The sequence below is a fragment of the Paenibacillus alkaliterrae genome (genome assembly GCF_021532375.1).
Lineage (GTDB): Bacteria > Bacillota > Bacilli > Paenibacillales > Paenibacillaceae > Pristimantibacillus > Pristimantibacillus alkaliterrae.
In genome coordinates, this window is record NZ_JAKGAP010000048.1 from 1 (window position 1) to 52,172 (window position 52,172).

39 protein-coding genes and 2 pseudogenes are annotated in these 52,172 nt (G+C 47.7%); 15 read left to right on the forward strand and 26 right to left on the reverse strand.

Annotation, left to right across the window (positions count from 1 at the left end):
* Window positions 1-296: 296 nt before the first annotated feature.
* Together L1N85_RS18850 and L1N85_RS18855 are read right to left on the reverse strand one after the other, a co-directional pair.
* On the reverse strand, window positions 297-1,025 hold the full coding sequence (locus L1N85_RS18850; protein WP_235240595.1) for an SWIM zinc finger family protein: 729 nt from the start codon (window positions 1,023-1,025) through the stop codon (window positions 297-299).
* An 18-nt stretch (window positions 1,026-1,043) separates the two neighbouring features.
* Window positions 1,044-3,740 carry a DEAD/DEAH box helicase gene (locus tag L1N85_RS18855; protein WP_235240596.1) on the reverse strand — a complete coding sequence of 899 codons (2,697 nt, stop codon included), beginning with the start codon at window positions 3,738-3,740 and terminating at the stop codon, window positions 1,044-1,046.
* A gap of 407 nt (window positions 3,741-4,147) precedes the next feature.
* On the opposite strand from L1N85_RS18855, the gene L1N85_RS18860 reads away from it, so the two are divergent.
* Genes L1N85_RS18860 through ptsP form a run of 6 tightly spaced genes read left to right on the forward strand, consistent with a single transcriptional unit; the run spans window position 4,148 to window position 9,851 of the window.
* Window positions 4,148-4,936 carry a DeoR/GlpR family DNA-binding transcription regulator gene (locus L1N85_RS18860; RefSeq protein WP_235240597.1) on the forward strand — a complete coding sequence of 263 codons (789 nt, stop codon included), beginning with the start codon at window positions 4,148-4,150 and terminating at the stop codon, window positions 4,934-4,936.
* Window positions 4,933-5,877, forward strand: a complete 945-nt coding sequence (pfkB, locus tag L1N85_RS18865) for a 1-phosphofructokinase (protein ID WP_235240598.1) — start codon at window positions 4,933-4,935, stop codon at window positions 5,875-5,877. Before L1N85_RS18860 ends, pfkB begins: the two co-directional genes overlap by 4 nt.
* A gap of 36 nt (window positions 5,878-5,913) precedes the next feature.
* Window positions 5,914-7,296 carry a fructose-specific PTS transporter subunit EIIC gene (locus tag L1N85_RS18870; protein ID WP_235240599.1) on the forward strand — a complete coding sequence of 461 codons (1,383 nt, stop codon included), beginning with the start codon at window positions 5,914-5,916 and terminating at the stop codon, window positions 7,294-7,296.
* A gap of 23 nt (window positions 7,297-7,319) precedes the next feature.
* On the forward strand, window positions 7,320-7,772 hold the full coding sequence (locus L1N85_RS18875) for a PTS sugar transporter subunit IIA (RefSeq protein WP_235240600.1): 453 nt from the start codon (window positions 7,320-7,322) through the stop codon (window positions 7,770-7,772).
* Window positions 7,773-7,790: 18 nt separating this feature from the next.
* Complete coding sequence (locus L1N85_RS18880; RefSeq protein WP_235240601.1) at window positions 7,791-8,063, forward strand: HPr family phosphocarrier protein; 273 nt, start codon at window positions 7,791-7,793, stop codon at window positions 8,061-8,063.
* 42 nt (window positions 8,064-8,105) lie between these two features.
* Complete coding sequence (gene ptsP, locus L1N85_RS18885; RefSeq protein WP_235240602.1) at window positions 8,106-9,851, forward strand: phosphoenolpyruvate--protein phosphotransferase; 1,746 nt, start codon at window positions 8,106-8,108, stop codon at window positions 9,849-9,851.
* A gap of 69 nt (window positions 9,852-9,920) precedes the next feature.
* On the opposite strand, the gene L1N85_RS18890 is transcribed toward ptsP, so the two are convergent.
* Together L1N85_RS18890 and gcvH are read right to left on the reverse strand one after the other, a co-directional pair.
* Entirely contained in the window at window positions 9,921-10,763 is an 843-nt protein-coding gene (locus L1N85_RS18890; RefSeq protein ID WP_235240603.1) for a lipoate--protein ligase family protein, read from the reverse strand.
* A 54-nt stretch (window positions 10,764-10,817) separates the two neighbouring features.
* On the reverse strand, window positions 10,818-11,204 hold the full coding sequence (gene gcvH, locus L1N85_RS18895; RefSeq protein WP_235240604.1) for a glycine cleavage system protein GcvH: 387 nt from the start codon (window positions 11,202-11,204) through the stop codon (window positions 10,818-10,820).
* A 196-nt stretch (window positions 11,205-11,400) separates the two neighbouring features.
* Between gcvH and gcvT the strand changes: the two genes are divergently transcribed.
* From gcvT to gcvPB, 3 genes are read left to right on the forward strand one after another with little or no spacing between them, the layout of a single operon-like run.
* On the forward strand, window positions 11,401-12,510 hold the full coding sequence (gcvT, locus tag L1N85_RS18900; RefSeq protein WP_235240605.1) for a glycine cleavage system aminomethyltransferase GcvT: 1,110 nt from the start codon (window positions 11,401-11,403) through the stop codon (window positions 12,508-12,510).
* Between the two features lie 23 nt (window positions 12,511-12,533).
* The gene (gene gcvPA, locus L1N85_RS18905; protein WP_235240632.1) at window positions 12,534-13,895 is read left to right on the forward strand and encodes an aminomethyl-transferring glycine dehydrogenase subunit GcvPA; all 1,362 of its coding nucleotides are present in this window, start codon (window positions 12,534-12,536) and stop codon (window positions 13,893-13,895) included.
* Window positions 13,892-15,349 (forward strand): aminomethyl-transferring glycine dehydrogenase subunit GcvPB, encoded by a 1,458-nt coding sequence (gene gcvPB / locus L1N85_RS18910; RefSeq protein WP_235240606.1) that lies wholly within the window; start codon window positions 13,892-13,894, stop codon window positions 15,347-15,349. The genes gcvPA and gcvPB overlap by 4 nt, the downstream gene beginning before the upstream one ends.
* A gap of 61 nt (window positions 15,350-15,410) precedes the next feature.
* Here the strand turns inward: gcvPB and L1N85_RS18915 are convergent.
* From L1N85_RS18915 to L1N85_RS27670, 4 genes and pseudogenes are all read right to left on the reverse strand, one after another.
* Window positions 15,411-15,704, reverse strand: a pseudogene (locus tag L1N85_RS18915) (YmaF family protein); the annotation flags it as partial.
* A gap of 174 nt (window positions 15,705-15,878) precedes the next feature.
* Window positions 15,879-18,173 (reverse strand): glycoside hydrolase family 3 N-terminal domain-containing protein, encoded by a 2,295-nt coding sequence (locus tag L1N85_RS18920; RefSeq protein ID WP_235240607.1) that lies wholly within the window; start codon window positions 18,171-18,173, stop codon window positions 15,879-15,881.
* A 102-nt stretch (window positions 18,174-18,275) separates the two neighbouring features.
* Window positions 18,276-19,787, reverse strand: coding sequence for an extracellular solute-binding protein (locus L1N85_RS18925; protein ID WP_235240608.1), 1,512 nt, complete (start codon window positions 19,785-19,787; stop codon window positions 18,276-18,278).
* Between the two features lie 131 nt (window positions 19,788-19,918).
* Window positions 19,919-22,066: a helix-turn-helix domain-containing protein gene (locus L1N85_RS27670; protein WP_235240609.1), complete on the reverse strand. Its 2,148-nt coding sequence runs from the start codon at window positions 22,064-22,066 to the stop codon at window positions 19,919-19,921.
* A gap of 379 nt (window positions 22,067-22,445) precedes the next feature.
* Between L1N85_RS27670 and L1N85_RS18935 the strand changes: the two genes are divergently transcribed.
* Window positions 22,446-23,378, forward strand: coding sequence for an ABC transporter permease (locus L1N85_RS18935; RefSeq protein ID WP_235240610.1), 933 nt, complete (start codon window positions 22,446-22,448; stop codon window positions 23,376-23,378).
* A gap of 17 nt (window positions 23,379-23,395) precedes the next feature.
* Window positions 23,396-24,271, forward strand: coding sequence for a carbohydrate ABC transporter permease (locus L1N85_RS18940; protein ID WP_235240611.1), 876 nt, complete (start codon window positions 23,396-23,398; stop codon window positions 24,269-24,271).
* A gap of 379 nt (window positions 24,272-24,650) precedes the next feature.
* Here L1N85_RS18940 and L1N85_RS18945 read toward each other — a convergent pair whose 3' ends face one another.
* The 10 genes from L1N85_RS18945 to L1N85_RS18990 form a co-directional block, all read right to left on the reverse strand.
* On the reverse strand, window positions 24,651-25,208 hold the full coding sequence (locus L1N85_RS18945; RefSeq protein WP_235240612.1) for a hypothetical protein: 558 nt from the start codon (window positions 25,206-25,208) through the stop codon (window positions 24,651-24,653).
* A 16-nt stretch (window positions 25,209-25,224) separates the two neighbouring features.
* The gene (locus L1N85_RS18950) at window positions 25,225-26,133 is read right to left on the reverse strand and encodes a Gfo/Idh/MocA family protein (RefSeq protein ID WP_235240613.1); all 909 of its coding nucleotides are present in this window, start codon (window positions 26,131-26,133) and stop codon (window positions 25,225-25,227) included.
* 88 nt (window positions 26,134-26,221) lie between these two features.
* A complete protein-coding gene (locus L1N85_RS18955) occupies window positions 26,222-27,058 on the reverse strand; it encodes a carbohydrate ABC transporter permease (protein WP_235240614.1) in 837 nt (278 codons plus the stop codon).
* Between the two features lie 12 nt (window positions 27,059-27,070).
* Window positions 27,071-27,982 (reverse strand): carbohydrate ABC transporter permease, encoded by a 912-nt coding sequence (locus tag L1N85_RS18960; protein WP_407946517.1) that lies wholly within the window; start codon window positions 27,980-27,982, stop codon window positions 27,071-27,073.
* 81 nt (window positions 27,983-28,063) lie between these two features.
* Window positions 28,064-29,440, reverse strand: a complete 1,377-nt coding sequence (locus L1N85_RS18965) for an ABC transporter substrate-binding protein (RefSeq protein ID WP_235240616.1) — start codon at window positions 29,438-29,440, stop codon at window positions 28,064-28,066.
* Between the two features lie 132 nt (window positions 29,441-29,572).
* Window positions 29,573-31,363: a cache domain-containing sensor histidine kinase gene (locus tag L1N85_RS18970; RefSeq protein ID WP_235240617.1), complete on the reverse strand. Its 1,791-nt coding sequence runs from the start codon at window positions 31,361-31,363 to the stop codon at window positions 29,573-29,575.
* 45 nt (window positions 31,364-31,408) lie between these two features.
* On the reverse strand, window positions 31,409-33,043 hold the full coding sequence (locus L1N85_RS18975; RefSeq protein WP_235240618.1) for a response regulator transcription factor: 1,635 nt from the start codon (window positions 33,041-33,043) through the stop codon (window positions 31,409-31,411).
* A gap of 188 nt (window positions 33,044-33,231) precedes the next feature.
* Window positions 33,232-34,704, reverse strand: coding sequence for a GntP family permease (locus L1N85_RS18980; RefSeq protein WP_235240619.1), 1,473 nt, complete (start codon window positions 34,702-34,704; stop codon window positions 33,232-33,234).
* Window positions 34,701-35,846 (reverse strand): glycerate kinase, encoded by a 1,146-nt coding sequence (locus L1N85_RS18985; RefSeq protein WP_235240620.1) that lies wholly within the window; start codon window positions 35,844-35,846, stop codon window positions 34,701-34,703. Before L1N85_RS18985 ends, L1N85_RS18980 begins: the two co-directional genes overlap by 4 nt.
* Window positions 35,847-35,988: 142 nt before the next feature.
* Entirely contained in the window at window positions 35,989-37,146 is a 1,158-nt protein-coding gene (locus tag L1N85_RS18990; RefSeq protein WP_235240621.1) for a CdaR family transcriptional regulator, read from the reverse strand.
* 763 nt (window positions 37,147-37,909) lie between these two features.
* Between L1N85_RS18990 and L1N85_RS18995 the strand changes: the two are divergent.
* Window positions 37,910-38,053, forward strand: a pseudogene (locus L1N85_RS18995) (YdeI/OmpD-associated family protein); the annotation flags it as partial.
* Window positions 38,054-38,433: 380 nt separating this feature from the next.
* Here the strand turns inward: L1N85_RS18995 and arfA are convergent.
* The 4 genes from arfA to L1N85_RS19015 all read right to left on the reverse strand — a co-directional run bounded on the left by arfA (window position 38,434) and on the right by L1N85_RS19015 (window position 43,166).
* Complete coding sequence (gene arfA / locus L1N85_RS19000; RefSeq protein ID WP_235240622.1) at window positions 38,434-39,945, reverse strand: arabinosylfuranosidase ArfA; 1,512 nt, start codon at window positions 39,943-39,945, stop codon at window positions 38,434-38,436.
* Window positions 39,946-40,003: 58 nt separating this feature from the next.
* Window positions 40,004-40,852 (reverse strand): carbohydrate ABC transporter permease, encoded by an 849-nt coding sequence (locus L1N85_RS19005; RefSeq protein WP_235240623.1) that lies wholly within the window; start codon window positions 40,850-40,852, stop codon window positions 40,004-40,006.
* Between the two features lie 3 nt (window positions 40,853-40,855).
* A complete protein-coding gene (locus L1N85_RS19010) occupies window positions 40,856-41,773 on the reverse strand; it encodes a carbohydrate ABC transporter permease (RefSeq protein WP_235240624.1) in 918 nt (305 codons plus the stop codon).
* 67 nt (window positions 41,774-41,840) lie between these two features.
* Entirely contained in the window at window positions 41,841-43,166 is a 1,326-nt protein-coding gene (locus L1N85_RS19015; RefSeq protein WP_235240625.1) for an ABC transporter substrate-binding protein, read from the reverse strand.
* Window positions 43,167-43,450: 284 nt separating this feature from the next.
* On the opposite strand from L1N85_RS19015, the gene L1N85_RS19020 reads away from it, so the two are divergent.
* Entirely contained in the window at window positions 43,451-44,374 is a 924-nt protein-coding gene (locus L1N85_RS19020; protein ID WP_235240626.1) for an ArsR/SmtB family transcription factor, read from the forward strand.
* Between the two features lie 109 nt (window positions 44,375-44,483).
* Here L1N85_RS19020 and L1N85_RS19025 read toward each other — a convergent pair whose 3' ends face one another.
* From L1N85_RS19025 to L1N85_RS19040, 4 genes are read right to left on the reverse strand one after another with little or no spacing between them, the layout of a single operon-like run.
* The gene (locus L1N85_RS19025; protein ID WP_235240627.1) at window positions 44,484-46,463 is read right to left on the reverse strand and encodes a glycoside hydrolase family 127 protein; all 1,980 of its coding nucleotides are present in this window, start codon (window positions 46,461-46,463) and stop codon (window positions 44,484-44,486) included.
* Between the two features lie 24 nt (window positions 46,464-46,487).
* Entirely contained in the window at window positions 46,488-47,315 is an 828-nt protein-coding gene (locus tag L1N85_RS19030) for a carbohydrate ABC transporter permease (RefSeq protein WP_235240628.1), read from the reverse strand.
* A gap of 14 nt (window positions 47,316-47,329) precedes the next feature.
* Window positions 47,330-48,280, reverse strand: a complete 951-nt coding sequence (locus L1N85_RS19035) for a carbohydrate ABC transporter permease (RefSeq protein ID WP_407946518.1) — start codon at window positions 48,278-48,280, stop codon at window positions 47,330-47,332.
* Between the two features lie 51 nt (window positions 48,281-48,331).
* Complete coding sequence (locus L1N85_RS19040) at window positions 48,332-49,690, reverse strand: ABC transporter substrate-binding protein (RefSeq protein WP_235240629.1); 1,359 nt, start codon at window positions 49,688-49,690, stop codon at window positions 48,332-48,334.
* A gap of 193 nt (window positions 49,691-49,883) precedes the next feature.
* Between L1N85_RS19040 and L1N85_RS27675 the strand changes: the two genes are divergently transcribed.
* Together L1N85_RS27675 and L1N85_RS19050 are read left to right on the forward strand one after the other, a co-directional pair.
* Window positions 49,884-50,774 (forward strand): AraC family transcriptional regulator, encoded by an 891-nt coding sequence (locus L1N85_RS27675; RefSeq protein ID WP_235240630.1) that lies wholly within the window; start codon window positions 49,884-49,886, stop codon window positions 50,772-50,774.
* Between the two features lie 127 nt (window positions 50,775-50,901).
* A complete protein-coding gene (locus tag L1N85_RS19050; RefSeq protein ID WP_235240631.1) occupies window positions 50,902-51,426 on the forward strand; it encodes a PAS domain S-box protein in 525 nt (174 codons plus the stop codon).
* Window positions 51,427-52,172 lie beyond the last annotated feature (746 nt).

A 52,172-nucleotide genomic window follows, 5' to 3' on the forward strand; every position in this document is an offset into this window, starting at 1 on the left:
CAGCGTTCGTCCTGAGCCAGGATCAAACTCTCCAAATGGAAGTTTTCGCATCGACGCGATGTCGATGAGAAAAGCTTCATGTGTTTGACTTGCTCATTACTTTTTATCGCTTTTCTCACAATCCGTTAGGATTGTAAGGGCAGTTTCACTCGTTGTTCAGTTTTCAAAGAGCAATCTTTTCTTTCGTTTGTTTCGCTCGCCGTCCGCTTGTTTCTCTCGGCCGGAATTAGAATATATCATGTATCCGCCCAACATTGCAAGTGTTTTTATAAAACTTTTTAAAATTAATTTGAAAGCTACTCTATATCAATGCCGAACACGTCTGTAATATCCGCATCCTTCATAACTCTGCGGCCTTTCTTCTTCGATTTCTCGAGCAGCGTTTTCGATTGCTTAGAAACGGTCTCGGAAATAAGCTCGTCAACATTGACATTCCGAAGCCTGAAAAATAACGCCGTATCATCATCCAGCCGTGCGCCAATACCGTAGAGCACCGCAGCTACGTGCTTGCACATGTTGGCAGAGTCCGGACAGCTGCAATGCAAGGAAATGTCCTTCGGGGCCGGAAACAAGCCCGTTCCCTTGGCAGTAAACAAGCTGGAGAGCGCTTTGGGAAACTTCCCTTCCATCAGCTCCTGCAGCGAATCCATTTTGCCTGCGCATTCTGCCACTAACGCTTGCCACACTTCCTGTGACAAAGGAACAATTCGAACCGTTACCTGATAAGGCTTAGAGCCGCTTCCCTGTACGAGCGCCTCTATAACGCCTTGCTTCAATTGAAGATCAAGCACCGCACCGTGGCGAACGTAGCTTCGTCCCCGATCAATGCGATTCGAGTAGTCGGAATACCTTTCCAAATTTTCGCACCAGGACATGCCCCACCAAGTCTTCGCGATTTTCTTACCCGTAATAACGACGGGAGAAATATTCGGGTTTTTCTTGCGCAGCTTTTCTATAGTGTTCTGGGCTAACCTGCGTTTCTCCGCTACAGGGACATATTCCGGAAAATAGTCAAAACGCGCCATGGCGGGCACCTCCTCCAATTATACGGACAGCTTGAACAAATTCATCAGCTGCTCGTTATCCAGCTCCGTTATCCAGTTTTCCTGGATGTCGGGAACAATTTCATTTGAAAGCTTTGTTTTCTCCTCGATCAATTGATCGATCTTCTCTTCAATAGTACCTCGCGTTATAAACTTGTGCACGATTACGTTTTTCAACTGCCCGATCCGAAAAGCCCGATCCGTCGCTTGATTCTCGACAGCCGGATTCCACCAGCGGTCGAAATGAATGACATGGTTCGCATTCGTTAGATTCAGGCCGACTCCGCCCGCTTTAATGGACAGCACCATGAACGGAATATAATCCTCTCCTTGAAACCTGGCGACAAGCTCCTTCCGCTTGCTCACCGCCGTTTCACCATGCAGTACGAGACCTTTATGCTGGAAGACCTGCTCCAGAAAGGCGCTGATCGCTCCGGTCATTTCTTTGAACTGTGTAAAAACAAGCACTCGTTCCCGCTTCTCGCATATCGTCCCGCATATTTCCCGCAGACGGTCAAACTTCCCGCTCTCCTCTTCCGCGAAGCCGCTCTGACCAAGGTATTGGTCGGGATGGTTGCAGATCTGCTTCAGCTTCATGAGCGATGCAAGCACCAGCCCCTTGCGCTCGATCCCCTCATCGGCCGCTTCAAGCTTCTCCGTCAGCTCCTTTACGAGCTTATTGTAGAGCACGATCTGCTTCTTGTTAAGCGAAGCGTAGGTTTTCATCTCAATTTTGTCAGGCAAATCGGAAATAACCGTCTTGTCCGTCTTCAGCCTTCTCAGAATGAACGGGCTCACCGTCTGCTTCAGCCTGGCGTAGCCATCCGGCTTCTCCTTCAGCTTTTTCGTGAATTCCGTAAACTCCTTCGCCGTGCCAAGCAAACCCTTATTCAGAAAATCGAATAAAGACCATAAATCGGACAGCCGATTCTCGATCGGCGTGCCGGTCATCGCTATTTTACAGCCGGCCTTTATTTGCTTGACGACTTTTGTCTGCTTCGTTCCCGGATTTTTGATGGCCTGTGCCTCGTCCAAAATCAAGTTATGCCAGGTCATGTCTCTCAGCCAATCATATTTAAGCAGCATGCCGTAGGTCGTAATGAACAAATCATGCTCCTCCAGGCAGCGGCTGCCCAGCTCCTCCGACAGCTTATTCTCTGAAGGGTGGAGGACGTAAGCTTTTAACGAAGGAGCGAATTTCGCAATTTCACTCATCCAGTTGCCAATCAGCGAAGCCGGAACGACGAGCAGCGTTTTCTCCTGCTTGTTCGCACGGATATAATTGAGCAAAGCAATAATCTGCACCGTTTTTCCAAGCCCCATATCGTCGGCGAGACAAGCTCCAAGCCCCAGCGATTTCATCAAATAAAGCCAGCTCAAGCCGCGCTCCTGATAAACCCTTAGGCTGGCGTGAAAATTGTCCCCCGTCGCGACCCGCTCTATCGTATCCGGTCTCGTCAGCCTGGAGAGCATCGATTCGAGCCACTCTCCATTACTAACCTCAAGCTCGCATACATCCTCCGGCACATCCAGCAGCTTGTCCGTATTCAGTCGGAAACGCAGCGCTTCAACTATGCTCATACCGGAATGATTCGTCAATGCCTGCACCTGCTCGTAAGCCTTCAGCACTTCCCCCAGCTTATCGTGGTTAACTTCTACCCACTTTCCTTTAATAAACGTGAGCCCTTCCGCTTCAGCGAGCATGGCCTTCAATTCTTCAATCGATAATGCATCGCCGCCAAGCAGCAGCTCCGCATCGAAATCAACCAGCTGATCAAAGCCCAGAAGAGAAGGCGGCTTCTCGCCTACGCTTACCGATATTTTCAAGGAATCCGACTTGCTCCGCCACCACTTCGGTATGCGGCAAACGATTCCGGACTCCTCATAGAGCTTTATTTCCTTCAAAAAGATATAAGCTTCTTCAGCGGTCAGGCCAATCGGATGAAAGATATCTCCAGACTCGACAAGCTCCGAAATAAACTCGCTTTGCTCCGAAGCCTTATTTACCGTCGCGAGCAATTCCAGCAGCTTGCCGCTATTCTCTCCATATTCAACGAGTGCGTTAAGCAGCGGCAAATGTTTGGACTTCACTTCCTTTGCCGTTTGCGCCGCATAGGTTGCAAGGAAAGAAAAGGGGTATTCCGCCTCCTTCTTGCTCTCGACCAAGTGAAAAAAAACACGTCCCGCCAAATGGATCCGGGGATTCATGGACGTCAGCAATTGCTGGACGCTGCCTTCATAGGCCGCAATCTCTTGGCTGAAAGCGCGCTGAAGCTTTGCCCATAGCTGCTCGATCCATTGCCCATCCAGATGATTGGAGCCGATCAGGAAGGGGGCGTGAAGCAGCAGCGCCTCTCGCTCCTGCTCCTCCAAATCAATTAGAGTCTGTTCACGCAGCCATTCGATATCCGGATTCGCAGCAAGCCGCTTAATGAAAGCAGAAGCAATTCGAACGATATAACTAAGTGATTCGGACAAACTTTGCGTCTGTGCCACGAAGCCTAACGCGAACAGAGTTTTCTCCGTATTATCCCGATATTGCTGGTATAACTTCCGCTGCATAGCGAGCCGACTTTGGTCCAGCTTCTCGTCCGTCGCCTGCCAATCCAGCTCGAACTGACCATCCGCTCTAAGCACCGCGATAAGCTCCTTGTTCTTCGTATCTCCGGCAGCTTCCGCATATTCAAGTTCCAGCATGAGCGGCATCTTCCTCTCCGTAAGTCAAATTCAAGAAACTGCTTTCGTTTCGCATTTTAATTACATTGCTCTGTGCCAATAATACCATGGAGCTTAAAGAAATTCACTAAATTAGGCAGGAGAAGGAAAGCACCACATATTCGCCGAGCACACCTACTTCTGCGCTAATCAGACCGCTTCTCTCGTTTACCGCACCTCCGACATAGATTCAGCCGTCTCGTGCAGATGCTATTGAATGAAACGGTCATAGTCGAGCATGCAGAAAGCGCTTTACAATTCATTAACGATCATATACAATCATAAATAAGAATGAATGAGCAATATTTAAGCTAGAATTTATGAATCGATCACAAATGAGCACAATATAAACAAATGAATGAGGATTGGAATGAAGGAGGAGGATGAGCATGCTGTTCGAAGAGGAACGCAAGCGGCTAATCGCCGATTATGTCCAACAGCAAGGACGCGCATCAGTACAGGAGCTGGCCAACCACTTTCAAGTGTCGGAATCGACCGTAAGACGAGACCTAAGAGATCTTGAGGAGCTGCTGCATCTGCGGCGTACACATGGCGGTGCGGTCGCTATGCTTCAGAATGACAACATGGAGCCAACCTTCGTTGAGAAGGAGGATCGCTTTCAACAGCAGAAGCTGGCCATTGCCCAAGCAGCTGTGTCGCTCATTCGCGAAGGAGACACTATTCTGCTCGACTCGGGAACGACGACCTATCATTTGGCGAAGCTGCTGAAGGGCTTTAAGCGGTTAACGGTCGTGACCAATTCGGTCATGGTCGCACAGGAACTTGCAGATGAGAAGAATATGGAGCTTCTGCTTACCGGCGGCACCCTCCGCCCTGAAACACTAGCCATGGTTGGGCCGTTCGCCGAACGAGCCATTGCAGACGTTCATGTCGACAAAGTCTTCCTGGCTACGAACGGCTTCGACATACAAACTGGATTAACGACGCCTAATATGATAGAAGCCTCCACGAAGAACAGGATGATCCGCTCCGCTCAGAAGGTTGTTTTACTTGCCGACCACAGCAAGCATGGACGAATATCCTTCTGCCGCTTCGGAGATATGACAGACGTTACAACGTTAATTACCGACAAACTCCTCCCTTCTGACGCGGTGCAGCAATTGGAAAATGCCGGGCTAGAGGTAACTCTGGCCGATCTTGGGGGTGTACTGTCATGAAGCCGGCTGAACCAGTCATCACGGTTACGCTTAATCCGGCTCTTGACAAAACGGTCACGCTCGAGAAGTTTGAGTACGGGGGCTTGAACCGCATTAAGGAAATACGTACCGATGCCGGCGGCAAGGGGATCAATGTCGCTAAGGTGCTGAGGCACTTTGGGGTGAATGTCAGCGCCTTAGGCCTGGCGGCCGGCTATCAGGGACAAGTGATTCGCGATAAGCTGCATGGGCTTGGTATCCGCTCCGTCCTGCTGGAAGCAATTGGAGAAACCAGAGTGAACCTAAAGGCCGTCGACGAATCCACGAAGCAGACAACAGAACTCAACGAGCCGGGCTTTATTGTAGACGACCTGCTCCTGGGACAATTTCTCGATACCTACAAGGCTGAAGCTGCCGAATCGTCAATTGTCGTCCTTGGAGGCAGCTTACCGCCCGGTACACCGCCGGATTACTATCGCACCTTGATCGAAAATGCGCGCAGCAAAAGCATTCGTACCGTCCTCGATGCGGACGGCGTGGCGCTGGCGCTAGGCATCGAAGCGGCGCCGTTCGCCATCAAGCCGAATATTCATGAGCTGGAAACGCTGCTTGGGGCAACGTTTGACAGAATCGAACATGTAATTGATGCCGCAAGATCTCTGCTTGACAGAGGCATTGAGTATGTACTGGTGTCCATGGGTGCTGAAGGCTCCCTGCTCGTCAATAAGGATAAAGCCGTGAGAGCCAGCCCCTTCCCGATTACGCCCCTAAGCACTGTCGGGGCAGGCGATTCGATGGTTGCCGCCATGGTCTACAGCATACTCAGCGGCAAATCCTTTGAAGATATGGCCAGATGGACCTCGGCTGCAGGGACGATAACCGCTTCCAAGCCGGGTACACAGGTATGCACGCTTCAAGAGGTGCAAGATTCCATTCCTATGGTTAAGCTTACGCATTTTTAGAAGATCTTTTGCTCAATTTAAGGAGGGTCATCATTTATGAAAAAGTTACTCGCCGTAACAGCTTGTCCAACAGGAGTTGCCCACACTTATATGGCAGCTGAATCCCTGATCAAAGCAGCTAAAGAAAAAGATATACCATTGAAAGTGGAAACCCGCGGCGCCGTCGGCGTCGAGAATGAATTCACCGAGCAGGAAATTGCAGAGGCTCATGCCATCATCGTCGCTGCGGATACCGATGTACTTGAATCCCGTTTCGCAGGCAAGCCCGTCGTAAAGGTGCCTGTCGCCCAAGCGATCAAAAACCCGGCCGGACTTCTGGACGAAGCGCTCAGCAGGCAAGCATCCGCTCCCGGCGATTTTGCCCAGCAGGTCGAACAGTCGAAGGCGCAGCGCAGCTCGTCGCGCAGCGGTCCTTATAAGCATCTGATGACCGGGGTATCGCATATGCTGCCGCTCGTTGTTGCAGGCGGATTGCTTATTGCCTTGTCCTTCGTCTTCGGCATCGAAGCGTTCAAGGAAGAAGGAACCTTGGCCGCAGCGCTGATGCAAATCGGCGGAGGCTCCGCTTTCGCTTTGATGGTACCGATTCTAGCCGGCTTTATCGCCTTCTCTATTGCCGAAAAGCCGGGTCTGGCTCCCGGACTTATTGGCGGCATGCTGGCATCCAGTATCGGGGCGGGCTTCCTTGGCGGTATACTAGCCGGATTTCTGGCAGGATATACAGCTTTTGCCTTGAAGAAATATATTAAGCTTCCGCGCAATCTGGAAGGCTTGAAGCCCATACTGCTTATTCCGCTCCTGGCATCCGCAATTACGGGCCTTCTCATGATTTATGTCATTGGTGAGCCGGTGAAAGGCATTATGGATGGACTAACGAGTTGGTTGACTGGACTAGGTACAACTAACGCCATTCTGCTCGGTCTGCTCCTTGGCGCTATGATGGCTTTCGACATGGGCGGTCCTGTGAACAAAGCCGCTTATACCTTCGCGGTTGGACTTCTGGCGAGTGATGTATACGGCCCGATGGCCGCAGTCATGGCTGCTGGTATGACACCTCCGCTTGGTCTATGGCTTGCAACCTTAATTGCAAAAAATAAATTCACGAAGGAAGAAAAAGATGCCGGCAAAGCCGCTTCGGTCCTAGGTATCTCCTTCATTACGGAAGGTGCGATTCCATTCGCTGCCGGCGATCCTTTCCGGGTCATCCCTTCTATTATAGCCGGCTCGTCAGTAACCGGCGCATTGTCGATGGCATTCGGCGCTACACTGCGCGCTCCGCACGGCGGCATCTTCGTGCTTCCGATACCGAATGCGGTAGGCCATGTCGCTCTATACGCACTCGCTATTATCATCGGAACTGTCGTAACAGCTATCCTGCTCAGCCTTCTTAAAAAACCGGTTGAACAACGTCTTTCATAAAAATAGCTCAGGAGGAACAGAACATGAACATTAATGCCTTGCTTGATGAGAAATCCATCTTTATCCCTATGAACGCAAGTGACAAAAACTCGGTTATTTCCAGCATGATTGACGGTCTTGCAGCCTCCGGATCCATATCGAATAAAGAAGAATATATGAATGCGGTGCTCACTCGCGAGAGCACCGGCTCAACGGGCATCGGTTTCAACGTAGCCATTCCCCACGGTAAATCCAAAGGCGTCTTGAAGCCCGGACTTGCCTTTGCCAAGCTGTCTGCGCCAACGGACTGGGATTCGCTTGACGGACAGCCGGTAAACATTGTATTCATGATTGCCGTACCCGAGGAAGCGGCCGGCAACGAGCATCTTCAAATCTTAATTGCCTTATCCCGCAAGCTCATCGATTCCGATTTCCGCGATAAACTTATGCGCATCGAGCACGCAGATCAATTAAAAAACCTGCTCGCTGCTATTTAAACTTAGGAGGAAACAAGCATGCATGCACAGCAAGTAACTATTCAGAACGCCTCCGGCTTTCATATCCGTCCTGCCCAGCTATTTTCTGAGAAGGCCGTATTGTTTCAATCTACCATTCTCATCAAACCGGAAGGTACGACCACGGTTGCAGATGCGAAAAGCATACTGAACCTGATGACGCTGGGGCTCGACAAAGGCTCCGTCATTACGATCGAGGCCGAGGGTTCCGATGAGGTTGAAGCTGTACAGCAGCTATCCGAGCTTGTGCTAAGCGGCTTTGGAGAGAACTAGTCAGCAGCTTCTATAAGCCTGAACAAGGAGGAACACGAATTGATGACAGATACGAAGAGTACATCAGAGAAAAGAATAGTTGGATTAGGTGTGTCGGAAGGCATACGAATAGGCAAAGCTTTCGTCTATCATCCTGTAAAACTTGAGCAGATCGCCGAGAGCAAGGCTGAGCTGCCTGAGCACGAGCTGGTAAGGCTGGAAAGAGCAAAGTCGTTATGCATCGAGGAGCTAAACGTTCTTGTCGAACACGCCAAGCAGACGCTTGGCGAAGAAAAAGCAGCGATCTTAAAAGGCCAGGTCAGCTTTCTGAATGACCCGGCCTTCTATCCTCCGATGCAGAAGCTGATTCAAAATGAACAATGGTCTGCCGAAACCGCCGTACTGCGAACGGTGAAACAAGTCGCTGGCTTATTCGAGAGCATGGCCAGCGAATATATGCGCGAAAGAGCCGCCGACGTACGCGATGTCGGCAGCAGGCTGATGACACTCCTCGTCGGACACCAAGGCGCGCGACTGACAGACATTAATGAAGAGGTCATTCTTATTGCCGATGACCTTACCCCTTCCGATACGGTTCAACTCAATAAACAATATGTGCTCGGATTCGTGACACGGATCGGTGGAAAAACATCCCACACCGCTATTCTCGCCGGCTCGCTCGGCATTGCAGCCGTACTTGGCGTTGGCCCGGCTATTGAGACCATCCAACACGGCGATGAGCTGATCATCGACGGCTCCACAGGCGAATGTGTGCTGCAGGCTGATGAAGCAACAAAGTGTTTATTTGCGGAACGGATGGCGAGAGAGCAAGCCGAACAGGAAAGTCTGAAGGCTTACTCCTCCCTCTCCGCAGTGACGAAAGACGGCTTCTCCGTAGAAATCGCGGCGAATATCGGTACGCCGCAGGAGACTGCCGGGCTGCTGGACAAAGGCGCCGAAGGAGTCGGCTTATACAGAACCGAGTTTTTGTTCATGAGCGCAGCCGATATGCCTTCTGAGGATATGCAGTTCCAAGCCTACCGCGGAGCGGCGGAAGCGATGCAGGGGCGCCCTGTCATTATCCGTACGCTGGATATCGGCGGCGACAAGGAGCTGCCTTATCTCGCGCTTCCGGAAGAGATGAATCCGTTTCTCGGCTACCGGGCGATTCGGCTCTGCCTGGACCGCAGGGAGCTGTTTCTCGCGCAGCTGCGGGCGATTATCCGCGCCAGCGCTTACGGCCAGGTGAAAATCATGTTCCCGATGATCTCCGGCATGGAAGAATGGCGCGCGGCCAAAGCGCTTTATGAGGAGGCTCGACAGCAACTGATTGCCGAGGGCGTAAAAATCGGCGAATCGATCGAAGTCGGCATTATGATCGAGATCCCTTCCGCCGCCCTTTTGGCTGATCGACTAGCTAAGGAGGTAGACTTCTTCAGCATCGGAACAAATGATTTGGTACAGTATACCGTCGCCGTCGATCGGATGAATGAGAAGGTCGCATACTTGTACGACTACTTCCATCCTTCCGTCCTTCGGCTCATTAAGCTGGTCATCGACGCCTCGAACAAGCATGGCAAATGGACCGGTATGTGCGGCAGCATGGCGGGCGACCCGCTTGCTGCTCCCCTGCTCGTCGGGCTTGGCCTCCATGAATGGAGCATGTCGACCTCGGCCATTCAACGAATCAAACAAACGATTACGGGTCTTGAACGCAGCTCCTGCGAGCAGCTTGCCGAGAGGCTGCTCGAGCTGGATACGCCAGCGGAGATCCGCGCGGGGCTTACCGCTTTTTTACAGCAGAATTGAACTATCAAGAGAAGACGCGTCGCTTTGCCGCGATCTTCTCTTTTTTTGCGCTTCCACATTTAAGCGGTCTTAACGCCGCAGATTCCAGCCGTTCGTTCCGTATTTCTGCCGTACAAGCCGGGCCGCAAGTGCTTCCTCATAGTCGGACAACGTTCCCGGCAATAATGCCGCGCCGAGGCCTTTGGCAAAACCGGCTCGAAACGCTTCTTCAACAACTGGGATGTCGACAGGCGGTCTGTTATTTACTTTCAAACATGCGTTTACAGCAATCGCCTTATCCTCGAATTGGTTCATCATCCGGTCTTTCGATTGGTCATCGGGAAACCGGAGCAATTCAAACAGCAGCCCGATATCGAGATCGAGCAATACAGAACCGTGCTGGAGAATGACACCCTTTGACCGCATCTGCGCGCTGCCGGCAATTTTTTTGCCCTGGACAACCAACTCATAACGTGAGGGAGAATCAAAACATGCGGAAGAAACAGCCCCAGCGCATGCTTTCGATTCTCCATCCGAATTGCCCAGTCCGGTCATTTCCGCTTCCAATCCAAGGTTGCGAAAGCCATGCAGCAGCCCCGCGCTCAGCACACGGTAAGCTTCCGTCACACTTGCAGGTATCCCGGGATGGGACTGCGATACGATAAGACTGTACGTCAGCTCGCGATCATGGAGCACGGCCCGTCCTCCGGTAGCCCTCCGAACGAAACCGATGCCGCGCTGATGCAGCGCCTTCAAGTCCACTTCCCGTTCCGCCCGTTGAAAATAACCGATAGAGAGCGTCGGCGGATTCCAGCCGTAAAATCGAACCGTAGGGGGCGTTCGCCCCTCGTAATGCGCAATCAGCATCGCTTCGTCAATGGCCATATTTTCAGCCGGAGAGCGGCTTCCAGTGTGCACGTACCTCCAAGACATCCGATTCTCCCTCAGGTTTAACATCCCCCCCTGTCGCCCCCCTGCATTGTTCGACTAAGTTAACGACCGGTATCTTTCCGCTGTCAGCAGCTTGTCAAGCGCATCCTTGACACTTCCTTGAACTTCCACTTCTACAATCCAACCGCCCTCATAAGGTTCTTCATTTACAAGCTCCGGCTGATCGATGAGCGTTTCATTCACTTTCGTCACGGTTCCGGAGACAGGACAATACAGCTCGGAAACCGTCTTGACCGACTCGATCGTCCCTATACTTTCCCCGGCGCTAACCGCCGTTCCAGGTTCTGGACATTCAACAAAAACAATGTCGCCAAGCAGGCTTTGCGCATAATCGGTAATGCCGATCCGCACGATTTGTCTTTCAACCGCCAAAGCCCATTCATGTTCCAAGGTATATGCCAACTGCTCTCTTATCTCACTCACCGCCAACCGCCTCATTTCATTGAAATTTGAAAGATAATGCCGGCTCCGCATGTTTGACTACCTGTACCGCATACTTATGTAACAAAGGCTGAATTACCTTACTGAAACATACGCCCGTTGCGGCAAAGACATGCTTAAGCGGAGCATTCTATCCCGAGCAGAAACTTTCTGGATCACTAAAAAAAGAGGTGATGGAATGAACTTATTAAAACGTACGCCTTTGTTCCACCTTTATGACAACCATCCTTCCGTCCGCTGCATCGACTTTGGAGGCTGGGAGCTTCCCGTACAGTTTTACGGCATTCAGCGGGAACATGACGCCGTCCGCAGGCAGGCCGGATTATTCGATGTATCCCATATGGGGGAATTTCTTATAACCGGGAAATATGCGGAGTCTTTCCTGCAGCGAATGACCACGAACGATGTTTCCCGTCTTGTCGATGGCCAGGCCCAATATACGCTGATGTGTTATGGAGACGGCGGCATCGTCGATGATCTGCTCGTATACAGGCTGTCCGCAGACCAATTTCTTCTTGTCGTCAATGCGTCCAACATCGATAAAGACTTGCAATGGCTGCAGGATCATTTAAACGGCGATGTAATGATTGAGAACCGATCGGAGGAAACCGCGCTGCTTGCCCTGCAAGGCCCCCTCGCGGCAGCAATCTTGTCGAGGGTATCCGATGTTCCCGTTCAGTCGCTTCCTTGGTTTCATTTTATTCACAAAGCTTCGGTTTGCGGAATATCCGCTCTTGTTTCCCGCACCGGCTATACCGGAGAGGATGGGTTTGAAATCTATGCCGCAGCAGAGGATGCCGAGCAAATATGGACTGGCCTGCTTCAAGCAGGCGAAGCGGACGGCCTGATTCCCGCGGGACTGGGCGCACGCGATACGCTCCGCTTTGAAGCCAGGCTGCCGCTGTACGGACAAGAGCTTTCGAATCATATTTCACCGCTGGAGGCGGGCCTTGGTTCCTTTGTGAAGCTCGATAAAGGCGAATTTATCGGGCGAGAAATGTTAGCCAAGCAGAAACGCGAGGGAGTGACCCGAAAACTGGCCGGACTCGAAATGGTAGAGCGGGGCATCCCGCGGGCCCATTATCCCGTGTTCGCGGACGGAGTACGGATCGGTGAAGTTACTACAGGAACTCAATCGCCTACCCTTAAACGCAATCTTGGGCTTGCGCTTCTGGACATCGGCTACACCGAACCGGACACCGAAGTTTGGGTGGAAATTCGGGGGAAGCAATTAAAAGCCTGTATCATCAAAACCCCTTTTTATAAGCGGGAACGACTGTCGCCATAACAGGGAAAAGGAGCGAATCCATGATGAAACATCGCTATTTGCCGATGACAGAACAGGATCAGAACGAAATGCTGCAAACGATTGGCGCTGACTCGATCGGACAGCTCTTTGCAGATATTCCGGAATCGGTAAGATACACAGGCAAACTGCCGATGTCGGAAGCGCTTGACGAGGATGCACTGCTCAGGCACATGAGCAGCTTGTCGAATCAGAACGCGGATTTCGACCGTTACACCTGCTTTCTTGGAGCGGGTATTTATGATCATCATATCCCCGTTGTCATCAATCACATCATTTCCCGATCTGAGTTTTATACGGCTTATACCCCTTATCAGCCTGAAATCAGCCAAGGTGAGCTTCAAGCGATATTTGAATTCCAATCCTATATTTGCGAATTGACCGGCATGGCCGTCGCCAATGCCAGTATGTACGACGGTGCAACCGCTCTTGCGGAGGCGGCCGCTCTTGCCGGCGGAGCCACAAAACGCAGGCAAATAATCATTTCCCGTACCGTGCACCCGGAAGCCAGGGAAATCGTAAAAACCTCGGCACACGGTTTAAACATGAAAATAATTGAGATCGGTCATTCGAATGGCGTTACCGACTTGTCCGAGCTGGAAGCGGCAATGTCAGAGGATACTGCAGCCGTACTCATTCAGAGCCCCAATTTCCTCGGCTGCATAGAGGACGTCCGCTCAATTGAACCGGTTGTGCATGCCAAGGGAGGGCTGCTCGTCATGAGCGTCAATCCGCTTTCGCTCGGTTTGCTGGAGTCTCCCGGACAGCTTGGAGCGGACGTTGCCGTCGGGGATGCTCAACCGCTGGGCATCCCGGCAGCGCTCGGAGGACCGACCTGCGGATTTTTCGCTGTTTCCGAACCGCTGATGAGGCGTATGCCGGGTAGAATAGTCGGCCAAACCGTCGACCGGGACGGAAAACGCGGATTTGTCCTGACGCTGCAAACGCGGGAGCAGCATATCCGCCGTGAAAAGGCGACCTCGAATATTTGTTCCAACCAGGCGCTGCTTGCGCTTTGCGCTTCGGTCTATATGTCGGTAATGGGGAAAACGGGCATACAGGAAGCCGCCCTTCTTAATCTGCGCAAAGCGCATTACGCAGCCGACAGTATTCGCGCTTCAACCGGAGGAGCCATGACCCTTCCTTTCTTCTCCTCCTTCTATAATGAATTTGCCGTCAAGCTTTCGGATGGGACGGATGTCAAAGCTTTGAACGCCAGGCTTCTGCAGGCCGGATTTCTCGGAGGATACGATTTGGGAGACGCTTATCCGGAGCTGAAAGGACATATTCTGATCGCTGTAACCGAAAGAAGAACTAAGGACGAAATCGACCGATTCGTCCTTGAACTGGAGGCTTGCCTGTCATGAAACCCGAAAAAGCGTTAATCTTTGAACTAAGCAAACCGGGACGCATCGCTTACTCCCTGCCGGAATGCGACGTTCCTGATGTCGAGCCGTCCGAACTCATTCCTTCACATCTGCTTCGCAGCAAGACGGCTGAATTCCCCGAAGTGTACGAGGTTGATGTCATCCGCCATTATACGGAATTGTCGCGCCGCAACTTCGGTATCGACAACGGTTTTTATCCGCTCGGCTCATGCACAATGAAATATAATCCGAAAATCAATGAAGATGTCGCTCGTTTCTCCGGCTTCGCCAAAATCCATCCTTATCAGCCGGAAGAAAGCATCCAGGGTGCGCTCGAGCTGCTGTATACGCTGCAAAATGATCTCGCCGCACTAACCGGCATGGACCAAGTGACCCTGCAGCCTGCTGCCGGTGCGCACGGCGAATGGACCGGGCTCATGCTCATTCGCGCTTATCATGAAAGCAGAGGCGAACAACGCACGAAGGTCATCGTTCCGGATTCATCCCATGGAACTAACCCTGCAAGCGCAACGACCGCCGGCTTTGCAACGATTACCATTCCATCGAACGAACGCGGAATGGTCGATTTGGATGCGCTGCGCGCCGCTGTAGGAGCCGACACAGCCGCACTCATGCTCACCAATCCGAGCACGCTTGGTTTGTTTGAAGAACAAATCGTCGAGATTGCGGAAATTATTCATGAAGCAGGCGGACTGTTATATTATGACGGAGCCAACTCCAATGCCATCATGGGAATCGCCCGACCCGGCGACATGGGCTTTGACGTGGTGCATCTGAACCTGCACAAAACGATGAGCACGCCGCACGGAGGCGGCGGTCCCGGTGCGGGGCCGGTTGGAGTCAAGAACAAGCTCATCCCGTTTCTGCCGAGGCCCGTCGTCTGCAAACAAGCAGACGGGACTTTCGCTTGGGATTTCGACCGGCCGCAGTCGATCGGCCGCGTTAAAGCCTTTTACGGCAATTTCGGCATCCTAGTCCGCGCCTACGCTTATATACGCACCTATGGACCGGAGGGGCTTCGCCGCGTTTCGGAATGCGCCGTGCTGAACGCCAATTATATGATGAACAGGCTTGCTCCTTATTACGAGGTTGCCTATCCAGGCGTATGCAAGCATGAATTTGTCCTGTCCGGCAAGAAATTGAAAGCCTTTGGCTTGCGAACGCTTGATGTCGCCAAACGGCTGCTTGATTTCGGCTACCACCCGCCAACCATTTATTTTCCGCTAAACGTCGAGGAATGCATCATGATTGAGCCGACGGAAACGGAAAGCAAAGAAACGCTGGATGCGTTCATCGACGCTATGATCCAAATTATAGAAGAAGCCGAGCACGATCCCGATCTTGTTCGGAATGCTCCTTACACCACTGTCGTTAAACGGCTCGATGAAGCGACAGCCGCCCGAAAGCCGGTGTTAAATTGCAACTGCGGTTGATTAACACAGCTGTCTAACAAAAGCGACGATCCCGCTAAGCGGAAATCGTCGCTTTTGTCCGTTAACAATAATCCGATTCGTTGCCTGTTTTTCCGCAATACTGATGTGAATGAGGGGTCAAACCGCTGAGCGTTGTACAGCCTTCGAAATAATGGTAGTGTCCGCCTCCCCGAAGCGGTATGGCGGGTCCGGTCGTTCCTTTAATGATATGCTTATGATCGTTATCCACGGACGTAAAGGTACAATAATGATGAACATGTTGAACTCCCGAAGGCGCTAGTTCCGTCCTGCCTGCATACCGGTGATCGTGGCCAACGTCAAAAGAAGTGACTCCCGAAAACTCATGGGAATGAATTAATATATGACCGATACGGTAGAACGTTTTAAGTTAAAAGTGGAATTGGAGAATAATATTACAACATAAACCATAACGATCCAAATCTGTTTTTCATTGTATCCCTAGGATGAGCTCCAGGCGTTTTAATGGAACAGATGATTCTCCGAATCTCTCCCTCCTACCGCCTATTAATCAAGATTTGCGAACGAACAAGCTATCCTCAAGATAACAATCGGAAGAGCTGCCAATCCGCACTAAAAATTCTCCTTCTTCGACGACAGGCTGCATCGACGCATCCAGTAGTTGCAAATGTTCCGCAGATAAAGTAAAGGTCACAGTCGTGCTCTCTCCCGGCTGAAGCACAATTTTCTTAAAACCTTTCAATTCCTGTTCAGGTCTCGTTACGGAGCTTACAAGATCCGATATATATAACTGCACAACTTCCGCACCTTCAACCTCGCCAGCATTCATCACATCTACACTCGCCTTGGCGATAACGTCATCGGTTAGGTCAATTGGCTGGATACGTAAATGTTCATATTTAAATTCGGTGTAACTCATTCCATAGCCAAATGGATACCGGGGTTTCATGTCGGTTTCTAGATATCGGCCTCTCGTCCGTTTGTTGTTGTACACCAGCGGCAATTGTCCCGCATGCCGTGGAATGGAGATTGGCAATTTCCCAGAAGGGTTGGCATCACCGAATAACAGATCGGCAATCGCATGGCCGCCTTCTTGACCTGGATACCACGCTTCAAGAATGGCATCTGCATGCTCATCAACCCAAGGCTCAATGATGGGCCGACCATTAATATAAACAACGACCAGCGGCTTTCCGAGCTTGTGTATTGCTTGTGCCAGCTTCAATTGTACGCCGGATAAATGGAGATCAGCGCGGTCTATACCTTCACCGCAATCCATATCGCTTGCAGTACGGTCAGTAACCAGCGAAGCGCCGGTCCTTAAGTCAATTGTTCCTTCTCCAAAATCACGTGCACTGGAGCCTCCGAGCACAAGAACTGTAATATCCGCTTCAGCGGCACAAGCGACGGCTTGATCGAAGCCCTCCTCCGATACATCCTTAACCCTGCAACCAGGAGCGTAAAGCACGTCTCCCTCCGAATCGGCCAATTTGGCACGAATGCCATCCAGTACGGTTACGACCTTTTCCCGTGGCTGGGGTGAGGTGTAGTCGCCAAGCTGATTGTAGATCAGATCGGCGTTCGGCCCGATAACCGCAATCCGCCTCCCATCCCTCGCAAGCGGAAGTAAACGCTTGTCATTCTTCAGCAATACAGAACCTTCTGCCGCTACCTTCCGAGCTATTTCCTTATGTTCGGCAGCTCCAATCAACATCTCTGCCTGTTCGGGATTAACATACGGATCATCGAACAATCCTAGTCGAAACTTCACGGTTAAGATTGAGACCACCGATGCATCGATCTCCTCTTGCGTAATTAGCCCGCGATTCAGCGCCTTAAAAAGATGACCGCGGAACATTACACCGGACATCTCCATGTCCACGCCCGCACGCAGCGCCATTGCAGCAGCGTCCTCTCCATTAGCCGCTACATTATGTCCGCGCTCAAGCATATTTATGGCGCCGCAATCGGTAATGACGAAGCCGTTAAAGCCCCAATCCCGTCGCAGCACATCCCTGAGCAGATACTGGTTCGAGGTACATGGCGTACTGTCAATCTCATTGTAAGCGGTCATAATCGACACTGCCCCCGCTTCCACGCCTCGGCGGAAGGGCAGCAAATCAATCTCATGCAGCTCCCGCAAGCCCATATGAACCGGTGCCCCGTTCCTGCCCCCTTCGGAAGCCCCGTATCCAACAAAATGCTTTAACGTCACACCAATGCTATCCTTACGATCAAGTCGGTCACCCTGCATTCCTCTTACTGCGGCAACGGCCATCTCCCCGACAAGGAACGGGTCCTCCGAAAAATTTTCTTCTGTCCTTCCCCAACGAGGGTCTCGTACAATATCCAACACCGGCGAGTAAGTAACGGCTCCGCCTTGGCTGCGCGTTTCCACGGCCACAGCTCTGCACATCCGCTCATAGAGCGCCGGATTCCAAGTAGATCCGATCGAGAGAGGCACCGGAAAAACCGTCGCTCCGATTGCCATGTGACCGTGGGAGCATTCCTCGCCGAACAGAATGGGTATGCCTAACCGGGAATGTTCAACAGCATACTTTTGAATCAAGTTAACTGCCTCTGCCCCTTCGCGGGGTGACATCCCTGTCTCCAGGGTCACCTCTGTCCACGGATCGGCTCTTAATGTTCCGTATAAGGATCCGACCCCATATCGTTTCACTTCTTCTTGAAAAAAATCGGACAGTGAGACGCCGCCTCCGTTTTTATGAAAGGTTTTCCATCCAAAAAGCTGAATCAACTGACCGATTTTCTCCTCAATTGACATCAGACCGAGCAGATCGGCGACCCGTTCCGCTGTCGATAACGAAGGATTCCGATAACGCATGCTTGCACTCTCCTTGCTGCTCATGCTTTTTTTTGTAAAACTAGGTTGTCACCTATCAACAGGGAACAACCTCGTTTTATCCATTCACTATATTTCAGAGCCTTATTTCGATGCGAGCCAAGCTTTGAATTGCTTCTCGTATTCTGCAACAACCTTATCAAGTCCAGCCGCTTTCATATTGCTTACTATCTCGGCATGGGCTTTATCGTAACTGACTACACCGAAGGTAAGCGGATCAACACTCGTTTTCATTTCCGCTACAACGTTCGCATACTCAGCCGCAACCGGAGTAGGGTCAAAATTGAAGCCGATGGTGATACTGTTAACTGCATCGTCTGCGATGGTCGTTCTCCGCGTAAGAAAGTTTATATCATAATTCGTCGGATAGCGGTTCATTTCGACATGTCCAAGCAGCCAAACAGCCAATTCATAAGCCGAACCGCCGTTCTTGTTGAACTTCAGCGTTTCCTTCAGATTTTTCCCCGTATCCTTCCAATGCTCGCCTTCAATCCCGTTCGTCACTAGATCAAAGTTTTCCTGGCTTGAGTATACCCAGTTCAGAAATTGTACACCTGCCTCTGGGTGAGGGGATGTAGCAGAAATACCGTTGGAATTACGGATCGCGTAAGACCTGAATTGCGTTTTATCCCCCAAATAATAAATGTCCGCTTCTGCGCCAGGGAACCGCTCTCTGACTTGATCGTCAATACTCACATCACCCGGACGGTAAAGATAACGTCCCGCTTTCTCTTCCTGACTCATAACCTCGGTCGGAACAGTCAGTACATCGGGATGGATCAGTTTGCGTTCGTAAGCTGTTCTCATATATTCGACGTCGTTCTTAAATTCCTCCGACTCGATCCACGATTTAACATTGCCTTCTTGATCCACATAAATCATATTGTCTACGACTGTGAAAGGAAAAGATTCATACGTATTGTGCAAGTAGTGTGCGGGCTCATCAAGCATCTTAATAAAGACATTCTTATCGTCTTCCGGCCAGTTCTTCTTAATGGTTTCGGCAGCTGTTAACAAGTCGTCAGGTGTTGCCGGCGGTTGAAGCCCATTCTTCTCCAGCAAATCGGAACGCATCGTCACCATGCCGTTGCTGAACGCGGTATCTATCCAGAAATTCGGGACATAGTATATCTTATCGTTGATGACTGCTGACTCCCATATCCAATCCGGCAGCATTTTTTTCAATTCAGGGCCATGTTTCTCTAACAAATCATCAATAGGAATAATGCCCCCGTTACCGACAAGAACATTCGGGCTTTTCAGATCGTGCATGATCGCGATAATTTCGAATTCTTCTCCAGTGGACATCATCAGATTGGTTTTCTGATCCCATACATCCCACGGAATATAGATCGGTTCATAAGTCAACTGCAAGCCATCAGCTTCAAGCTTCTTATTAATTCCGGCTACAGCTGCAGCCAAATCTTCCGGAGCGTTGCCCGGCAGCAAGTATCGGACAGGCAGCTTTTGACCGGGATCCTTTGATCCTTGGTTGCCGGCAGCATTTCTTTCATTTGATGTTGCGCAGCCTGACAGAATAGCAATTACGAGAAACAAAGCAGCCATAATAACAAAGCTTTTTTTTCTTGCTTTCATTCGACCATCTCCCTTTTTCACGTAGAATTGATGCCCTTGTAATTCGGCACAATCAGTGTAAGCGATAGAAAATGGTGGAGTAAACTTCAATATTGAGTAATATCCAGATTTGCAATAAAATCCGACCTCCATTATTTGATACTGTTCTTTAATTTTTTGCTCATTTGAATGCGATATTGCGCGGGTGAGACGTGATAACTCTTTTTGAAGAGCGTATAGAAATAAGTATTGTTATAGATCCCGATTTTTTCACTGATCACTTGGACCGATTCATCCGTTTCCAGCAGTAACAACTTTGCCTGCTCCATCCGGACAGTGTTAAGATAATCATTAAACGAAACTCCAATTTGCGCTTTAAACAGCTTTCCCAAGTATCCTCGCGATAGCTTTACCTCTCCGGCCATCCACTCCAAAGATAGATCCGGCTTAGCATAGTTCTCCTTAATATACTTCCGGATATCTTCTACCACTTCTATATTTTGATGATTCGACGTTTCTTTAAGTTGATCGCACAGATGATTTACGATGTTTATCAATTCCTCATTAATCTCAGCAAGTGTCTCGTAAGTCGGAAGCGTTCTGAATAGATTCAGCAGCAGATCGGAGCCCGCATCGTCCTTTCGCATCCCTGTATTAAATTGCTTATATAATGAAGTAACTAGCTGATTAAGAAAAAATAGCGCTTGCTGATAATCGCATTGATACAGCTCTTTTATGAAATGATCGACTTCACTAACGGCTCTATGCTTTCCGTTCATCCTGATCGCATCAACCATTTTCTTCTCCTGCTTAACGGGGTATTCCCGATCCTCATCAGATAAATCATTAACGATATGACTGGATTCAAAAATTTTTCCTTTCCCCTCGAAAAAGCGTCCTCTCACGCTTTCTTTAGCGATTGAATAGGATTCCTTTATATGGTAAACCGAATCAACAGCCGGTCCGATCCCAGCCGTAAGGGACAGCTTGAAATAAGAAAGCATTTTACTTTGGAGTTCTTGTAACAATTCGACTAAATCCGGCGGATAGTTGTCCTGACTGTGTTGGACCAAAACACCAATTTCACCTTCTTCGATGATGAGCAAGTTCATCTTAAAGAGCTTCGATAAGAGCTCCTCTGCCATGTTGCAGATTGCAAAATGCGTCAAGGATTGCGCTTTAACAGAATGCGCTCTTCTAAATTGCTCAAAAGAATCAATCGTAATAACAATGACTGAGAAATAAGGGCCTTCCCAGTCCTGCGCAAATTTATTGGAAAGATCAAGCTGGCTTCCCTTGAAGTATTTCAGCAATTCCGCGCGCTGTGCTGCGGGCATGGCTGATTCCATCGCAGATAACTGCTCGATAATATCCGAAAATTTCGTATCCAATAAATCAAATTCGTTAATTTTTAGGTTATTCTGCTCGGCTGCAAATTGCCCGAAAATCTTATCCATGAGATTTCGAATCGGATTGTATGTACGATTAGTCAACCAGACAGAAACAATCATGCTAAGCGCGAACATAATGAGAGCAATGACGAGTGTCGACCATTTTAAAGTGTTCATATTAAACAACAGATTGTCGTACTTGCTCACATTTACAAACACCCAGTTCATTTCAGGTGATTTCACGTAACTGACCAAGTTTTTTTGCTTTTCGATTTCTATGTTAAAGTACCCCGCATCTTTATCCTCAGAGAGAATCCGCTGCGCATATGATTCCGATGAAAGATTTTTCATGAATTCCTCTGAATTAGAGTGCGTAACGACGTTCCCGTCAAAATCCATGACATATAACGAGTTTGTACTGTAATTTTTGTATCCGCCGATCAGCTTCTGAACATAGCTTTCATCAATATTAATAACGATTATGCCGCCGGGAGGCAGCTGCGAATAATAGCTCGGCAATAAAATAAACGTTAATACATTTGCCGTTCTGCCGCCCTGCACAGGGTCTATTACTTGACGCGGAGTAAAATTAAAATACGCCTTACGGCTCTCCTTAATTAACGATAAGCTTACTCTTTCCTGTTCAAACGAAACGCCTGTTGTGTTGATATATTGTTCCGTGGAACCGTTATAAATTCCGATCATCTGAATAAACGGATAATTAATTTGAATGGATCGGAGCGCATTGACCGCATGATATTCTTTTACAAGGTCCCGTTGCTTGTCCAACATCGCCGCGACAATTTCTTTATCATTTAGTAGTTGGTTGCCCAAATTATACACTTGGTCTTTAATGACTTTGGCAACATAGCTGTTCTGCTGCAGCATAGATTCGGAAATATTTCCCACTTCCTTGGCAGTACTCCATGAGAAGAGTGTGAATAACACTGCGCATACAATCGCTATTATGACTGAAGTGAGGAGGAGAAAACTGAGAAACATATTCCGATATATCGAATAACGAATTACCCTCTGTCTAATCTGCATCGGCCTTGGCCCCCCGTTTTTTGATCTCATTTTACTTAATTATATCTACATCATATATAAAAATTGAAGTCCATCCCCCATATTCGAAGGAATTACTAATTAATGAAATGCGATTTCCGTTGATTTATAAAGAACTTACAAATTTCATAGTTTACCTTCCTCTCCCCTTATCCCTAAACTAATCAGTAGAGCCAACATCCAGTAATACGATTAAAACCTATGAGAGGACGTGCATCTATTTATGAATGAGGCAAGGAAAAGAGATTCCATCTTTAGAGAACTTCAAAAAAATTTTACCGCCTATATCCTTGTTCTGCCTGCAGCTGTATACACGATCATTTTCGGATACCTGACAATGCCTTATATGCTTATTGCATTCCAGAAGTTTAATTACAAGACCGGTATATTCGGGTCACCCTGGATCGGGTTCGATAACTTCAAATTTTTCTTTTCTTCTTCACGCGCCTGGCAGATTACGTTTAATACCATAAAGCTGAACCTTCTGTTCATTGTATTCGGTACGCTAGTCGCTCTGATATTGGCTATTTTGTTTAACGAACTTCGAAGTCGTCTGTTTTCAAAAATTACACAATCAACTATTCTATTCCCACATTTTTTATCATGGGTTGTCGTTAGTTACATTCTTTACAGTATCTTTTCAACGGATTATGGCATTGCCAACCGTACCTTAACATCGCTAAATCTAAGTTCTGTTAACTGGTACTCCTCACCTGAGTATTGGACGGCCATTTTGGTCGGCTCTAGCGTTTGGAAAGACATCGGTATTTCACTAGTTATTTACTTAGCTGCGATTACAGGGATTGATGGCAGTTATTATGAAGCAGGCAGAATTGACGGCGCGAATCGTTGGCAGCTCATTCGACATATCACCATTCCGCTTCTGTTTCCGACCATTATTATTCTTTCTCTGCTAGCGCTGGGCAAAATTATGTATGGTAGCTTCGACATGATCTACGCCATTGTTAAAGATAATGGTCTGTTATATCCAACGACAGACGTTATTGACACCTATGTATTCCGTTCTCTAAGAAATATCGGTAACCCCGCTCAAGCCATGGCAATCGGGCTTTACCAGGCTGTGGTAGGTTTCATTCTTGTGTACGGCAGCAATAAAATTGTCAAAAAAATAAATCCGGACAATGCATTGTTTTAAAAAAGGAGTGAATTCTTATGCCTAAAAACCGCCTGTTTGACACTTTAAATGTGATGTTTATCAGCATCTTCTCTATATTGTGCACTTTGCCATTAATCTTGATTTTTATAGTATCGTTCACAGATGAGAAAATGATTCAGATGAACGGCTATCAATTATTACCTGAGAAGTTCTCCTTCGAAGCATACAACCTGCTTTTATTCGGCAATACGCCGCTTTATCAAAGCTATTTCATCTCGATCCTAATTACGGTGATAGGGACAACCATCGCCGTTCTCATTACAGGCTTAGCCGGTTACACTTTATCAAGCATGCATATTAAATATCGGAATCAGCTTGCGATGTTTTTTTTCATCACGATGGTGTTCAACACTGGAATTGTGCCATGGTATTTGATCAGTTCAGGCCTGGGCCTCCAGAACACGATTTGGGCATTAATTATTCCTTCCATGCTGTTTAATCCATTTAACTTGTTTCTAGTGCGAAACTATATGAAACAAATTCCGAACACGTTAACCGAGGCGGCCAGAATTGACGGGGCCAATGATATTTACATCGCTTTTCGTATTTGTTTTCCGCTCAGTCTGCCGGTGCTCGCCACAATAACTCTGTTTTACGGCATTGGCTACTGGAACAACTGGTTTAATGCAATCATGCTGGTTGACAATGAGAAGCTCTATCCGCTGCAGTACCTGCTATTTAAGTTAAACTCTGAAATCAGCATGATTCAGCAGATGCAGAGTATGATGAATACGAGCCCAACTACGGTTTTGCCGAGTGAGTCCGTAAAAATGGCAACTGCTATTCTGACGATCGGACCGATCGTCCTATTCTATCCTTTCCTTCAGAAATATTTCATCAAAGGCTTATTAATCGGGTCGGTCAAGGAGTAAGACTTTCTCGCAACCTTTAGAGGCCTTTTTCATGCAATACAATCGTTAGCGTACGTTTTTCGCGTTTTGCTGTCTGAACCCCAAGAAGTGGACTTACGCCGGGGCAGTATCAGAAGAATTATATGGCGGAGTGAAGTAAAAAAACAACGATCGCATAGTAACATGTGTTCTATCCGCATTTCGCGAAAAAAAGCAGCCCCCGCCCAATTTTGGGAGGGGCTGCTTTTTTCTCACGCTTTCGTATTAGTCATTGAATAGCCGTATTAAACCATTAAGCTCCTTTCAGATTGGTGCCGTCTCCTTTGACGATGCCGTTCGCCACGAGGAGAGCGGCGCTGGCTCCTTGTTCATTTATTATTCCTTATGATTCCAGTTTGAACTATTTGAAATACAGCTCCAAATGTTCGACCGCCTTAACAATCCCCTGACGTTCCGATTCTATGGAACCCCAGTAGCGATGGTCCTCCAGCTCGATGCTGATTGCCCCCCGGTAGCCTATTCGTTCCAGCCTCACTGCAACCTGATCCCATTTTACTTGACCGTGACCGACCCCCTCTCGTTCCGCATGCCGGATCAGATCCGGGAACGTATCTTTCCAAATGGCAAAGCTCTCGCGCCGAGGCAAGCTATGGTCTTCCGGCACAAGACACATAAACATCACCCGACCGCCTAATGGAGCCATTTCGGTCATTTGCTTTTTAACTTCTTCAACCGCATTCGCGCGGCGGGAATCGTCTTTGCTCAGCAATTGACTCATATGTACGGCATCGACAGAACCAATCCCGATCCCGGCTGTATCGCAATTCCGTTTGACTTCCGGAGTAAGCGCCGGCACATCCAGTACATCCAACTGTATACCGGAAGCCCATTTTGCCGCCTTTTCAATTCCTTCTGAACCGATTTTTGGCGGAATTCGCATACCTAATTTGAAATTCATAGGTTCTATCCCTCTCCTAATAAGGTTTATAGCCTGCTGATTGGTAAATCATCTCTGTAAGACTAACCACTTTTTTCGCGAAAATACCGGGTACCATCACTTCATGGCGTCCTAAAATGGCGTCGACGAAGCTCTTATCCTGATTCGTCGTTTGCTCCGGAAGTTTCGGAATAATCGGTTTCTCCCCCAAACGCCGCAGCGTAATCTTTCCGTTATCGTAAAAAATAGCGCCGTCCTCACCGCAAAACACAAAGGTTTCATGCCAACACGGAGCGAAACCTATAATGTTTAACCCGGCTATAGCCCCTTCAGCAAAGCGTATCGACGTAAAGGTATCGATTTCTACAGGCGCCCCCTGCTGATGAAGCTGCGGCTTTACCTCTACAGGAGTCATACCTGTCGTCCAAAGCAGCATGTCAACAATGTGGCTGCCGGAATCCATCAGCATCCCCCCGCCCGATAAACCTGGCATTTGCCTCCATGTACCGACTGTTCCCTGTTTCCATTCCTGATAAAGAGTAGCGTTGATTGAGGTTAGCTTCCCTATTAATCCATCGGTGATCGCCTGACGGATATAGAGGAATTCCGGCAGGAAATGCCGTTGGTAGGACACCTGCAGCAGCTTTTCCGCTTGTTCAGCTGCAATGATCAATTGTTCAGCTTCTTCGGAGGAACAGGTCATCGGCTTTTCGATTAATACATGGCAGCCGCTTTCCAACACATCCAACGCTTGCTGAAAATGAAGCGTATGCGGGGAACAAATAACTGCCGCATCCATATCGGCTTGAGCCAGCATCTCTTTATAATCATCAAATTGCTTCACATCCTGCAGCTCAAACTTCGAAACAAACGAATCCCGGCTGGCGGGATTCGTATCCGCTATAGAAATAATTTCAACCTCATCCAATTCCAACAATTGACGCATGCAAATGGGAAATGCCGCCGGTTCCGATCATCCCTATCCGAACTTTGTTCAACACCTATCCCTCCAATTAACTGCTATTATCATTTTTTCATTTAATACCTGAGAAGGTTATCCCTTGAATAAAGGATTTTTGAACCAGAAAGTAAAGAATGATAATCGGAAGTGTAACTAAGACAGAAGCGGCCATTAACATTTGCCATTCAGCCCCGTGCTGGGTCTTAAATGCCTGCAGCCCTAACATGATCGTATACTTACTCTCATCCGACAAATAAATCAATGGTCCCTGATAGTCCGTCCAACTTCCCATAAACTGAAATAGAGCAATTGTTAACAAAGCAGGTTTACATAACGGCAGCATGATCTTCCAATAAATTAACAGTTCCGACGCCCCGTCTATCCGCGCCGCATCCTCCAATTCCCTCGGCAGTCCCATAAAAAACTGCCGGAGCAAAAAGATAAAGAACGGCGCTCCGAAAAATGCAGGCAGCCAAAGCGGAATGTTTGTCCCCACCCAACCGAAATTTTTAAATAAAATAAAGATGGGAATCATCGTAACTTGATAAGGCACCATCATGACGACCAACGTTATGGCAAAGAGCGGCTTCGCGCCTTTCCAGGGGATACGGGCAATCCCGTAAGCTACCAAAGGACAGGCAAACAAGACGCCGAGAGTCGCCAATCCGGAAATGGTCAGTGTATTCCCCAAGTAATTGAAGAATGGCACGTAGTTTACCGATTCGGGATAGTTGCTCCATACAAGCAGACCGGGAATCCATTTGGGCGGCCAAAGAAATAACTCATTATCCGGTTTCAATGAGGTGGATACCATCCAAATAAACGGCAATAAGAAGAACAAACCGACTATAATAAGAAATGTATGCGCACTTGCATTTTGTATTCGCTTAACGGATTGCGGAGATTTCATCGACTATGCCCCCTAATCTTTTCCTTGATAGTAGACCCAGCGTTTCTGAGAAATAAAGATTAACGCAGTCAGTATCACTACGATCAAGAAAAGAATCCACGCCATGGCGGACGCATATCCCATCTTCAAATAGCCGAAACCATTCGTATAAAGATACATGACATAGAACATCATCGAGTTCGCCGGTGTTCCCTGCCCGTTCGATAAGGTATAGGGGAGCACAAAGTTTTGTAAGGCTCCAATCGTTCCCATAATGAGGTTGAAAAATATGACAGGAGTCAGAAGAGGCAATGTGATATTCTTCAAACGCTGTATCATGTTGGCTCCGTCGACATCAGCGGCATCATAATAATCCTGAGGAATGTCTTGCAATCCCGCAAGATAAATAACGATGGACTGTCCTACACCCCATAAGCTCATCAGAATGAGCGACGGTTTAGACCAATACTCGCTTCCCAGCCAAGCCGGACCCGGAATTCCGACCTGTTCCAGCCAATGATTGACCAGTCCGAACTGCGGATTGAGCAGCCACAGCCAAATAATCGTCGTCGCGATCGGCGGCACCAGGCTTGGCATAAAGAACATCGTCCGATAAATGCCTTGGCCGCGGATTTTCAAGTTTAAGATAAGAGCAAGACCTACCCCGAAAATAATGCTGATCGGAACGAAAAAAACAGTAAAATAGAGTGTATTATAAATACTTACCCAAAAGACATGATCTTTGAACATCGTTTGATAGTTCTCTAAACCAACCCACTCCCCGGGGTCAAGGATGCTGTAAGAGGTGAAACTGTAATAGATCGACATGATGAGCGGATAGGCATGGAACAGCAGCAGCCCCAGTATCCAAGGCAAAGTAAAAATAACTCCGTACAATGCCATCTTTCTCTCAAATCGTGTTTTCTTGGGCTTGACCAATAACATTCCCTCCTTTTAAGAGCAGATGATAAGAGCGCAGCAGGTGAGAAGGGGATGAGCAGCCTCCCCTTCCCTCATTAGCGTTTGCTATTTGTTAAGCTTAGCCAATTCAGCATCTACGTTCTTTTTGACTTCATCCAGCAGTTGCTGAGCTTCGCCTTTGCCGTTTATGGCCAAATCTTGTACACGCATCGTTTCATTCCATAAGAAGGAACCCACTGGCGTTACCGGTCTTGCAAAAGCATTAGGCATCATATCTAAAAATATTTTGAGGTTGGGGTTTTCAGCTAATTTCAGCTCTTCGTTGACGGAAGGCATAACGCTAATATCATTGCCTGCCGTCGGACGTTTGTTCCATAACAGTGTACCTTCCTTATGAGCAACAAATTTCACAAATTCCCATGCTTCATTCGTATGTTTTGCACCCTTCGGAACAACATATGACCAACCGCCGGCCCAAGTAACAGATGGATAGCCATCAGCAGCCGGCATCGGCGCCACACCCCATTCGAATTCGGGCTTATATTTGCTAAGATCGTTCAAAACCCAGTTGCCGTCGAACACAAAGGCCACTTTCCCTGTCCAAAAAGGATTCATTCCCGTCTGGCCGATCGCGGTCGAGAAGCTGGTTAAATTTTCAATATCGTATTTCTTCGCATATCCGGCCATCCAATCCAAAGCCTTTACGATTTGCGGATTGTTCGGCGTCAGCTCACCGTCCTTCTCCCACTCGCCGCCCCAGTTCCAGCCTTGCGTATATAAGAAGCCTTGATTCATCCATGGTATGAAACCAATTTCATCATATTTGCCGTTTTTGCCTTTGACAAACGTGGCTTCCGCCATTTCATCCAATTCAGCCATTGTCTTCGGCGGGTTGTTTGGATCCAGTCCTGCTTTTTGCATCATCGTTTTATTGTAATACATGGCCCGGTTATCGGTGCCCCAAGGCAAAGCATATACCTTATCCTCATAAACACTCTCGTTCCAAACGCTTTTATAGTAATCATTAGACGCTATCCCATCCCTTTCAACAAATTCAGTCAAATCTGTAAGGGACTCTTTGGCAGCCCAAGAACCAACTAAGAAGCGGTCAAACAGCGCTACATCCGGGGGATTGCCTCCGGCGATTGCAGTCAACAGCTTGTCCGACGATTGTGTTTGGCCGGACGCTTCTACAAACGTCATCTTCACTTTAATGTTAGGGTATTTTTTCTCAAACTCATCGACAACGTACTTTTTAAAATCTTTCTGATAATCTCCGCCCCAAGGAAACCAAAAATCAATGGTAACCTTGTCAGCGCTGCCGGGTTTTTCAGGCTCCGATGCGTTGTCGGCATCGCTTTCCGATCCTGCGTTCTTGCTGCTGCAGCCCGCCAATACCAAGGTGAACACTAAGGTGAAACCGAGAAGAATTGAAGTCCATTTCCTGTTCCGCCAAGCGTTTAGACCCGTCTTTCTTTTCATTAGTTAGCCTCCCTGTCATTAAATTAATAATTATGCAATCTCTCTCGGGTTAACTAAATTGTATACGTTTTCATAATAATCAAGTAAGGAGAGCACTTTTGTTTTTTGTGTGTTTTTTGGGTGTTTTTCGGCTTAACTTAATGGTAACATCAATGTCACCTTCGTGCCGCCTGTAAGTCCGCTTTCCAAATCCAATCCGTACTGTTCGCCGTAAGCAAGCTTGATCTGACTGTTAATATTTTTAAGCGCAAAATGGTCCTCCTGAGTAAAATCATTACTTTCAAGCGCTTCTTCAATCTGCTTCAGCTTCTTAGGAGTGATTCCGACGCCGTCGTCAATGACCTCAAAGAAGAGAAGACCGTTCTTCTGAATCCAACGAATATCGAGGCGGCCTGTTCCCTTTTTATTCTCAATTCCATGGTAAATCGCATTTTCTACCAGCGGTTGAAAGATGAATTTTAAAACCGGATAATCCAATAATTCGCTATCCACCTCCAGATTCACCTCAAACTTGTCCTGGTAACGTACCTTTTGGACCGATAAATAGCTCTCTACTAACGATACCGCCTCCCTTACCGTAACCTTGTCCCTTCCATCACTTAAACTAATCCGCAAATAATTAGACAGACCGAATATCATCGTACTGATATCATGCACCTTGTGAATGCGGGAAATCCAATGAATCGAATCGAGCGTATTGTAAATAAAATGGGCATTAATTTGGGAAGCCAGCATTTTTAATTGATTTTCTTTTTTCAGAAGCCGCTGAATGTACAGTTCATTGATCAAGCTTTTGATCCTGGATACCATTATGTTGAAACTATCAAATAGAATACCGAATTCATCTTTGCGATGATTCGTGATCTGAATTTCGAAGTCCCCTTCTTTGGCTTTACGCATCGACCGAAGCAGGATCTGAACGGGATGATGCATTTGACGGGCGATTGTCCAAGCCAAGATGACAGCTACGACCGTAAATCCAATAGCAAGATAAAAGGTATACAACCGAATCTCGCGCGAATCTTTCACTAATTGCCCAGCCGGAGCCATCCCGACAAGCTTCCAATCGTTTTTATCCATTTGATCATAAACAACCACCATCTCTTTTCCGTCAAGCACCTTATTTGTTATACCGCTACTTTCAATTTCAGCGGCCAGTTCCAGAGCGAAAGGACGCATAAGGCTCCGGCCATCAGAGTCTCCGACAACGTTGTTGTCCCGATCAACAATAATAGACGTACCCAATGCTTTAAAATCAATTTCCGATAAAATCTGTTGAATTTCGGACGGGTCGATCTCAATTAACAATACACCGATGATTTCGCCATTGCCCCAAATATCTTTCAAAGCCCGTCCATAGCAAAAAACAGGCTTGTCCTCCTCTGATGATTGATTTTCTTGAATAAAAGAAGGACGGATCCCAAACCAGACCATTCGACCGTCAGCATCTTTTATTTCCTTATACCAATCTTGCTCCTGTTTCATTTTATCGATGGGAGACCGAACGGAGAAAGTAGGGCTGCTTGTCAAAGAATAGTTATAAGAGGAGGCATATTCCCCAAAAATAAATACATTCGCTGTATCGTTTTTTGAATTCGCAAAACTGGATAAAAACTTCGAAATTTGCTCGGTATTCTGCATCCTTTCGTAATTGTCCCTAAATTCCCCCAAAATCCCTTTCTGCAATTCCCTGTAACTGAAAACGAAGTACGATCGACTTTCATATTCATCCATTATCATTTCAAGTCGTTTATTTGCTTGCTGAACCGTTTGCAGGGCGACCCCGCCCACATTCACTTGAATAATTTCTTTTGCTTTATTATAGGAAAGATACCCCATCACCATAATGGAAATCGTCATACTTACAAAATAAATAATAAACATTTTAAAACCGACAAACCGCCACTTCGATTGATTATTCATCTTTTGATGCCGCACCTCCAATGCTCTATCGATAGGATGGATGAATTAGATGCCAAGATCACGGTACTTCCCAGGTGTCAATCCTTCGATTTCTTTAAACGTTTTGGAAAAATGGCGGAAATCGGTATACCCGACTTTTTCGGCGATTTCATAGACTTTGAGCGTGGACGTCTTCAGCAGTTGTTTCGCCTTATCCATTCGCAATCGTATAAGATATTTACTGTATGTTTCCCCGACCTCCTCGTGAAACACTTTACTGAAATAGGAAGGGTTAAGGCAAAGATGTTCGGCCACATCGTTCATCGTTATCCCTTTCATATAGTGCAAATGGGAATAATGCATCCCTAACTCGACGATTCTTTTATGATTGCCGGTACCTCGCGATTCGCAAGCGCACTGCAGGAGGACAACCGGCAATTCTTCTCTAAGCTGCGCTAGAGTGAAATCCTTGTTTAAAATGGTTTCGTTGAAAATGTCTATACCCGGCGCTTTCATAAACGGATGCGCCGCCTCCCACTTTTTCACTACACTCTGGAGCAGTACCCTTAAACCGCGAGAAACATTAAGCGGTGAACTTTGTTCACGCGCAGATTGCAAATGCTCGATCAATTGCCCGGCCAATTCATGGATAGCTCTGTTATCCCCTAGCCTCATGGCTTGATTAAGCCTTGTTTCCCACGAACCGTCAGGACCGTTATAAGCGTGAAGCTTGTTTTCTATTATAGGAAGCCGTGCCGAATCGTACACTTTCCCGAAACCGTCATAGAAGGCAAAAGAGCAGGCATTCAGCGCTTCCTCAAAGCATTGTGCCAGTTTCATCATGTTCCCTGCATTACTGATTCCTATGCTTATGGTTATGCCTAAATAATGCTTCGCTGCATGAACCAACGCTATCATTCCATTTGAGAAGGCATCATTGATACAGCTTACCTTGTCGTAAGCGCTGATTCCGTGCGAAAACAACACAGCCAGTTCCGTATCCGCGTTATTGTCTAATGGACAGGCAACAGCTTGTCCCCAGTTCATGGAAATTTCCTCGGCAATATTGCCAAGAGCAAAACGAATCAATGAACGGTCTCTTTCACACTCAGCCCTTGACCCCCAATGATGGATTTTAACCGTAAGAACAGTCAGGCAATCCGGATTCAAGGCCATATTTAAGGTCTGCCACCTAGCTTCTTGATCCCCTATTGTATCGGTAGTACGACCAAGCAGCAGCATTTCCAAAAAATGCTGACGGGCGAGAGGCAAACTTTCACGGATACGCCCTGACATCTCCTTTAGATGCAGGTGACGTTTGTTCTCTTGTTCCAGATCACCTACACACCTGCGTACCACTTCGAGCAGCGCCGTTTCCTCGATTGGTTTCAAAACATAATCGTATGCACCGTATTTCAAAGCTTTTTGAGCATAATGGAAATCGTTGTAGCCGCTGATAATGATCACATGTGCTTTCTTTTGCTGATTCCTTAATGCTTCAATTAACTCTAATCCATCCATCCTGGGCATCTTAATATCCGTAATAATAATGTCAGGCGAATCCATCTGTATTCTATGAAGCGCTTCTTCTCCATCCTCCGCTTCCCCGATAAGCTCAATTCCTTCCGCCATCCAATCAATGGTTAAAGAAAGGCCTTGCCGAACCCATTTTTCGTCGTCCACGACAAGCAGCGTATACATGTAATCCCTCCTTTAATAGGCAAGTTTGTCCGGAATATTCAAATCCCAAATATATCTTTCGTGACGCCATTTGAATATCCTTTAAATGAATGTGAAAGAGCTCACGCTATGTCAGCATGAGCTCTTTCAGTTTCGTTATATAACTAACGATCAATTTCAGGTACCCTGTCATTTTAATGAATGATGACTTAAAGGAAAATGACACCTAATATAGCTACAACTATAATGCCCACAACTCCTTGTACAAGCGTAGCCATTGTCTGCGCCCGATAAGCGGTATTCAGCTTCATGCCGGAGAATTGGGTGACGACCCAGAAATAGGAATCGTTCACATGGCTGACCACCATCGCGCCGCAGCCGATAGCCATTACAGTAAGCATTTGTCCGATTGGAACTGTTCCCATCATTTCAGTCAACCCCAGCGACGGAAGCAAAGGCATCATAATTGTCGATGTGATAACGAGCGATGCGGTTGAGCTGCCCTGTGCCGTTTTAAGAACAGCTGCGATAATAAAGGCAAGAATCAATGCGCCTACTCCTACGAATGCTGCGTTGCCGTCGATCAGCGATTTCACATAGTCGGCAATTGGCGTCGCTTTAATGACTGCTCCCAGTGCGCCGCCTGCTCCTGTAATCATAATGATGATAGCGGAATCCATCAAGCCTTCACCCATCAGCTTCGTCAAATTTTCTTCGTTGCGCTTCGGAAGCAAGGTAAAGATCGCTAACAGAACGCCGATAAACAAGGCATTAACCGGAGAGCCAAGGAAAGTAAACAGTGTGTTGGAGAAGCCGCTCATGAGCAATATTTTATTGCCTGCGGCGTCAACTCCGACCGGGAAATTAGCTAAAGAACCTAGTGCGAGCAAAATAATCGGTACAACGATCGGTCCGAATGCAGCCCAAGCGGAAGGCAGCTTGCCAAAGCGCTTTTTATATTCCTCAAAAGTTTCTGTCGTCTCGTCAAGGGTAGAAGGCAGCTTATCCGCTACTTTTCGGGCCCATACGTAACCGGCAAAAGCAACAGGTATGGACACGATTAAACCGATAACAATGACCCAGAACAGCCCATCGGGTCCGATACCTACATTTGTCGCAGCCGCAATCGGTCCTGGTGTAGGAGGAACAAGAGTATGCGTAGCATACAACCCCGTAGATAAAGCAACAGAAAGCGTTACGACGTTCACGCCTGAGCGCTTTGCCAGCGACTTTTTCAGAGAAGACAAAATAACGTACCCTGAATCGCAAAACACGGGAATCGAAACAATCCAACCGATAATGGACATGGCAATCGCCGGATGCCGGTCACCGAGCAATCGGAGCACGACCTCAGCCATCTTGACTGCAGCGCCGGTTTTCTCCAAAATTTTACCAATGATCGTACCGAAAATAATAACAAGACCGATACTTGTTATAATGCCGCCGAAGCCTCCGGAAACGGTTGCCCCTATATCTTTAATAATCGGGGCTTCGACTCCGTTAATTTCACCAATCAGGTTCGTTCCGAGCGCAAGGATATAGGTTGAACTGATGATGGATAAAAAAGGATGAAGTTTCCATTTCGCCGTTGCATACACGATAAAGACGATACTGAAAAGCAATAGTACTAAAATAACAGGTCCCAGTTGAACAATTTCAGGGCCAAATCCTGCTTGGTTCATAGTAATCCCCCTCGTATATTGTAAATGCGAACGACTTGCTCTGCCGCCTGCTCCAACAGCGTTTCGGTCAGCTCCATAGCCTCGTCAAGCGGCATCGGTCGATTCAGAATGCTGATTACCGCCGATACTCCATGCTCATACAAGCTTTCGATACCTTGTCCGATGGATCCGGCCAAAACAATGACAGGCACTTGGTGTTTCCTCGCTGCATGCGCAACTCCACACGGCGTTTTGCCACTTGCAGTCTGAAAATCAACCTGCCCTTCCCCGGTAATGACAAGATCCGCATCCTGAATGGCCGATTCGAGATCCGTCATTCTAGTAACAATCGAGATGCCTGATTCCAATTGGCCATCCATAAAAGCAAGGATTCCGCCGGACAAGCCGCCTGCCGCGCCTGTTCCGGGAATATCATGTATCGCGATACCTTTCGCGCATTCAATCAAATCGGCAAAATGCTTCAAGTTCAGATCAAGCTGCCGCACCATCTCAGGCGTCGCGCCTTTTTGCGGTCCGAAAACGGCCGATGCTCCGCTAGGGCCGACGAACGGGCTATTTACATCGCAAGCGATGATGAACTCGCTTTCAGCAATACGCGGGTCCAATCCTTCCAGACGAATTTCTGAAATCTTGCCTAATTCGCCTCCCCCAAAACCTAACGGCTGGCCATCCTGGTTAAGCAGTTCCGCTCCCAAAGCTTGCAGCATTCCCGCCCCGCCGTCATTCGTCGCGCTTCCGCCCAGGCCAAGTATAAAATGCCTGCAGCCATGGTCGAGGCCGGCTTCGATGAGCTGACCGAAGCCGTATGTCGTTGTATACAATGGGTTCCTTTCGTGCTCCCCGATCAAATATAATCCAGAGGACATGGCCATTTCGATGACACAAGTATTGCCGTCTCCCAGTATGCCGATTCCCGATTTGATGTCCCGGCCTAACGGGTTTTTCGCTATAACTTCCAAGAAACGCCCGCCTGTGGCATCAATCAGACAGTCCATCGTGCCTTCGCCGCCATCGGCCATCGGAACAACGACGGTGGTAGCGCTTTCATTTATTGCCCGCTTAACTCCCCTTTCAATAGCGAGCCCAACTTCTTTGGCCGAGAGGCTGCCTTTATAAGAATCCGGTGCAATGACAATTTTCATGTCGATTATGTTCCCTCCTTTTTAACCTATTGTGATTATATAGAACATTGCCTCACCGCTCAATGTGTAAAGCATACGAGTTCAAGTCTAAATTTTCGACATTTTTAGTGCACTGTGCACAAGTATTATCTATTGCAACCTCTTACAACTTGTATTTATACAGCATAAGTGCTAATTGGATCCGCACCGCCTGACGGAACTGCTTTGGATTTGCATGGATTAGACTCTCGATCCGGTCGAAACGATACATAAGCGTATTTCGGTGAATCCCCATCTTGCGGGCTGTTTCATTAAGGTTCATGTCACTGTCATAAAACGACTGCAGCGTATTCAGTAGATCAGGATATCGCTGCAGCTCCCCTAATGTTTCGCGAATGATCCGTTCCCCGGACGTCTCGGATATCTCCCCCAAAATCAACTCAAGCGCAGCATCATCGATATGCATGACCTGCCCTTTTTCCGGATACTTATGAATAATCTTCAATAAGCTTAGCGTTTCCTGAAATGATTTCGCGAGCTCATCTACATTTTTACAACCTTTTCCAATTGCAATTTGCGCATCAGTTTTAAACCGGCTCGAAATGAAAGCTGCAATTTTTGAGGAAATGTGAAGCAATTCCTCCTTGGCTTGCTTTTCATTTTTGCAACCTGCAATTTCAGGAATGACAACCCAGTGGTCGAGGCCTAATTGAGCAAGCAAGGTCTGCTTTGGGTTGTTGAACAAACGGGTAATTTCTGAAAAGCGATAATAGCTTTGATCGAGATCGCTTGTCATATTATCGTTCACTTCAACATGGATAACCATCATGGACCGGGGTAAAGTAAGATCGATACCGAGCAGCTGCCCTCTGGCAAGCAATACATCCTTCGATGTCTGCTCCGAGGGTGAAATCATCTCTTGCACCAGATATGCCTTGGCTCGTGCCTTCATCTCGATTTGTTCCGTTAAATACGCCTGCTGCAGCAGCATTTCTGTCATCATTTTCACAGCCCGGCCGAACGGGATGACTTCCGCTTCCTGTCCGGTAATCCCGATGACCCCGACAAGCTCATTTTGAAAAAAAATGGGCATATTGATCCCAGGCTTCGTCCCCGCCCACCTCATTGTATCTTCCTGCGAAATGATTATTTCATCCTCGGTTCTTATTACTTCAATAGCCCCTTTATGAAGTGTTCCAATTCGCTGCGGATCGCTGGAGCTGATGATCATTCCATTCCTGTCCATGACATTCATGTTCATCAGGGTCAGTTCCTTCGTCTTTTTAACAATGATATCAGCAAGCTGCCTCGTTATTCTCATGCGCCTTCGTCCCCCATCGTGTCTAAAAAAGAAGCCCCCTAGGCGGTTGAACACCTTGTGAAGCCTTATCATTTACTTTACGTTTTAATTTACCGAATTACAATGCCGCCCTTGCAATCGAAATGCCATGCCAACCGTTTCCTCCGCTTGATGGACTAACATAATAAGGAATTTGGAGAATGCGGGAGAATATTTCAGAATAGTCCGACTTCTTCAGGATGTATCGCAAATAAACCATTTATATCGGTTTTGCTTTCTCCAAATAGAGAATGATATGATAGTTTTGACTCGTCTACATCTCGTTACACCGTTATGCGGGCTCCTCATTATTTAAAAAACAGTGAAGGAGGAACAATGATGAAGTGTAAACCATGTGATGGAACCGGGAAGTCAAAATGCGCCGACTGCAATGGTGATGGATTGGGCTATGGACATGGAAAGTGTATGGCCTGTAATGGAAGCGGTTTAATTGAATGCACGCAGTGTGATGCAACCGGCAAAGTGAGCCTGTTCCGATGGATGAATCTCAAAAAGGCCGAGTAATTTCTATGATCCCCTCTATAAAAAAAAGCGAGCGTATGATTGACATACACTCGCTAAGACTGTTGACTAGCCCCGTTACTCGGGGCTTTTTGTTATTCGTGCAATGTCGGACGTTATCACGCCAATTCCCGAATACCCGTGTTCGCTTTCACTAATATCTCGTCAAACTGCTTGACACGACACCAACGGTCACCTGAACGCTGCAGGATTTAGGCGACGGAAAACAGCCTTTGAAGCATTGACGCCGGGACGGCAAAGAGCATACATTTTTTATTTTTCTGAACCCAAACAATCCAAAACTCGAGAGTCAAGGGTTGAAAAATATTTGCCGCAGATTCTGGGTGGAAAGGGATTAAAAGATTAGTATATTCGATGGTGTAATGTTGTCGATAGTTTAACATAAAGGGTCCACATATTAGTTAGGAATAATATGTAGAACCCTTTATGTTATTTGATTTTCTTAAATTTTGGTCTTGATAATTTCTAGTCTAATACTTTATTTTATTGCTACACCAATAACGATTAATGCCCTTGCAGCAGCCGGATCATTTCTTTGGCCGCCACACAGGTTGCAGCATGGGCCAGCTGCCAACATCAGGGGTATACGCGCATCTCTTTGTCCCGTTATGCGCTAGGGATCAAAGGTGACTTTGATTTCCATTCTGCAGGTTCCCCTTTCGTTACTCCGGAATGCTGCAAGCAACAAGTGTAAGCAACATCCCGATCAACACGTTAAGAAAATACTCATCCCCTGTTTTTGCCGAGGCGGATGACATGCCAGGAATGCTTCGGCAGCGATGCCTGGAGCAAGCCGTCAATAGCGGCGGAATGGCCATTGTTATGCGGCTTCACCGCTTCTTTACCAAACGTATTTACAGCTTTCAGATCATCGTTTTCAAGCACGATATGCTCGATTACGCCAAAACCCGGGTAACTGCGGATATCGCATTCCAGAGTCATTGCTTCCTCCAGACTCCGGTTGAGGGCAAACACGGTAACTTCCTCGCTATCCGGGTTGTACACGGCTACGCTGTCCAAGTAAGGAACATCCGTGAATTGTCTGGAATCGTATTTCGGTGACGAAATGACGGGCTGCAGCGCAATGCCTCTGCCGTAAACAGATGCATGCAGATACGGATAATAGATCGTTTGTTTCCAAGAACCGCCGCCGCTCTCCGTCATGATCGGAGCGATAACGTTAACAAGCTGTGCCAGACAAGCAATCTTAACGCGATCCGAATGTTTGATCAACGTAATGAGCATGCTGCCGACAAGAAGAGCATCCTCGAAGTTGTAGACGTCCTCCAGCTGTGGAGGCGCAATGGACCACGGCTCGATCTTTTTGTCGGCTTCGTTGGAATGGAACCATACGTTCCACTCATCGAAGCTGAGATTGATCGTCTTCTTGCTGCGTTTCTTCGCTTTAATATAGTCACATACCGATTTGATCGTTTTGATGAAGTGGTCCAAGTCAAGTGAATACGCAAGATAGCTGGCCGTATCGTTGTTGCGGTTACCGTAATACTGATGAAGCGATACGTAGTCTACCGCTTCGTAAGTATGCTCAAGCGATGCCGCTTCGTATTGCGGGAAAGTAGGCATGCCCGTATTGGAGCTTCCGCACGAGACAAGCTCGATCGTCGGATCGACCCACTTCATGACTTTCGCTGTTTCAAGCGCCAAACGGCCGTATTCGTCAGCCGTTTTGTGCCCGATCTGCCAAGGGCCGTCCATTTCGTTGCCTAGGCACCAGGTTTTGATGGCATGAGGCTGCGCCCAGCCGTGCTGCTTGCGAAGGTCGCTCCAATAGGTTCCGCCCGGATGGTTGCAGTATTCGAGAAGATTACGGGCTTCGTCGATCCCGCGAGTTCCGAGATTGACCGCCATCATCACTTCTGTGTTTACGCTGCGCGCCCAATCGACGAATTCGTTCGTGCCGAATTGGTTTGTTTCGGTTACGCGCCAGGCCAGATCAAGCTTTCTCGGCCTGTTTTCTTTTGGACCTACGCCGTCCTCCCAGTTATAGCCGGACACGAAATTTCCGCCGGGATACCGGACGATCGGAACCTGAAGATCGGTGATCAGCTTGCTGACATCCTGGCGAAATCCGTTCTCATCGGCTTCGGGATGTCCAGGCTCATAAATGCCGCCGTATACCGCGCGGCCAAGATGTTCTATAAAGGAACCATAAATACGATTATCGATTTCGGATATCATAAAATCTTTTTCAAGTGTCATTTTCGCTTTAAGTGTCATAAAATCACCTTTCTTCTTGTAGGAATATTAGTTTGAACCGAAAGCATATACTGGTAAGTTATCCTTTGACGCCGCCTGCTGTCATCCCTTCGATGAAATACCGTTGGAAGAACAGGAATACCATTAGAATTGGAATGATCGCCATAACGGCCCCCGAAATCAGCATGTCGAAATTATTCCCGTAAGGCGTCAGCAGCGTGGCGAGACCAATCGGAATCGTCAGCTGTTCATTTGTCCGCAGTACAATTAGCGGCCAGAGGAAGTTATTCCATGCAAACAATGCCTGCAAAATCGCCATGGATGAGAAAGCAGGCGCCATTAGCGGCATCATGATGCGGAAGAAGGTACCCAGCTCAGTAGTACCGTCCACACGCGCCGCATCCAGAAAGTCCTTAGGCAGTCCGCTCGCATACTGGCGGAAGAAGAAGATCGGCAGCGGCGCTACTACAAACGGGAGAATAACCCCCCACATACTGTTGATCAGTTTCAGCGAGATCGAAAGCTTATACAAAGGCAAAATGATGATTTCAAGCGGCACCATCATCGTTACGAGCACTAAGGCAAAAATGACGTTGCGAAACTTAAAATTATATACGGCCAAACCATATCCGACCATGGATGACAGAAACAAACAGAGACCCGTAAATACTGCGGTGATGATTAAGCTGTTCGTGTACCAGGTTAAATACAGCGACTTGCCTGAGAACAGGTAAGTATAGTTCTTAAATGAAAAAATTTCCGGACTGATCTTCAAGTTCAAACCGAACCTCATCAGTTCCTGCGCCGGTTTAAAGGAGGCGATCGTCAGCGTGACAAGCGGAAACAACGCGAATACCGCAAAAACGATAAACAGGAGAAGAAGCAGTACCGTATTGAGCGACCATTTGGTTTTCTCTTCTTGACCCATCGTTTACTCCTCCTTCTTGAACATGCCGAAAAATTTAAGCTGGGTGATCGTGATGATAAACGTAATGACAAGCAATGCGATACCGACAGCCGAGCCGAGGCCCAAATTGTTCTGCTCCAGACCGTTGCGGTACAGATAGCCGACTATGGTCAACCCGATATCGTTCGGCGAGCGGTTTCCGGCCCACAGCATGTAACTCTCCGTAAACATGGAATAGCCGCCGTAAATGCTGATCGTGAACACATAAATGGTGATTGGCTTCAACAGGGGAACCGTAATGCGGAGAAACTTATCCCAAGTTGAGGCGCCGTCGATTTCAGCTGATTCGTACAATTCCTTAGAAATGTTCTGAAGTCCCGCCATAAAATAAAGCAGATTGATCCCGATCCAACGCCAAGCGGCAAGGGTAATGAGCGTGATCATAGCCAAGTTTTCCTTGCCGAGCCAACGCTGCTTCTCAATGCCGAAGTAGGAAATGATCGTATTCATAAGTGAACCTTCCAGCTCGCCGAAAGCAAGCCGAAAGATGGTGCCCGCAACAACAACGGAAGTCAGCGCGGGAACAAACAGGGTGGAGCGGAAAAAGTTTTTGGCGACCATCACCTTGGAATTCAAGAATACAGCCAGAATCAATGGTATTGGTATGAGAATCAGCAGCGTATAAAAGGTATATTTACTGCTGTTCATCAGCGCTTTCAAAAAGGTTGGATTCCAAAGCTTCTTATAATTATCGAGACCGATATATTCGACTTGTCCGGGAAGAACGGACTGAAAGCTCATATTAATGGCTGATAGGACCGGGGAGGCAAAAAAAATGACAAATGAGATAAGAAAAGGCAGTACGAACACGTAAGGGGCGATCTTTTGATTATACAAAATACCTGAAATCTTCTTCGTGGTTTTCGGCGAGCTGTTTTCCATCACTGGCCCTCCTTTCGAATAACAGTGTCACTAGCCCAATTGGGCCAGTGACACCTATTAAGTCATATTATTTCAGTTGCCCGGCAGCTTCCTTCAGTACTTTCTCAGGATCTTCGTTGTCAAGGAGTATGCGTACGAGTACCGACGTTCTGAAGGCGTCCGAGATCATCGGCGTCGTTTCGTTGATGTTTACGCCTTCGATTTCCTCTTTCACTTCATTAAGCACGTCAAAGATGTCGGGTCCGAAATATTCCGTAAATTTATTAGACTCGCTGAGCGCCGGATCTGTCCATACGTCGGAACGGATCGGATCAAAGCCCAACTGCTTCCAAATCTCGATATTTCCTTCTTTGGAAAGTTTTGCGAAAGCAAGGAATGCTTTTGCCAGTTCTGGATGTTTCGTCGTCTTCGTTACTGCCGTACCTGTACCGCCCATACCTGCGGAACGCGGTTCGCCGGCTTTCCAAGCTGGCATAGGTTTGATAATAATTTTGCCTTTCAGATCAGGCATGTAATCCGTGAAGCGTCCCATATACCACATCGGCATCCAGAGAGAAGCCGCGCCACCGCTGTTCATCAGGCCGTAATATTCCTCTTTGTGGTGGTTGCCGCCCGGTGCAGGAATCGCAATGCCGGATTTCAGCAGGTTTTGCTGCCATTTCAACGGTTCAAGAACGAGCGGGCTCGTGATGTTCACTTGTCCGTCAGCCGTTTGAAAATCGTCATTGCCAGGCGCTTGGGAAACTTGCGGCCACAAAGACCACAAGTCGGCTGTTTCCAGCGTAGTCATTGGAACGCCGGTTGCGTCCAGAACTTTTTTGCCCGCAGCTTCGTAGTCAGCCCATGTTTTGATATCATCGGCGTTTACGCCCGCTTTGTCGAGAATTTCTTTGTTGTAATAGATAACGGCAGCTCCGACGTGGAAGTCAATACCGTAGTACTGACCGTCTTTGGCGTAAATATCCATCCTTGACTGGACCAGGTTATTCAACTCCGGCTCTACTACATCATTGAGCGGAAGAAGCTGCGGCTCGCCTTTAAGGAAATTCGGGAACTTGTTAAGCTCGATATCCGTGATATCAGGAGCGCCTGTTCCGGATTGAAGCGCTACCAAAAGTTTGTTATGCATATCGTCATACGGATAAGTATTGGCTGCCAGTTGAATTTTTTGATCAGGGTTCACTTCATTCCAGCGTTTAGCCATATCCTCGTAGAACGTCTGATGAAGCTCATTGAATGTCCAGAATTCCAATTTCGTCGCGGTGCCGTCTGTCTTAGTGTTTGTCTCTCCATTCTTCTCACCTGTGTTTCCGCTGTTGTTGCCGCCACAAGCCGACAGTATAGCGGTTAGCATTACTAGAAGAGAAAGTACTGTAAGCAGTTGCTTTTTCATTTCTTTTCCCCCTCAAAAAATTGGTTGTTATACTTAATCCCTTTCGGGATTGAAGCCGGCAAGCAGGGTGAGCGTATTCATTTTACACATTGGAACCATTTAGTTTAAATAAATATAAAACATTTTATACTTACATAATATATACTGCCATTTTTTCTGTCAATAAGAAATTGAATACGCTTTCCGTAAAAGTTTTGTTTACTAACCAACCTTTTTCTTCTCATCTCTATTATTTTGATTTATAATAAATTAAAACAATTACAAGCTAGAGAGGATGCGTTCCGATGATACAAATTAAAGAACTGCGTTCGGGCTTGAGCATCTTCAAAGCATTGAGTTCTGAAATCCGGATTGAAATTTTGGAGCTATTGACGAAATACGACTGCTTGAACTTAAATGAGATCGCCGAGAAGCTTGGACTGACCAATGGCGCGATTACGATGCATATCAAGAAGCTTGAAGAGAGCGGCCTCATCGACATAACGACCGCAGTCGGACGGCACGGCATCCAGAAAATCTGTTATTTGAACGAAGAGATGCTTACCGTTGATTTGAGGAACAAAAGCACAGAAAATATAAACGTTTACGAAGTGGAAATTAAAGTCGGCCATTATTGCGACTATTACGCGGAAGCGACATGCGGACTCGCCACCAAGGACAGCATAGTAGGCGAATTCGACAACCCGCGGTATTTTGCCGATCCTCAGCATATCAACGCGGGAATCGTTTGGCTGACGAAAGGTTACTTGGAGTATCGGATTCCAAACTACCTAAAGTCGAACCAACGTCTCAGGGAGCTTCAATTCATTATGGAGCTTGGTTCCGAAGCGCCCACTTACAATGACGATTACCCTTCGGACCTCATATTCAGTGTCAATGGCGTCGATCTCGGCGTGTGGACGTCGCCCGGCGATTTCGGAAGGGAACGCGGAACCTACAACCCGAAGTGGTGGCCGCCCCATTTGAATCAGTATGGACTGCTGAAATTGTTGCGCATTAATGAGAACGGCACCTTTATCGACGGCTGTCTAATCTCTAAATTAACGATAGCCGATATTCAGCTGAAGCAGAATGCGGATATCAAATTCAAGATCGGCGTGTCCGAATCCGGCCGTGTCGGCGGTCTTACCATTTACGGACAAAGTTTCGGAAACTATAAACAGGATTTAATAGCCCGGGTCATTTATGATGTCGCGGAGAGAACATGAAGACGTGAACGAAACAAAAGATAAGGCTGCCGAGCGATGCCCGGCAGCCTCATCTTTTGTGCTCAAAGCCCAGATGCTGCGGCTCCCAATGCTCAATAAATCCCTCCAATTAGTTATGGTTTCGGATCCAGACCGTCATTTCGCCAGGTGTACGGTTGCTCCAAGCAAAGTAAGGGATGGCTTTGAGAGGTGCAGCAACTTTATCAAAGGCTTGTGTGGTATAAAGCTTGTGCTCATCCCCGGCTTGGACTTCGCTGCGCAAGCCGCTGCCCGTCAAGACCGAAACACCTCCGAACAGCCCTTTCTCAAAATGAACATCGAATTCGGCGTCGCTCGGAAGAACGATGTCCTGCAGATTCGGGCCGTTGTCTTCCTCCTCCAGGCAATAGACGACCGGTCCGCGCTGCAGCGCGACCTTCCCGGCGTTTTCACGCAGATTCGGATGCGGGTGAACGATCTCAACCGGCATATCCATCACTAATTCAATCCGGTCGCCGTTTTGCCAGGTCCGTTGGATTTTCACATATCCTTTCTCCTGCTGCGAAATATCCGTTTCTTGACCGTTTACGGTAATGGCGGCATTTCTGCACCAGCCCGGAACGCGCACAGCTACGGCAAAATCAGCGGATTGCTCCAAAGTCAGTTCCAGGGAGACCTGACCGTTCCACGGATAGTTTGCTTGTTGGGTCACCTGTACGCGGTGACCGTCGATTTCCAGCTCAAGCTTGCTTCCAATGTACAGGTGAACGTATAATTCACGGTCACTATCATTTTTGGAATAAATGTATTGACCCAACGATGCGATCAATCGGGCGATGTTTGGCGGGCAGCAGGCACAGCCGAACCAAGGCTGCCTTGTCACCTTCACGGTTGACATATCATGACGGAAATTTGCGGTTGCCGGCCACACCTCAAGCGGGTTGACATAGAAATAGCTTTTGCCGTCGAGCGAAATGCCGCTCAACACTCCGTTGTACAAAGCCAGTTCCATCACATCGGCATATTCGCGGTCCTTTTCGATTTGAAGCATGCGCTGCGCCCAGAACATCAAGCCGATCGCGGCACAGGTTTCCGTGTAGGCGCGGTTGTTCGGCAGGTCGAAGGGAACTGTAAACCTTTCTTCGTATTCGGAGGAACCGATGCCGCCGGTTACGTACATCTTCCTGCGCACCACATCGTTCCACAATTGTTTACAAGCTTGAAGCAGCGAGTCGTCGTTATAGTCAACAGCCAGATCCGCCATAGCGCTGTAAAGATAAACCGCTCTAACGGCATGTCCTTCCGCCGTTTTTTGTTCCCGTACGGGGAGATGAGCCTGGAAATAATCATATTCGCGTTTCTTTTTGCCTCTGGCGGGAACTTCCGACTCGTCTCTTTCGTTTGCCTCTTGATCGAAGAAGTGGGGTTTTTGTCCCCGCTCATCGATGAAAAACTTGCTAAGGTCTAAATATTTTCTTTCACCTGTTGCTTGATAAAGCTTCACCAGCGCCAGTTCAACTTCAGGGTGACCGTCGTAGCCGCGTTTCTTGCCGGGCTCGTCTCCGAAGACCGTTGCGATGTAGTCCGCATACCGGCTCATAATATTAAGAAACTTTCGTTTTCCCGTTGCTTCGTAATAGGCTACAGACGCTTCCATCAAGTGCCCGGCGCAGTAAAGCTCATGATTGTCCCTGAGATTGGTCCAACGGGCGTTCGGTTCTTTGACGATATAGTACGTGTTCAAATAGCCGTCGGGCTGCTGCGCACGTCCGAGCAGATCGATCACGTTATCGGCAATACTCTCAAGCTCCGGATCGCGGCGTCCGGAGAGGACGAAGCCTACGGTCTCCAGCCATTTGCCAAGATCGCTGTCCTGAAAAACCATTCCGTAATATTCACCCTCCGCTTCCCCCGCCGCGAGACGGAAATTCTCGATCGTATGGCTCGGCTCGGCACCGGGAATCTCGTCATTCAATGCTTTCCACTGATAAGGAACAACCGTTTCGATCACATTCTTCTCGCGGGAAGACCAGAAATCATCCTGAATCGTCACTTGTTTCAAACTTACGGCTTTCAAAGGTAAGTTAAGCTTATTTTCCAATTTGCTCATGTTCATTATCCTTTCCGTTTTCCGTTATTCGCCCTTCAGACCGGAGAGCGTTACACCTTTGATAAAGAAATCCTGAGCCAGCAAGAAAATAACAATCAGCGGAGCGATGGACAGCACGGTGCTTGCCATCAATACCGGCCAATCGGTTTTATACATCCCCTGCATAGCGGCAAGCCCAAGAGGCAGCGTCATCATTTCCTGGGTATTGATATAGATCAGAGGGTGCAAAAATTCATTCCACATGCCCATGAACACAAACACGGCGAGGGTTGCCATAGCCGGTTTCGACAGCGGAACAAATACCCGCCAGTACACGCCGAACGGCGAGCAGCCGTCTATTTTGGCGGCTTCCTCCAGCGATCCGGGAATATTCATGAAAAATTGGCGCATCAGGAACGTGCCGAAGGCCGATACCAATGCCGGTAAAATGAGCGACCAGTGCGTGTCGATAAGATTGTAGTTGCGCATGATGATAAAGTTGGGAATCAGCGTAACCTGCGCCGGGATCATCATGGTGGCGAGATACAAGCCGAACAGCGCTTCACGATATTTGAACTTGAGCCGGGCAAATACAAATCCGGCCATAGAACTGGTAATAAGCTGGGCGATGACGACGATAACGGTGATTTTCAAGCTGTTCAGGAAATACGTCTCAAAAGGAAACCGGTCCGATATCCGCAAGAAGTTTTCCCACATCAATTTCTCTCCAAAAAGCTTGGGAGGAAAGATGAACACTTCACTGAGCTGCTTCAGCGAGGTGCTGATCGTCCATAGGAAGGGAATAATCATCGTGATGGCCCCAAGCATCAGGATGGTGTGCGCAATAATCTTGGTTGGTAAGCTTTGTTTCACGGTTCTTTCCCTCCTCAGCTTTCTCCCCATTTTCTTTGGCGCCAGAATTGAATCATCGTAATGACGAACATCATGAAGAACAAGACATAGGCCATTGCGCTTGCATAGCCCATATTGAAATATTTGAAGCCGTGCTCATACAAGTAATGAACGATGACGGAAGTGGAACGCGCGGGTCCGCCTTGGGTCATGAGGAAAATGGTATCGAACACCTGGAATGAAGCGATGAACGACATAACGGTAACGAAAAAGGTCGTCGGCGATAAGAGTGGCACGGTGATGCAGAAAAATTTCTGATACGTATTTGCTCCATCAAGGTCCGCCGCTTCATAGTAGTCATCCGAAATGCCTTGAAGCCCGGCCAGGAAGATCAGCATGTTAAAGCCGAGATTTTTCCATACGCTTGTCAAAATGACAGCAGGCATTGCCCATACGGTGCTTGTCAGCCAGTCGGGACCTTGAATGCCGAACCAGCTCAATACGTAGTTCATAATCCCGTATTCAGGATTGTAAATGAACTGCCATACGACCGCGATGGCCACCATAGAAGAGACCACGGGCAGAAAATAGGCGGCGCGGTAAAACTTTTTCAAGCTGATTCGGTCCAGGGCAACGGCGAGCAGCAAGGAAATGACGATGCCGAGCGGAACGGATACACCGGCGAAATAAATGGTGTTCCAGAACACTTTGATAAAGGTTTCATCCTTCATCAATTCCGCATAATTGCTGAGCCCTATCCATTTGACCGGGGTAAGCATATCCCAGGAAGTAAAGCTGAGAAAAAAGGACGCAAAGACAGGAATCAGAGTAAAAGCCAAAAACCCGAGCAAGTTGGGCAAAAGCAGAAGAAGCGCCCAGGTGCCGTCTTTTTGGAAAAGTTTTTTCCATGTACTGGTCTTAACGGAACGATGCGTTGAATTTGGTATATCGACCCTGGGTTCCATCAGACTGTTCTCCGCATTCATCGAATCACCCCTGGGGAAGAGCCCCGGAAACGTACCGGGGCCTGTCCGTTTTTATTTTGCGAGCTCCGCATTTGCCCGGGTTTCTATATTTTTCATCGTGTCGTCCACCGATTGCCCGGCATACCAGAGCTTATCTGTTTCTTCCGTAATGATATCGTTTACGATGTTTTTGGTGATCAGCGTGAAGGGATAAGCTTCTGCATCCGCAAAGAAAGTCACCATTTCCTTGAAGCCTTCGGGATGAACGGCTTCGTTATACCACTTGGCGATGCCTTCTTCGGTATACAACGATTTGCGGTTCGGCATCCAGAGACCTTCTTTGATCAATTCGACTTGGTATTCTTCAGATGAGAGGAATTTGATAAGCTCCCATGCTTCCGCGGGATGCTCCGTTTTGGCTGAGGCGGCATGTACATGCGCTTGGCCGTGTGTTTTGGCTTCGAGAAAGCTTGGAAGAGGAGCTACTCCAACCGGGAATCCCATTGTAGCAAGCTCTTGCAATGCCCATGAACCGTCGATTACCATGGCGACTTTACCGGTCTGAAGCATTTGGTTCGGCTTCATACCGATGCTCTCCAGTGTTTTTGCCGTAGGCGTAGCGCCGTCTTTTAACCGAAGATCCAGAATGCTCTGCATAACTTTTTTGGCTTCCGGTGTATTGACAGCCATCTTTGTGCCGTCTTCGTTGAAAACTTGTCCGCCGTTGGAGTAGATTTCAGCGGTGGTCATATAGAAGTTTTCGAGACCGAAAGCGCCGTATTGAGATACCTTGTTGCCGTCTTTAACCGTCAGTTTCATGGCCGCGTCCCTAAACTCATCCCAAGTCCATGCTTCAGCGGGATTGCTGGGCGGATATGGAATCTGTGCCTTGTCGAAGATATCTTTGTTGTAATACAGGACAGGCGAAACGGTACAGCTGCTGACGCCGTAAATATTTCCGTCAATTTCCATGATTTTTGCAGAGGATGGAATAAAATCGCCGAGTGTCATTTCATTATTGAACATCGGGGTTAAATCGAGAAGGACATCACGCTGCTCGAAAGAACGGTATTCCGTAGCGCCTAAGAAGAAGACATCAGGCGCAGCGTTGCCTGCAAGCATAGTCAGTATTTTTTGTGCATACTGCGCGCCGCCGGGAACCGGTTGATACTCCACTTTGATATTCGGATGCTGTTCCATGAACGATTCAAGCCCTTTTTTCACTGCGGCTGTCTCCAAGGGGCTGGCTTCCCAACCCATAAACTTCAGGGTAACTTGTTTATCGCTGCTTGCGCCCCCTGTATTGGCATTGCTGGCAGCGCCATCGCTGCCTTTGTTACCGGCGTTGCCGGTGTTTGAACCCCCGCCGGAACAGGCGGAAAACACGAAGGCACACATTAAAGCGATAAGCAGAAACTTGGCTTTTTTCAATTGACAGACCCTCCTCAAATAATGTTGAAACAGGCTGCAATTCCAGCTGAGCACATCACTTTGCAAACGCTTGCAAAAACATCATATCATCTGGTAAGGTGAATGTAAGTAGTCGTCCAACAACATTAGGTGGACAAAAATGACTAAAAAATGTTGTGCTTCTTAGAGAGGATATAGAAACGGAGAGGGTATCGTGAAATATATTCGAACGAACATCGGGAAGCCGATTGAGTTTCTCTCCTGCGGCCATTTTGTTACAGACGTACCATGGACCCATAGCAAACGTTGTCTCGATTCCTTTGAAGTTATTATTGGAATAGAGAAATGCCTGTACATTTCGCAAGGCGAAGAGAAATATGAAGTAAACCCCGGGGACGTACTCGTCCTGCTGCCGGGACTCGTCCACGAAGGCTACCGTCCATGCAAGGAGGGCGTATCCTTTTTTTGGTTTCACTTCCTTACCTATGAATCCTATGATCGTTTGGACGAGGATGCCTTGGCGAAGGAACTGGATAAATTAAAAAACCCGGATTCCCCCAAATCTTGCTCTGATATTTATCTTCCTTTATTCTACGCGCCGGCCAGCATCGAACGGGCCAATATCTTGTTTCAGCAGCTTCAGCATATAGGAATGTCAAACTACTATACCCGGCAGGCAGCGCATTATATCTCAACCTTGCTGCTGATCGAACTCTCCGATCAGATGATCAACCATTATCAGATCTCTCCGGATAAATCGCAGGGAGACCGGAATATTGCCGAAATCATCGAATGGATCCGCATTCATGCATTGGATGACATTTCACTCTCCGATATCGCAGAACATTTTACGTACAATAAAAATTATCTCTCCCGCTATTTTAAGAAGAAAACAGGGTACAACCTGCAGGAGTACATTAATCTCATGAAGATTTCAAAGGCGAAGGATTTGCTGACGAGAAGCTCCCAAAGCATTCAATGCATTGCGGATAAAGTGGGGATTCATGATGAAAAGTATTTTATGAGATTGTTTAAGAAATATGAAAGCATGACGCCTACCGAATATCGTAAAGCTTTTTACCGCATTCACCTTAACAACCATTGACGCTATTTTAAAATCTCTACCCGCAAATCAACCTGTGCTCACCTGCTTTGTATTATCCCCGGCCGTTCTTACATACGATACAACTTACTGCAAATTTGAACGATCCTTCGTGAGGGTAGGTGAATCCATGCCGGATCAGCATGGCTTCAGATCAGACCATTTCAAATGGATTTTGAACATGATCGATATCGGCGTGCATCTTATCGACCGGGACGGAATCACGTTATTCTATAATAATAAGATGGCGGAAATCGACGGTTTGAAAAGGGAGCAGGTCATCGGGAAAAAGCTGTTTCACCTCTACCCTTCGCTGACCGACGAAACCAGCACGCTTGTCCATGTCCTGCAAACGGGCAAAGAAACGGCCGAGAAAGTACAAACCTATGTCAATCTGAAAGGGAAGCGAATCACGACGATAAACCGCTCTTATCCGCTGTTCGATAACGGCCGTCAGATCGGCGCTTTGGAGGTCGCGAAGGATATTACGAGCATCGTCCATCTTCATGATCAAATCCTGGACCTCCGCCATCAAATCTATCAATCCCATCAAAAAGATAAAAAGCACGGCGGGTCCGCGCACTATCATTTCAGCGATATCATCGGGACGAGCGGTACCACTCCTGCAGCTGAAATTCTAACAAGTTCTGTGTAAGGAATTGAATGGTCCAGAAGCGTTCGATCCCTTTAAGCGAAAGCAACTGGTATTGATCAAATCCAAGCAGTTCTTTGAAGTATCGGTACCCAGTTTCAATATACCAGCGAACACGGTAGTAACTCAGGATGGTTACGAGATCCAGGCTGCGATCCGTACACAGGATACAAAATGGGGTACGTGAACCATCGGAACAGTGGGATGCGGGTCAGTATAGACATAAAGATCAAGAGCATCCCCATTCGCTCGAACAAGACAAACGCGAGCTGTTCCACAAGCACCCCTCCCGTCGCATAAACTGTAAGCCCTTTTATATAAAGCGATAATAATCTATTACCTATTTTAGGAAAAAGACTTATTCTCGTGCGTGCAATCTTTTAAAGTAAATATCATCATACGGTTTTGTTAATGAAACAGGCCGCCGAGATCGACAGCCTGTTTTTCAAAGTTGATTTAATACATCAGCCAGTGCTTAATATCAGGTATCTGCCACCTCAATAAGGTAGATCCGTTTCTTAAAACCCCCGCGCTTCGCAGTCTTCTCGGTACGAACTGTTTATTGCATAATGAAATAGGACAAAGTTGCAAAAGAAAATCCCCACTTCTGCAACCCGGAATTCCCCACTTTTGCAAAAGGCCATTGCAGGCGACCACCCATTAATTTTATCCTTGTAACTGGGAATTAGGAAGGTTACAAGGAGGAATGGAGGTTGCTCACAATGACCCAAGTACAGGATATCAGAAAA

Coding starts and splice junctions, on each gene's coding strand:
- L1N85_RS18850 (WP_235240595.1), bottom strand. CDS start 1,025: ATGGCGCGTTTTGACTATTTTCCGGAATATGTCCCTGTAGCGGAGAAA.
- L1N85_RS18855 (WP_235240596.1), bottom strand. CDS start 3,740: ATGCTGGAACTTGAATATGCGGAAGCTGCCGGAGATACGAAGAACAAG.
- L1N85_RS18860 (WP_235240597.1), top strand. CDS start 4,148: ATGCTGTTCGAAGAGGAACGCAAGCGGCTAATCGCCGATTATGTCCAA.
- pfkB (WP_235240598.1), top strand. CDS start 4,933: ATGAAGCCGGCTGAACCAGTCATCACGGTTACGCTTAATCCGGCTCTT.
- L1N85_RS18870 (WP_235240599.1), top strand. CDS start 5,914: ATGAAAAAGTTACTCGCCGTAACAGCTTGTCCAACAGGAGTTGCCCAC.
- L1N85_RS18875 (WP_235240600.1), top strand. CDS start 7,320: ATGAACATTAATGCCTTGCTTGATGAGAAATCCATCTTTATCCCTATG.
- L1N85_RS18880 (WP_235240601.1), top strand. CDS start 7,791: ATGCATGCACAGCAAGTAACTATTCAGAACGCCTCCGGCTTTCATATC.
- ptsP (WP_235240602.1), top strand. CDS start 8,106: ATGACAGATACGAAGAGTACATCAGAGAAAAGAATAGTTGGATTAGGT.
- L1N85_RS18890 (WP_235240603.1), bottom strand. CDS start 10,763: ATGTCTTGGAGGTACGTGCACACTGGAAGCCGCTCTCCGGCTGAAAAT.
- gcvT (WP_235240605.1), top strand. CDS start 11,401: ATGAACTTATTAAAACGTACGCCTTTGTTCCACCTTTATGACAACCAT.
- gcvPA (WP_235240632.1), top strand. CDS start 12,534: ATGAAACATCGCTATTTGCCGATGACAGAACAGGATCAGAACGAAATG.
- gcvPB (WP_235240606.1), top strand. CDS start 13,892: ATGAAACCCGAAAAAGCGTTAATCTTTGAACTAAGCAAACCGGGACGC.
- L1N85_RS18920 (WP_235240607.1), bottom strand. CDS start 18,173: ATGCGTTATCGGAATCCTTCGTTATCGACAGCGGAACGGGTCGCCGAT.
- L1N85_RS18925 (WP_235240608.1), bottom strand. CDS start 19,787: ATGAAAGCAAGAAAAAAAAGCTTTGTTATTATGGCTGCTTTGTTTCTC.
- L1N85_RS18935 (WP_235240610.1), top strand. CDS start 22,446: ATGAATGAGGCAAGGAAAAGAGATTCCATCTTTAGAGAACTTCAAAAA.
- L1N85_RS18940 (WP_235240611.1), top strand. CDS start 23,396: ATGCCTAAAAACCGCCTGTTTGACACTTTAAATGTGATGTTTATCAGC.
- L1N85_RS18945 (WP_235240612.1), bottom strand. CDS start 25,208: ATGAATTTCAAATTAGGTATGCGAATTCCGCCAAAAATCGGTTCAGAA.
- L1N85_RS18950 (WP_235240613.1), bottom strand. CDS start 26,133: ATGCGTCAATTGTTGGAATTGGATGAGGTTGAAATTATTTCTATAGCG.
- L1N85_RS18955 (WP_235240614.1), bottom strand. CDS start 27,058: ATGAAATCTCCGCAATCCGTTAAGCGAATACAAAATGCAAGTGCGCAT.
- L1N85_RS18960 (WP_407946517.1), bottom strand. CDS start 27,982: ATGTTATTGGTCAAGCCCAAGAAAACACGATTTGAGAGAAAGATGGCA.
- L1N85_RS18965 (WP_235240616.1), bottom strand. CDS start 29,440: ATGAAAAGAAAGACGGGTCTAAACGCTTGGCGGAACAGGAAATGGACT.
- L1N85_RS18970 (WP_235240617.1), bottom strand. CDS start 31,363: ATGAATAATCAATCGAAGTGGCGGTTTGTCGGTTTTAAAATGTTTATT.
- L1N85_RS18975 (WP_235240618.1), bottom strand. CDS start 33,043: ATGTATACGCTGCTTGTCGTGGACGACGAAAAATGGGTTCGGCAAGGC.
- L1N85_RS18980 (WP_235240619.1), bottom strand. CDS start 34,704: ATGAACCAAGCAGGATTTGGCCCTGAAATTGTTCAACTGGGACCTGTT.
- L1N85_RS18985 (WP_235240620.1), bottom strand. CDS start 35,846: ATGAAAATTGTCATTGCACCGGATTCTTATAAAGGCAGCCTCTCGGCC.
- L1N85_RS18990 (WP_235240621.1), bottom strand. CDS start 37,146: ATGAGAATAACGAGGCAGCTTGCTGATATCATTGTTAAAAAGACGAAG.
- arfA (WP_235240622.1), bottom strand. CDS start 39,945: ATGACACTTAAAGCGAAAATGACACTTGAAAAAGATTTTATGATATCC.
- L1N85_RS19005 (WP_235240623.1), bottom strand. CDS start 40,852: ATGGGTCAAGAAGAGAAAACCAAATGGTCGCTCAATACGGTACTGCTT.
- L1N85_RS19010 (WP_235240624.1), bottom strand. CDS start 41,773: ATGGAAAACAGCTCGCCGAAAACCACGAAGAAGATTTCAGGTATTTTG.
- L1N85_RS19015 (WP_235240625.1), bottom strand. CDS start 43,166: ATGAAAAAGCAACTGCTTACAGTACTTTCTCTTCTAGTAATGCTAACC.
- L1N85_RS19020 (WP_235240626.1), top strand. CDS start 43,451: ATGATACAAATTAAAGAACTGCGTTCGGGCTTGAGCATCTTCAAAGCA.
- L1N85_RS19025 (WP_235240627.1), bottom strand. CDS start 46,463: ATGAGCAAATTGGAAAATAAGCTTAACTTACCTTTGAAAGCCGTAAGT.
- L1N85_RS19035 (WP_407946518.1), bottom strand. CDS start 48,280: ATGAATGCGGAGAACAGTCTGATGGAACCCAGGGTCGATATACCAAAT.
- L1N85_RS19050 (WP_235240631.1), top strand. CDS start 50,902: ATGCCGGATCAGCATGGCTTCAGATCAGACCATTTCAAATGGATTTTG.